This window comes from Aeromonas sp. R3-1 (assembly GCF_040908345.1).
GTDB lineage: Bacteria > Pseudomonadota > Gammaproteobacteria > Enterobacterales > Aeromonadaceae > Aeromonas > Aeromonas veronii.
In genome coordinates this window covers 1-43,310 of sequence record NZ_JBFODN010000007.1, presented here as the reverse complement: position 1 = coordinate 43,310, position 43,310 = coordinate 1, and the positions used below count along the sequence as shown (strand labels likewise).

Sequence of the window (43,310 nt, the reverse complement as noted above, 5' to 3'; positions counted from 1 at the left end):
TGGCCAATTCGATCCCGCGCTGGGGATCCAGTTCGATTTGGTGGCACAGTTGCAGGTCGGGGGCATCCCAAGCCAGCAGCTCGGCGTCCGCCAGACCAGCGCAATCATCCGCAGAAGTGTGGCGGGCAATCTCGATGGCCGCTTCAACGGCGGCACGAATGGCGGGTTTGCTCAGATCGGTGGTCGAGGAAGATCCCTTGCAACCATCGCGATAGACGGCGATGCCGAGGGCGCCATCTTTATTGAATTCAATGCTTTCCAGTTCACAACCCCGGGTGTTCACCGACAACCCGGTCTGCTTGCTGATGGAGACTTCGGCCAGCGAGGCGCCCAGTCCTTTGGCTATCTCCAGGGCTTCGGCAACCACGGCCTCGAGATGGGCTTGATCCTGGCGGATTTGGTCTTGCTGATCCATAACTCACATCTGTATGAAAGAAGGAAAGGGGGGTAAGCATATCAGACCCCTGCGTCCAGCGGGAGAAGCTGGTAACATATCCGCCAAACGTGAATGACAGGAATCAAGAGACCGATGAGTCAATATCAAGACGACAACGAGTTCGAAGACTGGGGCCCCAGCAAGAGCCAGCTCAAGCGCGATGCCGAAGCATTGCAGAAAATGGGGGAAGAGATCGTCTCCCTCAGCCACAGCGAGCTGGAAAAAATCCCGTTGGATGAAGAGCTTGCAGAAGCTGTCGAGCTGGGTCGCAAACTCAAGCCGAAGAAGGATGAGTCCTTCCGTCGCCATCTGCAGTTCATCGGCCGCCTGATGCGCAGCCGCGATATCGAGCCGATTGCCGAAGCACTCTCCATCATCAAGAACCGTCACTCCACCGTGAATGCACGCCTGCATCGCCTGGAGCAGTGGCGCGAGCGCCTGATCACCGAAGGTGACAGCGCCCTCAACGAGCTGATGTCCCAGTTCCACGAGCTGGATCGCCAGAAGCTGCGCCAGCTGATCCGCTCCGCCAACAAGGAGCGGGAGCTGAACAAGCCGCCGGTCGCCTACCGCGAGATGTACCAGTATCTGCGCGGCGAGATCGAAGACCTGCTGTGATCCCCGAAACACGCCTCCCCTCGCGGAGGCGTGTTTCTATTGATGCCTTTTCCTCTCCACATCCCCCGCCATCCCTGCACGTTTAATATATCCACCACTTCGCTACCCCAACCATAACGGCCCATCTCAACAGCCCCGTTAAATCGCAGCTTCAGAGCAGTTAAAGACAAATCCGTTAACAACTTGGCATCATTTTGTTTGACATATTGAACGGCCTTGGCAGACTGAAGAGAGGATCCATGCCGTCGCTGCCCAGGCTGACCAACGATTCTGTCACCCGGCCCGACGCGGGATCCCATGACCATGCCTTGAGGCATGCCCTTGCCCTGCCGGTTTGCAAGGGCCTGCCCAAGGCGCAGGATGAGACTTCAACGCCAAGGATAATTAAGGTGCCCTATGCCAAATCCCCAGCCTCCCGCCACCCGTAAACCTGTCGTGCTGATGACCATGGGCGCCCAGCCCCGCAACGGCCACGCCTATCAGGTGATGACCCACAAATACATCATGCCGCTGGTGGAGATAAGCGGCTGCGTCCCGCTGCTGGTACCCACCTGCTGCGGCACCGCCGATCTGGAGCAGTATCTGGATCTCGCCGATGGGGTCTATCTGAGCGGCGCCGGTTCCAACATCGATCCGGCCCTCTACGGTCAGGAGAACCTCACCCCGGAAAAACAGCAGGACAGGGATCGCGATCTGTTCGATCTGCCCCTCATCAAGGGGGCGCTCGCCCGTGGCTTGCCGATCCTCGGTATCTGCCGCGGAATGCAGGAGATCAACGTGGCGCTGGGGGGAGACATCCATCAGAAGGTCTATAACGAGCCGGGTTATGACGATCACCGGGAGGATGCCGACGATCCGGTCGACGAGCAGTATGGGCCGAGCCATCAGATCAAACTGCTGCCCGGCAGCTGGTTTGCCAAGCTGATGGGGGAAGAACAGATTCCGGTCAACTCCCTGCATGGGCAGGGCATCAACCGGTTGGGGAAGGGTCTGGAGCCGTTGGCCCACGCCGAAGATGGGCTGATAGAGGCACTTCATGCTCCCGCACTGTCACCCTTTTTGCTGGCGGTGCAGTGGCATCCGGAGTGGAAAGCCAATGAAAACCCCCACTCCATCAAGATCTTTCAAGCCTTTGGCGATGCCTGCCGCCAACGCAGTGCATTGATGGCAGCGAGTTAACCCCTCATCGATTCAGTCGCCAAACCCGCGCGCCTTGAGCTTGGGCAGTCCACCCCGCTCGGGGCGCAAGGTGCGGCAGATATCCATCCCCTTGAGCCCGCGCTGGATATGGTCAGGCGAATGACCAAACACCATGCCGTTGCTGCGGTAGAGGTTGTTGTCATCCAGCTCGAACTTCTCGCCGCCGATCAGCAACTGCTCGCGGCCATTGACCGTATCACCCCGCTTGATGGGAACCTTCATGTCGCTCAGCACCTCGCCGGTGGCACACCCCTCACGCCAGCGCGCCTCGCTGGAGAAGGGGGTAATGGCTATTTCACGCCAGGAGCCATCCCGGAATTCGACCCGATACTTCTCGGCCAGCAGGTCGCAGCCAACCAATGGCAACAGGGCCATCAAACAGATGATTTTCTTTGAAAATTTCACTCAATCGCACTCCTTTGCCCGGTTCTGCACAGGATAAATAAATTGCCGCCCCAACGCACCATTTCCCCGCGCCGCAGCAGCTATGCTGGAAATAAAACCACAATAAGGTGCTGCTATGGCTGGCGAAAACCTCACCGCGCTACCGACGCTGATCTGGATTGGCGAACACCCGTTCTGGACCCTGCTCACCCTCTCCCTGATGCTGATCCACTTCTGGCGCCGTCCGGGACAGCGACGGGAGCTGCTCTCCAAGCTCAGTTTCGTGATGATAAGCGCGGTGGTGATCCTGCTGATCCAGCTGGAAGGGGGCTGGTTCAAACTGCCGCTGCCCCATCAATTGCTGATCGAGATCTCCACCCTGCTGGCCGGCCTGATACTGGTCAAGATATGGGGGATCCTGCTGTTCGAGTTTCTGCTCCCCCTCTGCCATGTGCGGATCCCGCGGATCATCGCCGATATCGTCATCACCATCGGCTATATCGGCTGGGGTCTGTTTCGCCTCTACGCCTCCGGCATGGCGCTCGGGGAGATAGTCACCACCTCGGCGGTGATCACTGCGGTCATCGCCTTCGCCATGCAGGACACCCTGGGCAACCTGCTGGCCGGGGTCTCCATTCAGCTCGACAACTCCATCGCTATCGGTGACTGGCTGCAAGTCGACACCACCCAGGGCCGGGTGGTGGAGATCAACTGGCGTGCCACCACCATCGAGACCCGCAACTGGGAGACAGTCGTCATCCCCAACAGCCACCTGCTCAAACAGCGCTTCACCGTGCTCGGGCGCCGTCGTGGCGAACCCTTGCAGTGGCGGCGCTGGGTCTGGTTCGATCTGACCCTGGATACCTTGCCGACCCAGATCATCGCGCTGATCGAGAAATCCCTGCGGGAGACCAAGCTCCCCTGCGTCGCCAAGCACCCGCAACCGGACTGCCTGCTGATGAACGTCGAAGGAGGGATTGCCCGCTATGCGGTGCGCTACTGGCTCACTGACCTGGCTCGCGACGATCCGACCGACTCCATGGTACGCAGCCTGATCGATGCCGCCCTGCGCCGCAACGATCGCCGCCTCACCCCGCCGATCTTCAACGTTTTTATGGCCAAGGAGAAGCAGCATCTGGATGCCCGCCACAAGCGCCACACCGCCGAACGAACCGATACCCTGCGCAAGCTGCCGCTGTTTGCCATGTTGCAGGAGAACGAGCTGCTCCAGCTGGCCGATCAGGTGAAGTTCGCCCCCTTCGTCAGCGGCGACATCATGCTGGAGCAGGGGGATGTCTCCAGCTGGCTGTTCGTACTGGTCAAAGGGGAAGCCGAGATGGTGGTCAATGTCGAAGGGCGAGAACTGAAGCTTGGTACGCTCAACGCGGGAGACTTTTTTGGCGAACTGAGCCTGCTCACCGGGGAGCCCAGCTCCTTCACGGTGCGGGCGGTGGCCACCGTCGAAACCTATCGCATCAATCAGGCAATGTTTCAGGAGCTGGTGATGCAGCGCGAGACGCTGGTCGAGCCCCTCTACCGGGTGCTGAGCGACCGCCAGCAGGAACAGCGGGCGTTGCTGGAGCGGGAGGCGGAAGCCATGAAACAGCCACCACAACAGCTTGATCTGCTTGATAAACTGATGAAGCTGTTCGGTGGAAGATGACGTAGCATGGCATCGTATTGAGGACGTGAAGAGAGAACAGCAGCCATGTTACTGACAACCCTGGCCCTTGCCGCCAGCCTGCAATTTGATTGTCCCGCCACCATCGAGACTCACCAGCAGCTGCTGACCCCGCAGCAGGGCTGGCAGGCGTTCACCCGCAATGACGATGGCAAACCGGACGAAACCCTCAGCCACCGGCTCGATAATCTGGCCCTGTTCGACGGAGATCCTGCCGAACTGGCCCAACTCAAACCGGATAATGGCGACAGCGACGAGATCCACTACTGGAGCCAGCTCGATAGCAGCCTGCGCCCGCTCTATCTGGTCTGCCGCTATCAGAACAGCGCCATCACCCTGCAGCAGGCGCTGCCCGTCGGCATCAGTTACTGCCGCGTCAACCAGCGCGACCGCTACACCCTGCTCGGGCTGGTTTGTCGCAAATAGCGGGCGTAACCCCTTGCCATATATCGCTATTCGCTGACAGCCATTACCGCCTGAGCCGGGCCACCCGCCAGCGCCATCAGAGCAGCAGCTCGGCCAGATCCTCCAGAGCCGTCAGCTCCACGTCCGGCAACAATTGCAACTGTTGCCACGGTTGTTGCCGCTCGTTGAGCCAGGCGGCGCGAAAGCCGTGGAGGCGAGCCCCCAGTACATCCGTCTCGGGATGATCCCCCACATGGAGGATCCGCTCCGCAGGCAGCTTGAGGGCACTGCGGGTCTGCTCAAACATATCAGGGGCAGGCTTCATTCTGGCATTCATCCCTGCCTTGCAGACCAGAGTGAAATAGGGCTCAAGCCCTGCCTGCACCAAATCCAGATTGCCGTTGGTGATCACCACCAGCGGATAGCGTTCGGCCAGTCTGGCCAGCAGCTGATGAGTGGACTCTCTCACCTCGATCTTCGAGCGCTCTGCCAGAAACGCAGCAAACACCTGCTCCGCCTCGCGGCTGGCCTGCTGGTCGGCCATCCCCCCCTCGACCATGGCGGTACGGATGGTCTGCTGACGCGCCAGGCTGACATCGTGGCGCAACTCGGGGTTGGCCAGCAACACGGCGCGTTTTAACTCCAGCCAGCGCGGCTTGTCGAGCATGGCGGTGGCCAGATACTCGCTGCGCAGATGGCTCAGCATCCACTGCTCGGCGCGCACGATGGCGGGGCCGTTGTCATAGAGGGTGTCATCGAGGTCAAACGAGATGGCAGCAACCGGCTGCCAGCGGCGATAGAAGTGCATGGACTCTCCTCTGCAACGGGGCTCATGGCCCGTTATTCATCGTCCTGCGCATCCGGGTCACGCTTGGCCCTGGGGTGGGCGCTGTCGTAAACCTTGGCCAGATGCTGGAAGTCGAGGTGGGTATAGATCTGGGTGGTAGAGAGGTCGGCATGACCCAGCAGCTCCTGCACTGCCCGCAGATCGCCGGAGGACTCCAGCATATGGGTGGCGAAGCTGTGGCGCAGCTTGTGGGGATGGACGTGGGCGTTGAGCGCTTGCTTATTGCCCCAGCCATCGAGGCGGGCTTGCACCGAACGGGCCGACAGCCGCTGCTTGCGGCTGGAGACAAACAGCGCCTCGCTCTCGTCCCCGGCCAGCAGCGGGCGCACCTTGAGCCACTTCTGCAACCACTCGACCGCCATCCGGCCGATGGGCAGCACCCGCTCCCGCGAGCCCTTGCCAGTCACCTTGAGCTGACGGTCGTCGAGCTTCAGATCCACCAGATTGATCCCCACCAGCTCGGCCAGACGCAGCCCTGAAGAGTACATCAGCTCCATGATGGCGCGATCCCGCACCGCCAGCGGATCCTGCTCGTCGGTGATGTTGAGCAGTTGGTGCATCTCGTCCACATCGAGGTTTTTCGGCAGCGGCCGCCCCTGTTTGGGGGTGACGATGCCACGGGCCGGATTGGCGGTCAGCCGCCCCTGCCGCACCTGCCAGTCGCAAAAGCTGCGCAGGGCAGAAACCTTGGTGGAAAGGGAACGAGGAGCAAGGCCCCCCTTGTGCATCCGGGTCACCAGAGTGCGCACCTGACTCGCCTCGAGCCGACCCCAGTCAGTGAGCCCGAGGGCCACCAGCTCGGCGGTCATCGCCTCCAGATGGGCTTGATAGTTATTGCGGGTATGAGGGCTGAGCTGACGCTCGACCCTCAGGTATTCGATAAAGGCCGCCAGCTCGTCCGCCAGTGCCGCAGGCAGTGGCGGTGCGACGACGGGAGCTTTGGCGGGAACCCTGGCCGGTGTTCTAGCCATGAGTCAACTCGGGCAGACGCAGTTGCAGCAGGCGCCCCAGTTGGCCCAGCAGCAGGGTGTCGTTGTGGGGAGTAAAGTGGCCGGGATCCGAGCTGGCGAAGGCCAGCACGCCGAGATCGCCGAGCCGCATCAGGGCCACCGAGTTGACCAGCACATCGTGGCCAAACAGTGCCTGCTTCTCGCTCTGGCTCAGGCGGCCAAAGTAGTAATCCTGCCCCGGCAGACGCTGACCCAGCAGGGATTCAAGCTGCTTGCCCTGCGCCAGAAAACGCTGCTCTGGCCCGCTCAGGGCAAACTTCTTGGGATTGAGCCAGAGCCGCAGCCCGGTCAGGCGCAGCCGCTGGACAAAGGCCTTGCCCATCACGGCACTCACCTCGAACAGGGTCTGGCAACCGTACAGCTCGCCGTAGAGATCGGCATAGACCCGAAAGATCCGCTCGTTCTCGCTGGCGATCCCCATCAATTCGGTGATCTCCTGCTCCAGCTGTTCGATCCGCTCGCGCTGACGCTCCAGCTGGCGCTCGACCAGCGAGACCGACCCTTTGCGTTCATGGGGAATGCGGATCCGGTCCAGCACGGCGGCATGACGTTGGAAAAACTCGGGATAACGGGCCAGGTACTCCAGCACAGTGGCTTCATCCACCGATTGCTCCTGCCGTTTGAGTTCGCTCATAAATTGGTTGATCCATCAGAGAAATGGGGCTCGCTGCCCCGACATCATGGGCAAAGGGGGCCAACGCCCCCCGTACCTGAACCTTTATCGGCTAAACCTCTATCTGGCCGTCAAACACATGCTCGGCGGGACCTGTCATATAGACCGGCTGGCCCGGCCCCTTCCAGGCGATGGTCAGCTTGCCGCCCGGCAGGCTGACGGTGACCCGCTCCTTGAGCTTGCCCTGACTGATGCCAATCACCGCCGCCGCACAGGCACCGGTGCCGCAGGCCAGGGTCTCGCCACAGCCCCGCTCGAATACACGCAGTTTGATCTCGGTGGCATTGACCATCTCCATGAAGCCGACGTTGACCCGCTCGGGAAAACGCTCGTGGCGCTCCATGATGGCACCGAGCGTCTCGACCGGTGCATCGGCGACCGAAGGCACCTCGATGACGCAGTGGGGATTGCCCATGGAGACCACGCCACACATCACGGTATGCTCCTGCGCCCGCAGCAGATAGGTTTTCTCTGCCTTCTGGGCCCGGAACGGGATCTTGCCCGGCTCAAACTGGGGAACACCCATGTTGACCGTGACCTGATTCTCCCCCTCCAGCTGCAACACGATGCGACCCCGGGCGGTACTGACCGCGATGCGATCCCGGTTGATCAGCCCCTTGATACGCACGAAACGGGCAAAACAGCGGGCGCCGTTGCCGCACTGTTCCACCTCGCTGCCATCAGCATTGAAAATGCGATAGTGAAAGTCGAGTTCAGGGTCATAGGGCGGCTCCACCAGCAGCAGCTGGTCAAAGCCGATCCCGAAGTGGCGATCTGCCAGCTTCTTGATGACGTCATTGCTGAAAAATACCTTCTGGGTGACGCCATCCACCACCATGAAGTCGTTGCCCAAGCCATGCATCTTGGAAAAATCTATCAACATCGTGCATTCCTGTGCTGTTAGGGCTGTAAAAACTCACCGTCAACCGTTATGAAATCATTGTCCCAGACTGCGCCATCAGGGCAGCAGGTGCTCACCGCGCCAGAGATCGGCCAACTGCTCACGCTCGCGGATCAGGTGTGCTTCGGCACCATCCACCAGCACTTCGGCTGCGCGCGGACGGGTGTTGTAGTTGGATGACATGGTAAAGCCGTAGGCACCGGCCGAGCGCACTGCCAGCAGGGAACCCTCGGCAATGGCCAGAGTGCGCTCCTTGCCGAGGAAGTCGCCGGTCTCGCACACCGGGCCCACCACGTCATAGAGCGCGGGAGCATGACCGGCACGGCTATCCACCTCGATGATGTTCATCCAGGCGCCGTAGAGCGAGGGGCGCAACATGTCGTTCATACCGGCATCGATCAGCGCGAAGTTGCGGGTTTCGCCCGGTTTCAGGTACTCGACCCGGGTCAGCAGCACGCCGGCATTGGCGACGATGGCACGGCCCGGCTCGAACAGCAGGGTCAGATCCCGGCCCGCCAGCTTCTGCTTCAGCGCTTCGGCATACTCGGTCGGATGGGGTGGCTGCTCGGAACCATAGTTGACCCCAAGGCCGCCCCCCACGTCCAGATGATGGATATGAATGCCTTCCGCCGCCAGACCATCGATCAGCCGCAGCAACTTGTCAGCCGCTTCCATAAAGGGATTCAATTCAGTGAGTTGCGAGCCGATATGGCAATCCACCCCGACGATCTCGATGTTCGCCATCGCGGCCGCCTTGCGATAGATGGCGGGCGCCAGCTCGATGGGAATGCCGAACTTGTTCTGCTTGAGGCCAGTGGAGATATAGGGGTGAGTACCGGCATCGATATCCGGATTGACCCGAACCGAGACGCGAGCCTTCTTGCCCATGCTGCCCGCCACCCGATTGAGGCGCTCCAGCTCTGCTTCCGACTCCAGATTGAAACAGAGGATCTCTTTATCCAGCGCGAGGCGCATCTCGGCTTCACTCTTGGCGACCCCAGAGAAGACCACTTTGCCCGGATCACCGCCCGCCGCCAGTACCCGCGACAGCTCGCCACCGGAGACGATGTCAAACCCCGAGCCCAGACGGGCCAGCAGGTTGAGCAGCGCCAGGTTGGAGTTGGCCTTCACCGCGTAGCAGATCAGATGGGGAATATCGCCAGCGGCCTTGTCGAAGGCGTGCCAGTGGCGCTCGAGGGTCGCACGGGAGTAGACGTAAAGCGGGGTACCGTACTGCTCGGCAAGCTGTTGCAGCGAGGTTTGCTCGGCCTGAAGCTGGCCGTCGGCGTCGTAGTTAAAGTGATCCAAGGGGGCGGTTCCTTCCTAGAATGGGTGCGGCATTAGTGCGGCGCGGCCTCGGTGGCAGCCTCAGTGGTCGCAGGCGGTGCTGCTTGCTGTGTACTCTGGCTCTGTGGCTGCTCGGGGGGCGGCATATAGAGCGGCCCCTTCAGACCGCACGCGGCCAACCCGAGGGACAGAAGAGTGGCAAGCAGACACTTGGTGAACTGGGTGATCATAATGGTTCGCTGCGAAAAAATTTTTGGCCCTCTATAATCGCACTCACATTGTTAAAAGCAACAGGATAAACCGATGAAGGATCACGAGTATCACGCCCTGACCGACGCCTTTTTCCAATATGTGGAAGACACGCTCGACGAGGGGTATCCAGATATCGACTGCGAACGCAACGGCGGCGTATTGACCCTCTCTTTCGAGAACAAGACCAAGGTCATCATCAACAAGCAGGAGCCACTGCACCAGATTTGGGTCGCCACCCGCGAGAACGGCTTCCACTTCGAACTGCAGGGTGACACCTGGATCGACAACCGCTTCGGCCACGAGCTCAAGGCGCTGCTGAGCCAATCCTGCACCGCCCAGGCTGGCGAAGAGGTGGTGTTCCCATGATCGACCTGCACCCGCAGGGCGCCCGTCACGCGGTGATCTGGCTGCACGGGCTGGGTGATTCCGGCGCCGGTCTCGCCCCACTGGTGGACGCGCTGGATCTGCCCGCCGAGCTACCGGTGCGTCACCTGCTGCCGAATGCCCCCGAGCGCCCCATCACCATCAACATGGGCTACAAGATGCGCGGCTGGTACGACATCAAGAGCTTCGAGGATCCCGCCGAGCGGGCCGTGGAGTCCCATGTCCGTGACTCGGCCGACCAGATTGCCGCATTGCTCGATCAGCTGGTGGCCGACGGGTTTGCCCCCGAGCATATCGTGCTGGCAGGCTTCTCTCAGGGCGGAGTGATTGCCTCCTTCACCGCGCTGCGCTATCAGGCACAGCTGGCGGGCCTGCTCTGCATGTCCACCTATCTGGCAGCCCCAGACAAGCTGCTCGGCGAGATGAGCGAGGCTGCTCGCACCCTGCCCATCTGCTACATGCACGGCATCTACGACGATGTGGTGAGCCTGTCGCTCGGTTGGGATGCCAAGAACCGGCTGGAAAGCGCCGGACTCGCCCCCGAGTGGCACGAGTACCCGATGCGCCACGAGATCTGCCGTCCGCAGCTCGGCGACATTCGCAGCTGGCTGCTGGCCCGCCTCGGCGCGTGAGCCCTTCCGGCAAAGCAAACGGCCTGCATCTGCAGGCCGTTTTTTATGGCGATACCAACTGACGGGTCAGCCCACTTCTCGAGCGGGCGGCACCTGTTCGCGCAGAGTGCCCTGACTGCGATAGGGGATCACATCCAGTTCGCCATTCACTTGTACTATCTCGTAGTACTGGGGCAGGTTGAAGTTGATGAACTGCCCATCATCGCTGAACCGCTCGTGATTGGAGGTGTAGAAGCGGTTGACCCCCGCCACCAGCTCATCCTTGTTGCCGGCAAAGTGCTGGTAGATCTCCACCCGGTTCGCCTCATCGAGGATATAGATGTTGGTGCCCGCATCCCGGGTATCGAAGAAGAACTGCACCAACCCTTCGCTGGCGTAGGCATCGACGATGCTCGGCAGATGCTGGCTGTGGGTCTTGTCGAGCCGCAGCGGCAGGTGATCCAGCTTGTTGTGGGAGATGTGACGGTAAAAATCGATGGCGTTTTCCAGCTTCTTCACCGACACCCCGCGCCGCTCGAAGAAGATGCCGTACTTCTCGCGGCCAAGGGCCATGGTCTTGACCAACTGCTGCTTGTCGCGGGCAAGGCGCAGATCGATACACTCCGCCACCAGCGTCTGGAAACGGGAGCGCACCAGAGAACGGAAGTGCTGGCTGTAGCAGAACACCTCGATCATCTCGGGGGCGGCGGCATCCTGATGCATCTTGCCGAGGATGGTGGTGAGGGCATCGACCACAGCTTCATCCCCCTGGAAGTGCAGGGTACGGATCTCGCTCCAGGAGTTGCGATAGACCAGATCCACCGAGCCCACCAGACACTCCTGATTGCGACCAAACGAGAAGACATCCACGGTATTGGCGTCAAATTCGATCACCTGACCGACCCAGTGACTGGTCGGGTCCATCTCCAGATTGAGGAAGATGGAGAGCTGACGGATCTCGCACGGCCGGCTGAGGGCCAGGTTGGTGGCCAGTGGGTACTTCTCGGGGAAGCAGCCGGAGAGATCGCGGCAGAACTGGTGCAGATTGTCGATGTGCAGATCCGAACCCTGATTGAACAGGTGCACCCGCGACTGGGGCGTCAACAGATCGTTGAAGTAGGCCCAGGAGACCAGCTTGCTGATGTAGCCGTTGAACTCCAGCGGCGCACGGCCAATGATGTCCACCGGCTCCAGCGAGTGTTTGTAGAGATACCAGCCGGCGCGGTTGAGGCGACCGTGGGGCACCTGCACGAAGCTGAGGTCCGGCTCGCTGAGATCAGGCGCGATCTTGAGGTTGATACGCTGCACCTTGCCCGGCAGGCTCTCGAACGCGGCGTAGAGCTTGCGCGACAAAATGCCGATATCTTCCGGGTTGATCGACTCGCTGATGTTGTTGCGGCGGGCGAACTGGATCAGATTGCGGTAGCTCTGCATCAGGGCTTCCAGCAGCTCGGCGTGAGCGATCTTCACCTCTTCGATCTTCCATTCGTGGCGATGATCGAGTTGATAGAGTTTGTCCTGACTCCAGCCCCAGTAGGAGACCAGCTGGCTCATCTGCTCGCGGCGCCACTCGGGGGAGTGATCATCCTTGGGATGGCTGAGACCGTCGCACACCTTGAGGTAGAAACAGCGGCGCACCAGATCGAGCCGCGCCATGTCGCCGATGGACTTGAGGTAGTTGGTCACCTTGTCCAGCATCAGACAGTAGTTGTCGAGCCGGTAGTGCATCCCCTCGTTGTGCTGGAACCAATCGCGACCAATCATCGACAGCAGGCGGGTATTGGGATACTCGTGGGAGTAGGCTTCCATCAGCACCGACTTGAGCACCGCCTTGTAGGGAGAGTCGATCCCCTTGTAGAGCTGCCACAGGGCGGAGCCGAAATACTCTTCGGCCGGAATACGGTCAAAACTGCCGAGATCGAGCCAGTCGTCCTGCTTGAGCTTGCCGCTCCCGAACAGCTCGTTCACATACGCATCGTAGTGATCATCACATTCGGTGGGCACCAGATACCAGATCAAGCGTTTGCCCGCGATACGCATGGCACTGCGGTAGAACTCGTCGAGCAGCAGCAGGTGCTGGGCACTGCCGCAGCTCTCCCCCTGCATCTGGGCATCGTTGGTCTGGCGGAACTTGTCTTCCGGGATCAGGAAGAAGTTGAGATCGACCCCGCGCTGTTCGGCCCACTTGGAGAGTTGCTGGCACTTCAGCTCCAGCAGATCGAGCCGCTCCTGCGACAAACCGGCCACGTGGCAGACCCAGATATCGAGATCGGAGTGACAGCATTGACCGATGGAGGAGGTGCTGCCCATGGAGTAGAGCCCCTGAATAGCTCGATCATGGGTTGCCAGACCGCTCTGACAGTTGGCGTTGCGGCAGAGGTCATCGATAAAGGCTTGCTGCTCGTCGGTGGCGCTGAAGCTCCAGATGCCATGAGGGACATCACCGGAGACATAACCGGGCAGCAGGGGGTGATTGAAGTGCAGCATGACAGGCAGCAGTTGGAATACCTGCTGCCCATAGCGACTCATGAGGCCTAACGCCCGTTGCGTCTTGAGACGGGTAATGTCGTCATAACGCGCAACCAGCGTATCGATGTGTTCCTGCAATGCCCTGCCTATCACCTAAGTGAAAATGACGCACCAAAAGGGGGATACGTCAAAAAAGTGTGATCATGTTAACAATGCAAACAGCGGTGGTAAACAAGCCTTCAGCTAAACGCCAGATTATTTCTGGTATGACCACATCAAGTATCAGGGGAAATCATTAAATTCCAATACATTCAATGAATTAATCAACACCACTTGCTTAATGAAAATCATTTTCAGCATGCATTTTTGAGCTTGGCCCCGCTTTTGCCGGCTCCGCCATGAAAGCCCGGGCAAAGGGTGGTAATATCGATTTCCTTCTAAAAATGAAACAACTGATTGATATGGCAGCCCGAACCCTGAAAATTGCCACTCGCAAGAGCCCGCTGGCCCTGTGGCAGGCCAACTTTGTCAAAGACCGGCTCGAAGCCCTGCACCCGCAGTTGCAGGTCGAACTGGTGCCCATGAGCACTCAGGGTGACAAGATCCTCGATACCCCGCTGGCCAAAGTGGGCGGCAAGGGGTTGTTCGTCAAGGAGCTGGAGACCGCCATGCTGGAAGGACGGGCCGATATCGCCGTTCACTCCATGAAAGACGTTCCGGTGGAGTTCCCCGAGGGGCTCGGTCTGCACACCATCTGCGAGCGGGAAGATCCCCGCGACGCCTTCGTCTCCAATCGTTTCAAGGCCATTGCCGAACTGCCGCAAGGGGCCGTGGTCGGCACCTCCAGCCTGCGCCGCCAGTGCCAGCTGCGCGCGGCGCGCCCGGATCTGGTGATCCGCGACCTGCGTGGCAACGTCAACACTCGCCTCGCCAAGCTGGATGCCGGTGAGTACGACGCCATCATCCTCGCCGCCGCCGGTCTGAAACGACTGGAGATGGCGCACCGCATCACCGCCTTTATCGAGCCTGAGCAGAGCCTGCCCGCCAACGGTCAGGGGGCTGTCGGCATCGAATGCCGCCTCGACGATGTTGAGCTACACGCTCTGCTGGCACCGCTGGAACACGCCGAGACCCGCGCCCGGGTGCTGACCGAACGCGCCATGAATCGCGCCCTGCAAGGGGGATGTCAGGTGCCTATCGGTGCCTACGCACTGGTCGAAGGTGAGCAGATCTGGCTGCGCGGTCTGGTGGGTAGCCCGGATGGCAGCCAGGTGATCCGTGACGAGATCCGCGGTCCGCTGGCCGATGGTGAGGCCCTCGGCGAGCAACTGGCCCAGCGCCTGCTGGCCGCCGGTGCCGACGAGATCCTCGCCGAGGTCTACCGCGCATGACCCCGCTGGTGGTGCGTCCGGCCGCCCAGGCCGCCGAGCTGGTGCAGTTGCTGCGCCAGCACGGCCATGCACCGCTCTGCTGCCCGCTGCTGGAAACCGTGGCGGGCAGCGAACTCCCTCTCCTGCCCAACCTGTTGCGCAGTGCTGACGCGGTTATCGCCGTCAGCATCCATGCCGTTCATTTTGCACACGATTTTCTGTTGCAAACTGGTCAGACCTGGCCACATATTGAGTACTTTGCGGTGGGTCAGGCCAGCGCAGATGCGTTTGCCGCCATCGGCATCACGGCAAGTTGCCCGGATGACCCGCGTAGCGAAGGGCTACTGGCCCTGCCCGCCCTGCAGCAGGTAGCAGACAAACGGGTACTGATCCTGCGCGGTAATGGCGGGCGGGATCTCATCGCCAGCACGCTGGCCTCACGCGGTGCTCTGGTGCACTATTGTGCGGCCTATGAGCGCCACTACCCCGAGCTAGACGGGGACAGATTGACCCGCCACTGGCAGGCCGCGGGGCTGGACAGCCTGCTCATTACCAGTGGTGAACTGTTGCAACGCCTGCTGGAGCTGGTTCCCACCAGCCAGCAGCCCTGGCTTTTTGACCGCCTGCTGGTGGTCCCCAGCCCGCGCGTGGCCGAGATGGCCCACTCCGCGGGCTTTATCCATATCACGATTGCCCAAGGTGCATCCAACCAGGCCCTGACGGCCGCACTGGAACTGAGGAAGATGGAATGACAGAACAACAAGAATCCCAGGTCAAACCCCAGCCGACCGCTGCGGTCAATGGCAGCAAGAGCCGCTCCGGTGCCGTACTGGGAGGGGTTGCCATCCTGCTGGCCCTTGGCCTGACCGGCGGTCTCTATCTGCACGGTCACAAGAATGCCGTTGCCCAGCAGGCCGAACTGGCCCAGCTCAAGCAGCAGCTGGCGAGCGCCCTGAGCAAGATCGACAAGACCAGCAGCAAGGATGCCGAGCAGCTGGCCGCGCTGGATCAAACCCAGCAGCGGCTGCAGGGGGAGATGCAGGGTCTGCAGAACCGGGTACTGGATCTGAATGACAAGCGCCCCAACGACTGGATGCTGGCCGAATCCGAGTATCTGGTACGGATGGCGGGCCGCAAGCTGTGGCTGGAGCATGACCTCGTCTCCGCCATCACATTGCTCGGCAATGCCGACGAGCGGATCGCCGCCCTCAACGACCCCAGCCTGATGCCGATCCGCAAGGCGCTGGCCGAGGATATCGCCAAGCTCAAGGGGATGCCGCGCATCGACCGCGAGGGGCTGACCCTCAAGCTGGCGGCGCTGTCCGACCAGATCGAGCTGCTGCCCCTCTCCACCGTCAGCATGCCGGAAGCCAAGGCCGAGCCGGATCAGGCGGTCAGCACCAATCCCGACGAGTGGGAGAGCAACCTGAAGAAGAACTGGGTCAAGTTCACCGAGAACTTCGTCACCATCCGTCGCCGCGATGGCGCGGTCGAGGCGCTGCTCTCACCGCAGCAGGAGATCTTCCTGCGTGAAAACCTCAAAACCAAGCTGTTGCAGGCCCAGCTCTCCGTCTATCGCGAGCAGCAGGCGCTCTACGAAGACAGCCTGGACAAGGCCCAACGCTGGCTGACCCAGTATTTCGATACCGACAACAGCGCCACCCGCTACATGCAGGGCGAGATCGACAAGCTCAAAGGTGAGCAGATCCAGATCGACTATCCGGCCCAATTCAAGACCCAGGCCATGCTGGAGCAGGTGCTGACCGAACGCCTGCAACGCATTCTGGCCAGCAGCTGAGGAGGGCACCATGATCCGTATAATCATTCTGGTTGCCGTGATGGTCGCAGGGCTGATCTTTGGCCCGCAAGCCTCCGGTAACAAGGGCTATGTGCTGATTGCCCTTGGCAATTACACCATCGAATCTTCCGTCACCAGCGCGGTGATCCTGGCCGTGCTGTTCTACGGCGCCCTGCTGATCGTCGAGTGGCTGCTGGGTCGGGTATTCGGCCTGCGCCGCAAGACCCTAGGCTGGTACGGCTCACGCCGCCGCCGCAAGGCCAATCAACAGACCGTCGCCGCCACCCTGGCAATGGCCGAAGGGCACTACAGTCAGGCTGAAAAGCTGATGATCAAGGGGGCCAGCAACAGCGACACCCCGCTGCTCAACTACCTGAGCGCCGCCAAGGCGGCACAGGCCCGTGGTGACGACGCCCGCCGGGATCAATACCTGCAAAAAGCGCAGGAGGAGAACCCCAAGGCCGAGCTGGCGCTCACCCTGACCCAGACCCAGTTGCAGATTGAGCAGGGCCAGTACGATACCGCGCTGGCGATGCTGGAGTCGGTCTACGCCCTCAACCCGCGCCACCCCATGGTGCTGGATCAGCTGCGTCAGGTACATCTGGCCCGTCAGGACTGGAGCGCCCTGTGCGACCTGATCCCGGCAATGCACAAGGTAGGCAAGCTGACCCCGAAACAGGAAGAAGATCTGCTGCAACAGGCCTGGTCTGGTCGCCTGCGACAAGCTGCCGGCAGCCTCGAGACCCTCAAGGCGGTGTGGCAGGATCTGCCGCGCAAGCTGCGCCTCGAGCCAGAGCTGCTGGCCTGCTACGGCGATCTGCTGCGCCAGCTGGGCGCCGATGGCGAGGCCGCCACCCTGTGGCAGGAGGCGCTGCGCAAACAGCCGATGCCCCAGTTGCTGGCTCGCCTGCCCAAGCTGAAACTCGACAGCTACCAGCCGCTGCTGGCACTGCTGCAAAAACAGCAGGGGCAACCGGAGGTGGACACCGCACTGGCCCAGCTCTATCTGCTGGCAGGTCAACTGGACGATGCCCAGAAGCTGCTGGAACAGGAGGTGGAGCGGGCGCCGAGCGCCGCCGCCTATCACGCTCTCGGCCAGCTGATGGACAAACGCCGCCTCACCAACAAGGCCAACGAGTACTATCGTCAGGCACTGGAACTGGCGGGGATCTGATCCCCGGTAAACAGAAACGCGAGAGGCTGCATGATGCGGCCTCTTTTTTTATCTCTTCGCCCTGCCCTCGTCAGGTGGTGAGCCGCTCCAGCTCGCCGATCAGCCAGATGGCCTCGGCACGGTGGCTGCCGCACACATCCATCATGGGGCGAAAACCGCCGCACACCGCTGGCCGCTCCGGTTGACCGAAGATCTTGCAGCCAAGGGCGCTATCGAGCTGGATACAGGGGACGCCAGCCGGTTTGCCATCTGGCATACCGGGAATGGCACTGCTGATACTGGGGGCGATGCAACAGGCAGCGCAGCCACTACGACACTCCATAGACTCCACTCCTTTGGGACGGTCTGAGCTACCATAGCCGAAGCGGCGGCACAAACGTAGCTGGCGCACAACAAAAAGCCCGACCGCACGGGCGATCGGGCTTCAGACAACACAGCCGGTTCAGTGAGCCATCATCACAGGATGATATCGCGTACCACGCTGTCTTTGCGCTCAAGATAATGGATCGACTTGATACGACGAATGGTGCGCGACTTGCCACGGATCAACAGAGTCTCGGTGGTCGCCATCACGCCATCGCTGGTGATACCATCCAGCAGATCACCCTTGGTGATGCCAGTAGCGGAGAAGATGACGTTGTCATTCTTCGCCATGTCTTCCAGCTTGAGCACCTTGTTCACATCGATACCCAGCGCTTCGCAGCGGGCAATTTCCTGCTCGCCCAGCGCACGCACTTCCGGGCTGTCACCCTTGACGCGGTGACGCGGCACCAGACGGGCCTGCATGTCGCCATCCAGCGCGCGGATCACCGCAGCGGAGATCACCCCTTCCGGTGCGCCGCCGATGCCATACAGCATGTCGACTTCGCTGTCCGGCAGACAGGTGAGGATGGAGGCGGCAACGTCACCATCAGGAATGGCGAACACCCGCACGCCCAGACCCTGCATCTCCTTGATTGCCTTGTCATGACGCGGCTTGGCCAGAGTAATGACGGTCAGACGGGAGAGCGGCTTGCCCAGCGCCTTGGCCACGGACTTCAGGTTCAGCTCGAGAGCCTGATCCAGGTCGATGGCGCCTTTGGCCTTGGGGCCGACGATCAGCTTTTCCATGTACATATCAGGCGCTTTCAGGAAAGAACCCTTGTCGCCCACCGCCAGCACGGCCAGCGCGTTGGCCTGACCCATGGCAGTCATGCGGGTACCCTCGATGGGATCGACCGCGATATCCACCGCGTCGCCGTGTCCGGTACCGACCTTCTCGCCGATATAGAGCATCGGCGCTTCATCAATTTCACCTTCGCCGATCACAATCTCACCATCGATCTCGATCTGGTTGAGAATGTGGCGCATGGCCGCTACGGCCGCCCCATCAGCGATATTCTTGTCACCACGTCCGAGCCACTTGTAGCCAGCCAGTGCAGCCGCTTCCGTCACTCGGGAAAACTCGATTGCCAGTTCACGTCTCATCGCATATCCAACCTATGGAGCTCGAAAACGGGCGGCATTCTACCACAAGGGCAAACCTTTGCGCACAAAAGTAGCCGCTGCGAGCAAGAATGTAGCCAATTCATCCAATTGCAACCCAATTGCCATCGACTCTTCATCCAACTGTCACCCCGCTGTCATCCCTGCTGCCTAGCATGACCCCGTTTTCAAAACAAAAGCTTGCAACACCACAAGGGATTAAGATGAAAAAGCTGACTGTAGTGGCACTGGCTCTCACCGCAGCCTTCCAGGCTCAAGCCGTTGAAGTGTACAAAAATGACACCTCCATGCTGGATCTCTATGGCCGTATCTACGCTGGCCAATTCTTCGGCGACAAAAAAGAAAACGTCGATACTGCCAATCCGAATGGCACCAAGGATTACAGCGCCAAGCAAGGGGCAAACCAGTTTGTCCGTTTCGGTGCCAAGGCCGAGACCCAGATCCAGAGCGGCCTGAAGGCTCTGGCCCAGTACGAAGTGCAGATGTACATCAACGACAGCGAAAAGACCTTGGGTAAAGATGGAAGCACAGACAACCTGCGCACCCGTCTGGCCTTTGCCGGTGTCGGCGCTGACTGGGGTACCGTGACTTTCGGTCGCCAGAAAGGGGCCCCGGGCTTCCTGGCCGACTGGACTGATGTCTCCCTCTCCGACGGCTACGGCAACGAAGCGCTGGGCGCCAAGACTGACACCTTCGCCACCAACCGCGCTGGTTCCGTGTTGAAGTATTCCGGCCTGTTCAATGGCTTCCAGTTTGATGCCAGCTACAAATTTGATGGCGGCCAAGAAGAAGACAAGAGCAGCAACAAGACCTCCGCAGCTGACCCAGCCTATGGTGCAGCCGTGGCTTACACCTTCCCGTTCAATCTGTCTTTGGGTACCGCCTACAACGTTGGCCAACGTCAGGAAAAGAATACCGAAGACGCCAAACTGTGGCTGATCTCTGCCAAGTTCGACAACAAGGCGGCCTATGCGGCTCTGAGCTATGCCGATGGCTCTGACTTTGTCCAAAGTGGCACCGACCATACCGGCTGGGAAGCCGCGCTGGGCTACAACTTCGAGAACGGCTTCGGTCTGATGGCCCTGTGGAACAAACAGGAGCAGGAAGTCACTGGCGGCAAGAAAACCGATGCCATTGACTACTACACCCTGGGTGCCCAGTACAAATTCAACAAGAACCTGCGGGTGATTGGCGAGTACCGCATCAACAATCTGGACAGCGTTGCCGGCAAAGCGACTGCCAACAAGGATGACTTCCAGCTGGCTGCCCGCTACGACTTCTAATCGAGGTTTTGCGGATCCCCAAAGCGCGATGGCTTGCCATCGCGCTTTTTGCTGAGCGTCGCTCACGACCGGAGAAAGTGGCCTAGGCTCAACAGTAGATGTATCGCCGGAGAGATGATCATGGTCAGGCTGCCTTTCGTCCTGCTGTTGCTGCTGGCTCTTCCCGCTCACGCCCTCTCTATCGCCATGGTGCTGTGGCGCGGTGAAACCGCAGCCGAAGCGGGCTTTCGGGCAGAGCTGACCCGCCTTGGCTATCAGGCCACCATCACCACCTATAACGCCGATCAGGATCGTACGGCGCTGGCAACCATGCTGCGCCAGCAGATGCTGCCGAAACTGGCCGAATACGACTACATCTACACCTTTGGCACCACCGCCACCACCATGACCAAGAGTCTGGTGGCAAACCGCAAGCCACTGATCTTCAACGTGGTATCCGATCCTGTCGGGGCTGACATCCTCTCGGAAGACAAAGCCCAGAACAGCATGGTGGCCGGGGTAAGCAACATGGTGCCGATGGCACTGCAACTGGCCAACGCCAGCGAGCATCTGGCCACCGGAAAACGGCTGCTGCTACCCTTCAACCCCCGTGAGCAGAACACCCTGCTGGTGGCCGATATGCTGCTCAATGAAGCGAAACGCTATCAGTGGCAGATGGTCACCTGGCGAATGGCCCCTGACCCACGGCGGCTGGACAACGAACTGAAGCGGCTGCAACAGGATGCCAAAAACGACATCGTCTTTCTGGCCGCAGACAGCTATCTGCTCTCCATCGCCCCCCGCCTGCTGAATGCGCTCAACGCAGCTGCCATCCCTACCATCTGCAGTGCCGAGCTGTTCGTCGAACACGGCTGCAGCGTTGGCACCATCAGCAGCTACGAAGCGCTGGGCAAGATGGCCGCCGGGATCATCCACCGCCACCAGCAGGGAACAGCACTGCAGGATATACCGCTGCAGACCGATCCCCATCCCAAACTGGTGCTGGGGCAGCTGGGTAACGCCACCACGCAGGAGGCGAGCCCCGCAAAGCCGAAGCCTTGATAAAGATCTCGGCCAATCAGGCTCCGGGCGGGTATGCTGTTGACCCCCATCGCCCGAGAGCCCTTTCCCATGAGCACCACCGTCTTTTTTGCCGTTCTTCTGGCAGCCCTGCTTCACGCCAGCTGGAATGCGCTAGTCAAAATTGGCGAAGAGCGGCTGGTGGGCGTGTCACTGGTGGCGATCTTCTCAGGGCTTATCGCCGCCGTGGCGCTGCTGCCCATGGGGCTTCCCTCTGCTGCCGAGCTGCCCTGGCTCTGCCTCTCAGTCCTGCTCCATATCGGTTACTGCCTGTTTCTCAGTCATGCCTACAATCAGGGCGATTTTGGCCAGATCTATCCGCTGGCCCGTGGCAGTGCCCCGCTGCTCGCCATGGCGTTAAGTGCCATATTGCTGGGGGACTACCCCGGTTACGGCGGCCTCATCGGCGCCTGCGTGCTGATCATGGGGGTCTTGCTGATGGCCTGGCGAGGTGGGCAGCAGCGCCTTGCCAGCAAAGCGGTTCGGGCAGCACTGATCACGGCCATGTTCACGGCGACCTATACCCTCTCGGATGGAGCCGGCGCCCGCGCAGGGGGTGAACCGGTACGCTACACCCTCTGGCTCTTTGCCAGTACCGGGCTGGCGATGCTGCTGGTGCTGATCGTCCACCAGAAACGCAACGCATGGCGCCAGATCCGTCGCCATGCGATGGCGGGAATGGCAGGAGGTGCCATGTCACTGCTCGCCTATGGGATTGTTATCTGGGCCATGACCCAAGCCCCCATTGGCGTAGTCGCGGCTCTGCGCGAAAGCAGTGTGCTGTTTGCCATGCTGCTCTCAGTCTGGCTGCTGAAAGAGCCGCTCGGGCGCATGCGGCTGACGGCGGCGGCCATTATCACTGGCGGCGTGCTGCTGACCCGGCTGGGAGGATAAACGCTGTCGCCATTGGTGCGGATTTATCAGGCAGGATGGCGTAATTCATTCCGCCAAATATGCCGAATACCAATAATGGAAATAAGTGTCGGCCCGGGCGTAAATGTTTACATCCGCAACGTATCAATTAACTGGCAGGTCTGTTTATTTCAACCACAGCTTCATTCGGGAAACTTACCTGCCCAGCAGCATTAATGATAAAATCGTTCACAGTTAATTTTCGGCAACGCTGACCAATACCGCGCATGGCACAGACCATGCCGCTCCGCCCATACATTCATTGACCGCCTGACGGGTAAGCCAGCCCGGTCAGAGATGACCCGATCGCGCCCGCCACAGCAGGATGGCATGGCGCTACCGCGTTATTAATGGGTCCGGTTTCGTCTGTTTAATTTTTGATTATTTTAAATCCAGCACCATCAGGGAGTTTTTAATATGTCGGCAAAAAAGCTGAAGTTGGGCGCCTTTATATTGATGATATTAACATCTGTATTTGGCGTCACTAATATCGGGATCGGTTTTTACCGAATGGGATATGCCGCCATTCCGATGTTCGTGATCGGCGGACTGTTCTTCTTCATCCCGTTCATTTTGATGATGATCGAATTCGGCACCGGCTTTCGCAAAGAGGCGGGCGGCATCTTTACCTGGATGCGCCACTCGGTCTCGACTCGATTCGCCTTTATCGGTCTGACCATGTGGTTCGCCTCCTACGTCATCTGGATGTTTGGTAAGGCGCTCTCCATGTGGGTGCCCCTCTCCTTCATGCTGTTTGGCCGCGACATCACCGTCATCCCGGTCACCCTGAGCACCGGCATCGACTTTGGCCCCTTTATTCTGGGTGTGGTCGCCATCGCGCTGGTTGCCACCGTCACCAAGCTCATCACTCTGGGCAGCGCCCGCTTCGCCAAAGTGGCGGCCATCGGCGGCCTCTCCGTGGTGGCACTCAACGTGTTGCTGCTGGTCGGTGGCGTCTTCACCTTCGCGGTGAGCGGCATGACTCTGCAGGAGCCCTTCACCCAGGCATCGCTGACGGCCTCTCCAAATGCCGCTTTCAACGACATCATCCCCTTCCTCGGCTTTATGGTGTTCGCCATCTTCGCCTACGGCGGGGTCGAGGCGATGGCCGGGGTGGCTGACGAGCTGGAAGATCCCGAGCGCGACCTCAAGCGCGGCATCTTCCTCTCCGGCGCCTTCATCGTGCTCTGCTACATCATCGGCTTTCTGGCGGTCGGATCCATCATGCGCTGGAACGACTTCCCGGCCGAGGGGATCACCTCTCTCTCCGCCCTCTTCATCATCATGCTGGAGCTGGGGCGCCATCTCGGGGGCGAGTGGCTGGGGCAGGTGTTCATGCGCTTTGCCGGATTGGGCATGTTCCTGAGCTATCTGGGTGCCTTTATCGCCCTCTCCTACGCGCCGCTACGCCAGTTCATCACCGGCACCCCGAGTTACTTCTGGCCGGAGCGTTTCCAGCGCGAGAACGAGAATGGCGTGCGCATTGAAGCCCTCAAGGTGCAAGCCTGGGTGGTCTGTCTGTTCATTGCCGCCAAGTCCATCTTTACCCTGATCAACCCGGAAGGGGCCGCCGCCCTCTACGAGCTGATCATCACCATGACCAACGTCGGCATGACCCTGCCCTACATGTTCCTCATCTACGCCTGGTATCGCTATCGCAACAACCCAGCGCTGGGCAAGGACCTGATCTTCTTCAAGAGCGCGGGTTCCGTGCTGCTGGCTACCATCATCAGCCTGATCCTGGTCGCCTTCGGCAACGTCTTTACCGTGGTCGCCCCCTTTATCTCCGGCGATATCTCCACCGGCGTCTGGACCATCATTGGCCCGCTGCTGTTCGTGGTGATCGCCATGCGATTCAAGATCAAGCAGGAAGATGCCCACTAACCGGCAGGCAATGCTCCATGCCAATCGGGACCGTTCTGGTCCCGATTTTTTTAGCGCTGGCTTCCGCTCATCATCACGGCCAGCCCATAGTTTCAATGCAAAAAAAAGACTCCATTAAGACCTCTTTTACGCTCTCCTCGCCGTCAAAGCACGCTCAACGCCGTAAATTATCAATATCAAGGTGAGAATCATTGTGAAGCGCCAATTCACGACATATAACTTAGCGAGATATCCCTGTATTTCGTCCGGTAGAGCTGATCATGATGATGCGTTCCCTCCTTCCCCTGTTGCTTGGCGCAGTAATGTTGCCGGCCACTATGGACAGTGCCCATGCCAACCCCTTTTCCGCCAGCAGCAAGAGCAGCAGCGGCTTTCTCGAGCGACGGGATGTGCCCAACCTCAGCTCGGCCGCTTTCGTGGTGGCCAACCACAGAACCGGCGAGGTGATCTCCGAGCGCAACGGCAACCGGGTCATGCCCATCGCCTCACTCACCAAGCTGATGACGGCGCTGGTGGTGCTGGATGCCAACCTGCGCCTCAACGAAATGCTCACCGTGACCAATGCCGACATCGACCGCATCAAGGGAACCGGCTCGCGCCTGGCCATCGGTTCCAGGCTCAGCCGCGCCGAAATGCTCCATATCGCCCTGATGTCCTCTGAAAACCGCGCCGCCTCGGCGCTGGCCCGCCACTATCCCGGCGGCCAGCGTGCCTTCGTCGAGGCGATGAACGCCAAAGCCCGCATGCTGGGGATGTGGAATACCCGCTACGCCGACAGCACAGGGCTCAACCCGCGCAATGTCTCCACCGCGCAGGATCTCGCCAAACTCGCCGCCGCAGCGGCCTCCTATCCGCTGATCCGCCAGTACTCCACCGACGAGCAGAGTTATGTGCGCACCAACAAGCGTCAGCTGCACTACCTCAACTCCAACCGGCTAATCCGCGAAGGGCAATGGGAGTTCACTCTCTCCAAGACCGGCTATATCCGCGAAGCGGGCCGCTGTCTGGTGCTGGGCACCAAGGTCAATCGTGAGCCGGTGATCATGGTGTTGCTCAATGCCGAGACCACCAACGATCGGGTCGCCGACGCCAAGCGGATCAAAACCTGGCTGGAGAGCTCGGGCAGAACCACCCTGGCCGCCAACCAGAGCAGCATGCTAACTCACCAGTAAGCTCGAGATCCCCAACCAAGCGAGGCGCCCGCCTCGCTTTTTTATCTGCATGAGCGCGCCCAAAAAACGGGAGCCCGCTCCCGTTACAGGTAACACCTTCCACCATCCCGTTACAAAATGTAACTACTCAACAGCGTGATTCACACTAATAGAATCAATTGGTTGTAACCTGGCAGCGAGAATTTTAGCGTGCCATCACAACCCCTGTAACGACGAGCCACCATGCGTATTTCCAGTATCGAGTGCGGGCGGGTGCTGGCCATTCTGGCCGTGATGACCATTCACGTCTCCCCCTTCGCCAATCCGTTCAATCCCGCCCTGTGGGAAAGCGGATCCTGGCTCTGGCTGAGCGGCACCATCAACCAGCTATGCCGCTTTGCCGTGCCGCTGTTTTTCCTCTGTGCCGGTTACTTTCTGCAACCGAGACTGAGTCGCGAGGCGCCGCTGACCGTGGCCTGGCGCTACTGCCACCCCTTGCTGATACTCTGGCTGGTGTGGAGTCTGGTCTACCTGCTGGTGCCGTTCAATCCGCTTGATGCCGTGCAGCAAGGCTATCTGGCCTCCCTGCGCGGGCAGTGGCAATTCCAGCTCGGCGACCCCCTCAATGGCTGGCTGGTGGGCGGCATGATCCACCTCTGGTTCCTGCCAGCCCTGATCATGGCGGTGACCCTGCTGGCACTCTGCTACCGGCTTGGCAGACCAGAGCTCGCCCTCTGGCTGGGGCTTGGCCTTTACCTGCTGGCGCTGCTGGGGGGCTCTTATGCCAAGCCGCTGCTGGGCGCAGAGTGGCCACTGCTCACCCGCAACGGCCCCTTCTTCTCCCTGCTGTTTGTGGCGCTCGGGGCCCTGCTGCGCCAGCGTCAGTGGCAGCCCGATGCCCGCACCGGCTGGCAACTGCTGCTGGCGGGCTTGGCGCTCTATGGCTGTGAAGCCTGGGCGCTGCAGCACTTTGCCGCAGTGCCGCTCACCCGCCACGACTTCCTGCTCGGCTCCCTTCCCTGGGCTATCGGCCTGTTTGGCCTGCTGCTGGCCAACCCCGAGTGGGGCAAGGGCAGCTGGCTTGAGCGCCAGGCCCCCAAAGTGCTCGGGATCTACTGCCTGCACATGATGCTGGTGGTCTGGCTCTTCGTGTTCGGCCCGCAGGGCGCATCCATCCTGTGGGAGATTGCCAAGGTGCCGCTGCTGCTGGGAGCATCTCTGCTGGTCTATCGCCTGATGGCGGCCCTGCCCCTCGCCCGCCGACTGCTGCGTACTCGCTGAGTCCGGTATCCGGCCCGTCCTATCGGGCCGGATACCTCTTCACGTTTCGTCTCTTTCTCTTCCGCTACGCCCTTTTTCCCTCGCTTCGTTCTCGCGGTTTGCTGCAATGGCTCTGCTTTTCAGCCGAGCTCCCCCGACCGCACAACCCTCCTCCAATGCCCCTATCCATTTTCACCTTGCCAGGCAAATGAAAATCAATATCATTGGCATCCCGCTTTGGTGGGTCAGGTTAATTATAATTAAATCAATATGTTCGAGCCGTCAGGTCGACATCCAAAGAGTCAATATTGAATATGCAGCACCCTCACTTTCGCAGAACGCTGGTCTCGCTGGCACTGCTGGGCACCGGCTTCACTGCCCAGGCCACCGATGAAACCATGACTGTGGTTGGCAAACGCTCCCAGCATCAGGAAGTTGCCACCGCTACCCGGACCAATACGCCAGCCAAGCTGGTTCCCCAGACCATCGACAGCGTCAAGGTCAGCGATCTGACCGCCTTCGGCCAACCCACATTGAGCGAAGCTCTGGTCGGCATTCCAGGTGTTGATGCAAGCGGTGATACCCGTTTCGACGGCGTCACAATCCGCGGCTTTAGCGCAGGCACGGATTTCTATCTCGACGGATTCCGCGACGACATGCAGTACATCCGGGATCTAGGCAACATCGAGCGGGTGGAAGTGCTCAAGGGCCCGGCTGCAGTACTCTACGGGCGTGGTAGCGGCGGCGGCATCATCAACCGCATCAGCAAAAAACCGCAGAAAGGGCAGGAGTCCAGCGTCACAGTACGCGTGGGAAGTTACGATTACCAACGCATGGCCGCAGACCTGAGCGCCGAGCCGAGCGAGGCGGTGCAACTACGACTCAACGTCGCTCAGGAAGACAACGACAGCTTCCGTAATGGCGTGCACGGCAGACGTACTATGGTGGCACCAGCCATGAACTGGGATATCACTGATCGATTGAGCTGGCTGCTGCAATACGAACGCAATGAATCGCACCGCACGCCGGACCGCGGTATCCCCGGCCTTAACGGTCGTCCAGCAGATGTGCCACGTGACGCCGTCTATAGCGATTTACGGCGCGACTACATCAACGATCTGGCACAGTCGGCACGTTCTCGCTTCACTTGGGATGTAAACGACGACTGGCAGGTGCGCCAGCAACTGAGCCTGATCGATCTCTCGAGCCAGTTCGATAACACATACGTCACTGAAGTAACCAGCAAAGCGACGGTGAAACGTTCCCGTTGGCAACAAGACTTGCAGACCCGCAACCTCGCCTCCAACCTAGAGGCGGAAGGTCAACTGCAAAGCGATCAAATAGCCCACACTCTATTGATAGGCATTGACCAGGGATGGCAAGAGCGCAGCCCGAAACTGTGGAACAGCCCCAAGTCAGCCATGCTTGAGGGTGATATCTACACCCCAGACAGCCTTCCTACCTATGACGGCAAGATGCCTCTCTTCTCTGACAAGCAACATAAAATCCGCAGTATCGGAACTTATGTACAAGATCAGCTCTCAATGGGCGACTGGACACTGCTGCTAGGCCTGCGTTATGACCAATTCGAGGTCAACAGTCGTGACAATAAAAACCCGGCTGAGGAGACAATCTCCAACCACAGCCTGAGCCCGCGCGCAGGATTGGTATGGAATCCGATAGAAGAACACGCTTTCTATCTCTCTTACAGCAAAAGCTTTATGCCCAATGGTGGTGGCGTGACAGGCCTTAACCAGATCGGTGATAAAAACAACACGCTAGACCCAGAACTGACCCGTCAATATGAAACCGGCGTCAAGAGCGACTGGTTAGATGGCAAACTGGCAACCACCCTCTCCATCTACCGGCTGGAGATGTATAACAAACGAACCAAAGATCCACTCGACCCCAGCAAAATACTCCTCACTGGCCTGCAACGTACCGACGGTATCGAACTCAGTACACGAGCTCAGCTGAACGACGAGGTGTATCTCCGTGGCGGCATAGCCCTGCAAGATGCAGAAATGGTGGAAGACTCCATCAATAAGGGCAATCGCCCAAGCAGCGTATCACGCCTAAATGGCGAACTGTTTGCCGGTTATCAGCAAGGAAAGCTCGGCTGGTTCGGCGAGAGCGGTGTTACCGCTGTGGGTGATCGCTTTGCTGACAATGCCAATACCACGGTGCTCCCCGGCTATGCTCGCGTTGATGCCAGAGCAGGTTATCGCTGGCAACATTGGGAAGCGCAGTTCGGTATGGAGAACCTGTTTGACACTCACTATTACGTAAGTGCTACCGGCGCCTCTCAGATCATGCCCGGCTCCCCACGACAGGTTAATTTGACTACGTCCTACCGTTTTTGATCCAGTGACAACCACCCCGACTGGCCAGCCCTTGCTGGCCAGTTTTTTTATGAAGCAACCACGATGAAACGCAGAAGAGTTCCCCTTCACAACAACAAATGGGTACGCCGCCTCCATGCCTGGGCCGGTTTTTTTACCCTCGCCCTGATGCTGATGTACGGCATCACCGGTCTCTGGCTGCAACACCGTGCCGTGTTGCCCATTCCCGGCCCCCACACTGACAAATCGAGTGAAGAGATAGTGCTGGAGGCGCCACTCGCCAGCCCGGAGCAGCTGAAAAACCTGCTGCAACAGCGCTATCCCGATACCTTTGCCGACGGGCGAACCATGATCACCCCGGCCCAGACCCTGCCCACCCCGAACGGCCAGCTCACCCTGCCCGCCAAGTGGGAGATGCGCGGCGTCACCCTCAGCCAGAGCGTGGCCGCCAGCTATGTCGAGGGTACCTTGCTGGTACATACCGACCTGCAGCAAGCCAACGCTGCCGCCAGCCTCAACCGGCTGCACCGCGGCATGGGCACCGGCCTCGGCTGGCAGCTGTTTGGCGATATCGCCGCCCTGGCCCTGCTGCTGCTGGCCCTTACCAGCCTGTTTATGTGGACCAAGCTGCACGGCACACCCAGAGCCATCATCGCGCTGACACTCGCTGGCAGCCTCGGCACCCTGCTGTTTGCCCTGCTGGGGTAACGCAGCAATCATGATCTGATGCAGTAAGGTTTGGAAAGAAAACCGCAATAGAAACAGGCCGCTGGCGGTGATGTCGTCAGCGGCCACATCAAGAAAAGGAAATAACGGAGAGCGGAAAAAGAGAATGGATACCAAGAGGTAACGGGAAGTACTGCCAGCTCAACAGTAACGCTCCAATGTGCAGGAACGCCAAAAAACAAAAGGCCATCATTGCTGATGGCCTTTTGTCATGAATTTGATGGTGCCCGGGGTCGGACTCGAACCGACACGGTTATTCACCGGCGGATTTTGAATCCGCTGCGTCTACCGATTTCGCCACCCGGGCAACTGCGAGGGATTATACGAATGGCGCGATGCCATGCAAGGTGTTTTTCGATTGAACACTCCCGTTTGTTCATTTATTCAACGCCTTGCCGATGCGGGGCCAGTTACATAGAATGCCGCCATCATCTTAATGGAATAAAAACGATGGCCAAGCCTAAAAAAGTCCAACAAAAATCCCCCTCTCCCGCCACTCAGCCATACCCGTCAGCGGGTCTGATGCGTCGCCTCGGCGCCCTGATCTATGATGCGCTGGTGGTGACTTCGCTGCTGATCATCGCCGGCTTTATCGGCATGGGTGTCGCCAAGCTGTTGCTGGTCACCGGCATGGCCAGCGTACCGGCGGGTGAAGATACCGTCTGGTTGCTGACCCGCCACCACCTGAGTCTGATCTACACCCTGTGGCTCGCCTTCGTCATCTGCGGTTTCTACACCTGGTTCTGGACCCGCGCTGGCCAGACCGTCGGCATGCGCGCCTGGCGGCTGCGCATTCAGAACGAGGATGGCAGCCACATCCGCGTTACCCAGGCGTTGATCCGTCTCGCTACCGCCGCCTTTGGCCTGGGCAACCTGATGTGCCTGTTCAACCGCCAACGTCCGCGAGCGTTTCAGGATATCTGGGCCGAGTGCGAAGTGATCGTGCTGAGCAAAGAGGCAAATCTGGAATTGTTGAACAAGTAATACCGGAGCAATGCAGCAACGAAAGAGGGCACCAACAGGCGCCCTCTTTGCATTTCCTCATAACCTCGTGCGGATTACTGCTTGCGGCTGAGGATGTAGAAGGAGATGCCGCCAAACAGCAGGCTGGGCGCGATAGCCGCCAGAATCGGCGGTACCGCATAGACCAGACTGATGGGGCCAAACACCCGATCGCTCACATAGACGGCGAAGCCGGTCATGATCCCCATCAGCATCCGAGCCCCCATGCTCACCGAGCGTAGCGGGCCGAAGATGAAGGAGGAGGCCAGCAGGATCATCGCCACCACCGAGAGCGGTGACAGCAGTTTGCGCCACATCTCCAGCTTGTAGCGACCGGCATCCTGCTTGTTGGCATCGAGATAGCCGATGTAGTCGAGCAGACCGGAGACCGAGAGGTTCTCGGGGTCGATACTCACCACCCCCAGCTGCTTGGGCGTCAACTCTGAGCTCCACTCCATCTTGTCATGCTGCTCGCTGCGGATCTGCGCGGGATCGTCGAAGCGGGTAACCTGGGTCTGCTTGAGCAGCCAGTGGTGGCGCTCGAACACCCCCTCCTGCGCCTGCACCACGTCGATCAGCTTGCGCTCGGGGGTGAAGCGATAGAGGGTGATACCGGTGAGGGCGCCATCATTACGCACCCCGTTGATATTGACGAAGTTGTTGCCATCGCGAGCCCACACCCCGTAGGCGGAAACCGTCAGACGACCTTCGGACAGCGCGCCCGCCTTGATGTCATCGGCCATCCGCTTGGCGATGGGGGCCACATACTCCCCCATCAACCCCACCATGATCATCAGCGGGATCGCCGTCTTGAGCGCCGCCATTACAATACTGATCTTGGAGCGACCCGCCGCCTGCATCACCACCAGCTCGGAGCTGGTCGCCAGCTGACCCAGACCAATCAGGCCACCCAGCAGCGCGGCCAGCGGGAAGAAGAGCACCGCCTCCTTGGGCATGGAGAGCAGCACATAGTAGAGGGCGTTGATCATGTCGTAGTTGCCGTCACCGACCGACTTGAGCTGCTCCACATACTTGATGAGCGCAGCAAGGCCAACGAGCGTGATTTCACACAGCAGGATCGACATGAAAATGACCCTACCGATATATCTATCGAGAATGCCAAACATCAGCAGAAGTTCCTATGTTGCAGCATCATGCTGATTTTCTGTTGAAATAGCGCCCTTTCACTCCGTTCCACCAGCTGGTGCCCTGCAGATTGAGGGGCAGGCCGATAAACAGCAGGTAACCGAGCGGCACCAGGAACATCCCCGGCCAGTAGGGCAGCCGACCGCTGTCGATGGCCGAACGGGCGGCGCTAAGCAGCAGGAAGTAGGAGAGATAGAGCATGATGGCCGGCAACAGCTTGGCGTAGCGCCCCTGACGGGGGTTGACCCGCGCCAGCGGTACCACCAGCAGGGTGAGCACCGGAATGGAGAGGGGCAGCGAGATACGCCACTGCAATTCCGCCATCATGGCGTTGTCCTGAGTACCGAACAGTTCCATGGTCGGCTTGGCCGCCGCCTTGCGGTTGGAACGCTCCATCTCCTGCTGGCGGATCACCAGACCATATTCGCGAAAATCGGAGATCTGGAACTGCTTGCCGGAGAAGTTCCCCTCGTAGCGGGAGCCATCCATCAGGGTCAGCCACTGCAGGCCGTTCTCATCGACCGTCACCACCCCTTCGGTCGCCACCACCACCGAGGGAGGATTGTTCCCCTCCGCCCGCTGCAACACGAAGATCTTTTGCAGTTTTGAGCCGTTGTCGTTCAAATCCTGGATATAGGCAACCAGACGCCCCTTGTCGAGCTCCATAAAGCGGCCCGCCTGCAGGAAGGAGATACCCGGGTCCGCCTTGAACTCGTCGATCACCTGATACTCGCGCTCCTTGGCCTGCGGGGCGATCCAGCCGGTGTTGAACGCCGCGACCACCGCCGTCAGCAAGGCCAGCAACATGGCGCTGCGCATCACGAAACGGTGGCTGAAGCCGACCGCATGCATCACCGTCATCTCGCTTTCGGCGTAGAGGCGACCATGGGCAAACAAAATGGCTAAAAAGAGACTGATAGGCAGCATCAACAACGCCATATTGGGCAAGTTGAGCAGCAGCAGGGTGGAGACCAGACGTGTCGGCACCTCGCCATCGGCGGCGTCACCGATGATCTTGATAAATTGTTGGCTGACAAAGATAAGCAGCAATACGAATAACACTGCCAGCTGGGTTTTCAGGGTTTCCCTGAACAAATATCGGAAAACGATCACAGTCATTCCCAAGTAAACTTGTGTTTTTAGTCGAATGCCTGAAAAATAGGGCCGTATATTGGATTTTTACCAGTTTGAACTGCGGAGCCTGTGGCTGTTCGCTCCGCCTCTGATACCCCAACAAGCACCGCATTATTCAATAAAAGGTGCCTTTTGTCTTTAGGATGTAGGAGATTCCATGGAGTTCAGTGTAAAGAGTGGCAGTCCAGAGAAGCAACGTAGCGCCTGCGTCGTAGTCGGCGTATTTGAGCCTCGTCGCCTCTCTCCGGTTGCCGAACAACTGGACAAGATCAGCGATGGCTATATCAGTTCGCTGCTGCGCCGTGGCGACCTGGAAGGGAAACCAGGCCAGATGCTGCTGCTGCATCAAGTACCGGGCGTGCTCAGCGAGCGCGTACTGCTGGTCGGATGCGGCAAGGAGCGGGAACTCGACGAACGCCAGTACAAGCAGATCATCAACAAGACCATCACCACCCTGAACGAAACCGGCTCCATGGAAGCGGTCTGCTTCCTCACCGAGCTGCACGTCAAGGGTCGGGATACCTATTGGAAGGTGCGCCAGGCGGTAGAAACCACCAAGGCGGGCCTCTACAGCTTTGATCAGTTCAAGACCAACAAGGCCGAGCCACGTCGCCCGCTGCGCAAGCTGGTATTCAACGTGCCGACGCGTCGGGAACTGACCATTGGTGAAAAAGCCATCGCTCACGGTCTGGCCGTGGCCAAGGGTGTGCGGGTCTGCCGCGACGTGGCGAACATGCCGCCCAACGTCTGCAACCCGGCCTATCTGGCCTCCCAGGCCCGTCGTCTGGCCGATGCCTACGACAACATCACCACCAAGGTGGTGGGCGAGCAGGAGATGGCCGAGCTCGGCATGAACTCCTATCTGGCTGTGGCCCGCGGCTCCGACAACGAAGCCATGATGGCCATCATCGAATACAAGGGTCATCCGGATGCCAAGCCCATCGTGCTGGTCGGCAAGGGTCTGACATTTGACTCCGGCGGCATCTCCATCAAACCGGCCGATGGCATGGACGAGATGAAGTACGACATGGGTGGCGCCGCCTCCGTGCTCGGTACCATGCATGCGCTGGCCCAGCTGCAACTGCCGATCAACGTCATCGGCGTGCTGGCAGGCTGCGAGAACATGCCGGGTGGCAACGCCTATCGTCCGGGTGACATTCTCACCTCCATGTCCGGCCAGACCATCGAAGTGCTCAACACCGATGCGGAAGGTCGTCTGGTGCTGTGTGATGCGCTGACCTATGTGGACCGCTTCGATCCGGAAACCGTGATCGACGTGGCGACCCTGACCGGCGCCTGCGTCATCGCGCTGGGTCACCACACCTCGGGTCTGCTGGCCAACCACAACCCGCTGGCCCACGAGCTGCTCAACGCCTCCGAGCAGGCGGGTGATCGCGCCTGGCGTCTGCCGCTGTTTGACGAGTATCAGGAGCAGATCGACAGCCCGTTTGCCGACATGGCCAACATCGGTGGTCGTCCGGCCGGCACCATCACCGCGGCCGCCTTCCTGTCACGCTTCACCAAGAAGTACAACTGGGCCCACCTGGATATCGCCGGGACTGCCTGGAAGAGTGGCAAGGATAAAGGCTCCACCGGTCGTCCGGTGCCCCTGCTGACCCAGTTCCTGCTGAACCGGGCTGGCGTGGATATCGAAGAAAAAGAGTAACTCTCCGGCCCCCGCCGATGGCTGCATCGGAAGGGTTGGCGTTACCCTGAACCACAAGGAAGAGGCCCGCCTCTTCCTTGTTTCATTCTTGAATCAGTGAGCTGCGGACGGGAAACGCCCCGTCAGCCTCATGAGGCGGTCAACAGTCCGTCACCGCAAAACGGGATCAACCTGATGAGCCAAGTGACCTTTTACCTGATGAGCGAACAGGATGACGCGCAGGCCTCTGCGGTCGAGCGACTGGCCTGCACTCTTGCTGCCGAGTCGTGGGGCGCGGGCCATATCTACCTGTTCTGCAACGATGAGGCCCAGGCCCTGCGTCTGGACGAGCTGTTGTGGCAACTGCCGCCGGAGCGCTTCGTGCCGCACCAACTGCAAGGCGAAAGCGGCATGGCCCCGGTGGAGATCGGCTATCAGCCACCGAAACGGCGCTACGCCCGCCTCATCAATCTGGCCACTGCGACACCTTTGTTTGCAGGACACTTCGCTCAAGTGGTAGATTTTGTCCCCACTGACGAAACACAAAAGCAGCAAGCCCGCGAGCGCTACAAGCACTATCGCCAGGCAGGCCATACCCTCGAAATGAGGGATCAGCCCGTCCTTGCCGCACCGGATCCGGCGCAGCCCTGACTGCAACCAATTGATCCATAAAGAATCAACACCAGACTCCATCCATCCAGATTACGGCGAGACCATGGAAAAGACTTTTAATCACAACGCCATCGAACAGGCGCTCTATCAGCACTGGGAAGCCCAGGGTTACTTCAAGCCCCACGGCGACACCAGCAAAGACTCCTTCTGCATCATGATCCCGCCGCCGAACGTCACCGGCAGCCTGCACATGGGTCACGCCTTCCAGCAAACCCTGATGGATACCCTGATCCGCTACAACCGCATGCAGGGCAAGAACACCCTGTGGCAGGCTGGTACCGACCACGCCGGTATCGCCACCCAGATGGTGGTTGAACGCAAGATCGCTGCAGAAGAGGGCAAAACTCGCCACGATTACGGCCGTGATGCCTTCATCGACAAGATTTGGCAGTGGAAGGAAGAGTCCGGTGGCACCATCACCCGCCAGATGCGCCGTCTGGGCGACTCCGTGGATTGGGAGCGCGAGCGCTTTACCATGGATGAGGGTCTCTCCGCCGCCGTGCAGGAAGTATTTGTTCGTCTTTACGAAGATGGCCTGATGTACCGCGGCAAGCGTCTGGTGAACTGGGATCCGAAACTCAACACCGCCATCTCCGATCTGGAAGTGGAGAACCGCGAGATCAAGGGCCACATGTGGCACCTGCGCTACCCGCTGGCCAACGGCGCCAAGACCGCCGAAGGCAAGGATTACCTGATCGTCGCCACCACCCGTCCGGAGACCATGCTGGGCGATACCGCCGTGGCAGTGAACCCGGAAGATCCTCGCTACAAGGCACTGATCGGCCAGCACATTCTGCTGCCGCTGGTGAACCGTCTGATCCCCATCGTTGCCGACGAACACGCCGACATGGAGAAGGGCACCGGTTGCGTGAAGATCACCCCTGCCCACGACTTCAACGATAACGAAGTGGGCAAGCGCCACAGCCTGCCGATGATCAACATCTTCACTCTGGACGCCCACGTGCGTGCCGAGGCCGAAGTGGTCGATACCAACGGCAACCCGAGCACCGCCTATGACGCAACCCTGCCGGCAGAGTTCGCCGGTCTGGAGCGCTTCGCCGCCCGCAAGGCGATTCTGGCCAAGCTCGAAGAGCTGGGTCTGCTGGACGAGATCAAGGATCACATACTGCAACAGCCGTACGGCGATCGCGGTGGCGTGCCCATCGAGCCGATGCTGACCGACCAGTGGTACGTTCGCGTGGCTCCGATGGCCAAGACCGCCATCGAGGCGGTGGAAGATGGCCGTATCCAGTTCGTGCCGAAACAGTACGAAAACATGTACTTCTCCTGGATGCGCGACATTCAGGACTGGTGCGTCTCCCGTCAGCTGTGGTGGGGTCACCGCATCCCGGCATGGTATGACGACGCCGGCAATGTCTACGTGGGCCGTGACGAGGCGGAAGTGCGTGCCAAGCACAGCATCCCGTCCGTGACCACCCTGCGTCAGGACGAAGACGTGCTCGACACCTGGTTCAGCTCCGCCCTGTGGACCTTCTCCACCCTGGGCTGGCCGAACAACACCGAAGCACTCAAGACCTTCCACCCGACCGACGTGCTGATGAGCGGCTTCGACATCATCTTCTTCTGGATTGCCCGGATGATCATGATGACCATGCACTTCATCAAGGACGAAAACGGCCAGCCGCAAGTCCCGTTCAAGACCGTCTACATCACCGGTCTGATCCGTGACGAAGAGGGCCAGAAGATGTCCAAGTCCAAGGGCAACGTGCTGGATCCGCTCGATATGATCGACGGCATCTCGCTGGAAGATCTGCTGGAGAAGCGCACCGGCAACATGATGCAGCCGCAGATGGCCGAGAAGATCGGCAAGCGTACCGCCAAGCAGTTCCCGGAAGGGATCGAGGCCCACGGTACCGACGCCCTGCGCTTCACGCTGGCGGCGCTGGCCTCTACCGGTCGTGACATCAACTGGGACATGAAGCGCCTGGACGGCTACAACAACTTCTGCAACAAGCTGTGGAACGCTTCCCGCTATGTGCTGATGAACACCGAAGATCAGGATTGTGGCTTTAATGGCGGCGAGATGCAGTTCAGTCTGGCGGATCGCTGGATCCAGTCCCAGCTGCAAGTGGCTATCCGTGACTTCCGCACCGCCCTCGATACCTATCGCTTCGATATCGCGGCTGGCGTGCTGTACGAGTTTATCTGGAACCAGTTCTGTGACTGGTATCTGGAGCTGACCAAGCCGGTACTGGGCAAGGGTTCCGAGGCCGAGCAGCGCGCTGCCCGCCACACGCTCGTCAGCGTGCTGGAAACCCTGCTGCGTCTGGCGCACCCGATCATCCCGTTCATCACCGAGACCATCTGGAAATCGGTCGCTCCGCTGGCTGGCGTACACGCCGACACCATCATGATTCAGGCCTTCCCGGAGTTCGACGCCGCCAAGGTGGACGAAGCCGCGATGGCGGATCAGGAGTGGGTGAAGGAGTTTATCGTCGGCATCCGCAACATCCGCGCCGAGATGAACGTGGCCCCTAGCGTGGCCCTGAACGTGCTGCTCAAGTGCGACGCCAAGGATAGCCAGCGCGCCGGTGACAACGAGGCCTTCCTCAAGTCCCTGGCCCGTCTGGAATCTATCCGCGTACTTAGCGAAGGTGAAGTGGCCCCGCTGTCAGTGAAGAAGCTGATCGGTGCCACCGAGCTGATGATCCCGATGGCCGGTCTCATCGACAAGGATGCCGAACTGGCCCGTCTGGCCAAAGAGGTTGCCCGTCTGGTGGGTGAGTGCGGTCGTATCGAAGGCAAACTCGGCAACGAAGCCTTCGTTGCCAAGGCGCCGGAAGCGGTCATCGCCAAAGAGCGCGAGAAGCTGGAAGATTACCGTCTCCAGCTGACCAAGCTGGAAGCCCAGCAGGCCGAGATCGCCGCGCTGTAAGCGCCGCGACCAACCGCGACAGCAAAGCCCCCTGACCCAAGGGGGCTTTTTCATATCCGCGATTCCCATTTCAGCTCACCAACAGCCAACCGCAGAAACCGAGATAGAGCAGGCCGACCAGCGCCAACCACCCGGCGGTCATCACTCCCTTTCGGAACCCCCACCAGAGCAAGCCCACTGCCAGCAGTGTCACCAGCGAGGAGGCCATCATGGCGCCATCCAGCAGCCATGGGGTAAACAGCAGACAGAACGCCTTGGGGATAGTGCCCTGGATCATCATGGCCCCGGATATATTGGCCAGCGCCAGCCGGTTCTTACCCTGTCGCACCCAGATCAGCACGTTCATCAGCTCCGGCATCTCGGTCGCGACCGGGCTCAGCAGCAGGGCTGCCAGCACCGGCGAGAGGCCGAACAGCTCGCCCATGCTCTCCAGCTGATGGACGAACAGCTGAGCCGCCAGTGCGACTATCACCAGCGCAGCCAACGTCTGCAGCAGCACCTTGCCAAGGGGCGGGATCCCCGCGTCGGGAGCCAGTTTGAGGGGCTCCGGCAGCTCGACCTCGTGGCAGTCAGTCTGTTTCAGCTCGCGCCTTACATAGACGAGGTAGACCAGCACAAACAGCGGGGCCAGCCAGCTCTTGCCGGTAAAGGCCACCAGCCCCAGCGCGGTCGCCATCAGAAAGATGCCGATAAACCAGCACTGATCCCGGCTGATTTCCCGCTGTACCTCGCCATCGATGGCCCGTTCGGTACGCCCCATGCAAAGCAGCAGGGTGAGGCCGACCGCCGCATAGCCGATGGTCGCCAGCACCAGCGGCCCGCCAAGGGCGGCGCCGATGCCGATCTCCTGCTGGGCGGTTGTGTTGCCCATCAGCAGGGCGGTCAGGGTCACAATGCACTCGGGCAGCGCCGTACCCAGTGCCGCCAGCAGCGAACCGGTGGCGCTTTGGGAGAGTTTGAAGTGATGGCCGGTCCACTCGATGCCGTTGACGAAGTATTCGCAGGCAAGGTAGATGGTGACCGCAGAGACGAGAAATAACAGCAGGGTAATCAACATAATAGATACCGCCAGGCGAGCAGAATAACCGATGGACCCGACATGGCTCGCCCGGCTGGCGTGCATATCGAGGCCAAAGGTCTTGCAGAGCGATAGTGCCTATCGCCGCCCATGCCATGGATGCGAGGATCCAAGAGTGTTGACATGGGCCCGGCCCGGAATGCGGGCGGGTTGCTACTCCCCAATGACTGAGGGGACGTTTTACCAACTCGACCGCCGCCTCACAAGGCAAATTAATGACAACTCATTCAATAAGTTGTAAGGGAATGTAACCTCACCAGCGCCCCTCCCCGCCGCAATTGCGCTGTTGGCACACCGATTGCTGTAGGTAGTTCACTATCCACAACAGTTTGGGAAGGATGAACAATGAAACGGTGGATCCAACATTTCTATCAACTGAACCGCCTCAATTGGCTGATGGTCTGGTTGTTACTCTGCTGCAGCATCATTCTGCTGTTTCCGGCCGGGCTGATGAAAGGGGCCGTCAGCCAGTGGGCTGCGGATCATGCGGCCTGGCTGGGGGTCGGCATGCTGATCGCCATCTCCTACTTCTGCAGTCAGGGCTTCCTGATCGCTTGGGAGTGGGCGTGCGAAGAGTGGCAGGCGCGCCGTCAGCAGGACCAGCTGGCCCAGATGATCGGCTTCCTCGACTTCAACGAGAAAGCGGTGCTGCGCGAGTTCGTGCTGCAGCGTAAAAGCGTCATAAACTTGCCGATCACCGAACCCGCCGTCAAAAACCTGATGGATGCCGGCGTCCTCACCTATGCCTACGGCAAGCCGACCCGGGAGAAGGATGACGAGAACCAGATCCGCGCCCTGATGATCGCCCTGCCCGCCCGACCGCTGCTCACCTACAAGGTGCTGGGACTGTCGCGTGGCAAGATGAGCGACGAGCAGGTGGAGCAGATCATGAATGCCCGTCCCAAGTTCGCCCAGAAGGGGTTCCAGCGCTAAACGCCCCCAACCGCCAGATGCAAAAGAGCCGGACACTGTCCGGCTCTCTAATTTCTGCGCGACATGATGTATCGCTCAGCTTTCCCTTATGCACCCTACCCCTTGAGGCTGGAGCAAAAGCTCACATCCGCAACCTTGGTCACCGGATCGAAGCTGTGATACAGCTCGAAGCAGGGTCGATCATCAAATTCGAAACCGGCCGCCACTACCTCACCGATATGCTGTTGCCAGAGCGCGGGATATTGGGCCGGGTCGGTCACGGTGAAACGTGACTGGCCATAACGGCCGCCCGCCAATGGCTGGATCTCCACATTTCCGCTGCCCTTGGTGCCAGCCGGAACGGTGACGCAGATGTCGGTGCGGCACTGCTGGGGGGCGGTGATTTCGGGGTTGTCGTGGTAGATAAAGATCCACTCCCCTTCAGCCAGCCCCTGAGCGGCCGACCACTGGTAGAGCTGGTCACACACCGGCTCGTAGCCAGTGCCGTAAGGGCCGGTTACCCGGATATAGGCCAGGGTACGCGGCGCCATCTGTTCGGTTTTCATCGGTTGCCTCCTGTCATGGGAACGGCTTTCAGCATAACCAGCCTCACGGGCAACGGCGTGTCCATTCTTGCTCAATTGCAGCAGTGAGGGTTGCTGGCGCAGCGTCCCCGGCGTCATGGCAAACTGCTTGCGAAACGCCTTGGCAAAGGCTTGCGAGCTGGCAAAACCGGCCGAAAAAGCGATCTCGGTGACCGGGTCGCGACTGTAGCAGAGGGAGCGGGCCGCCCGTTCCAGCCGCAGGCGACGCTGCATCTCGGCCGGGGTTTCGCCAGTGACGGCGGTAAAGACCCGATGAAAGTGATAACTGGAGAGCGCGGCGAGACTGGCCGCCTCACTGAGGCAGAGCTCGGGATTCTGCTCCAGCGCCCGGATCACCGGGCGCAATCTGGCCTGATAATCGACCATGCCGTTAGCGACTGGCGCCCCCCGCAACTCTGGCCATATGGAACACATCCACATAGCGTCCCTGGCGGAAGGCATAGTCGCGGGCCAGCCCCTCCTGAGTGAAACCGAACTTGCGATAGAGCGCCTGTGCGGCTTCATTGTCGGTATAGACGGTCAGTTCAATCCGGTGCAGGTTGAGCCAGTTATCGGCCAGATCCAGCGCCGCTGCCATCAGGGCAGAGCCCACCCCCTTGCCAGCCCAGTCATCCCGTACCCCCATGCCGATACCGGCCACATGCTTGCGTCTCGGATTGGGCTCAACCAGCAGCGAGAGCTGGCCTACCAGCAGCCCCTCTACCTCGGCGACCAGTGCCACCACACCGCTCTGTTCCAGCCGCTGTTGCCACAGCCCCAAGGTCGGAAAAGGCAGTTGCAAGGTGCCCGCCTGGGCATTGGGCATGGCGTAGAGATCCTGCAAGGCGGCGGCATCGGCGGGTTCGGCATGACGGATAGTAATCTGCATATGAGGCTCCTTCTCGAAGCCTCCATCATGCAATATCCGGCGCAGTGAAACATCCCCTATCCGCACCCATTTGTCTTGCCTATCAAAGGGCGAGGAAAGGCCCATTGGCCGAGCACGGCGCAGATCCGTAGGCTGGCCCCATATCAACAAGGAGAGAAGCCATGACTGACAAGACCCTGCACAGCGCCAACGGTGCCCCCGTCGTCGACAACAACAACAGCCTCACCGCTGGCCCGCGCGGCCCCATCCTGATGCAAGATATCTGGTTGATGGAGAAACTCGCCCACTTCGACCGTGAGCGCATTCCCGAGCGGGTGGTTCACGCTAAGGGCTCGGGCGCCTACGGCACCTTTACCGTGACCCACGACATCAGCCAGTTCAGCAAAGCCGATCTGTTCAACGCCATCGGCAAGCAGACCCCGGTGTTCCTGCGTTTCTCCACCGTGGCAGGCGAGAAGGGCGCCGCCGATGCCGAGCGCGACGTGCGCGGCTTCGCCCTCAAGTTCTATACCGAACAGGGCAACTGGGATCTGGTGGGCAACAACACCCCGGTCTTTTTCATCCGCGATCCGCTGAAATTCCCCGACTTCATCCACACCCAGAAGCGGGATCCGCGTACCAACCTGCGCAGCGCCACCGCCGCCTGGGACTTCTGGTCACGCCATCCGGAATCCCTGCATCAGGTCACCATACTGTTCAGCGATCGTGGCATTCCCAAGAGCCTGAGGGAGATGAACGGCTACGGCAGCCACACCTTCAGCTTTATCAACGACGCGAACGAGCGCTTCTGGGTCAAGTTCCACTTCAAGACCGAGCAGGGCCACAGCTTCTACACCGATGAAGAGGCCGCCACCGCCGTCGGGCAGGATCGGGAGACCAGTCAGGCGGATCTCTACAACGCCATCGAACGAGGCGACTTCCCGCGCTGGAAGGTCTATGTGCAGGTGATGCCGGAGGCCAACGCCCAAACTTACAACATCCACCCGTTCGACCTCACCAAGGTGTGGCCGCACAGCGACTACCCGCTGATCCCGGTGGGTGTGCTTGAGCTTAACCAGAACCCGGACAACTACTTCGCCCATGTGGAACAGGCCGCGTTTACCCCGGCCAACGTGGTGCCCGGTATCGGCTTCTCGCCGGATCGCATGTTGCAAGGGCGGCTCTTCTCCTACGGAGACACCCAGCGCTATCGCCTCGGCGTCAACCACGGTCTGCTGCCGGTCAACGCCCCGCGCTGCCCGTTCCATCACGGCGCCCATCGTGACGGTGCCATGCGAGCGGACAGCAATGGCGGCGCCAGCCCCAACTATCAGCCGAACCGTTTCGGTACCCAACAGCCGAGCGAGCAGCACGAACCGGCGCTGAGCCTGGAGGGGGCCGCCCTGCACTACGACTTCCGTGACTACGACAGCGACTACTACAGCCAGCCGGGCAACCTGTTCCGCATCATGGACGAGGGGCAGCGTTCACGGCTCGCCGCCAACCTGGCCCGCTCCCTCATCAATGTGGAAGATGACGCCATCGTCGCGGCCCAGCTCAAACACTTCGAGCAGGCCGACCCCGAGTACGCCAAACGAGTCGAACTGGCACTGGCCGCCTTGCAGCGCTAAGCCGCAAGCAGGAAAACTCTACAAAAACAAAACAGGGGGTCATATAACGGTGCCCGCGCCGAAGCGATGGCCGAACTCGGTCTGCTAATCCACCAGAAGCGCACCGCTCCCGAGCTGGGCGACTGGATTGCCAAGGCCGA

The 43,310-nt window shown here is 60.1% G+C and carries 40 protein-coding genes, 1 tRNA gene and 1 riboswitch; of the genes, 24 read left to right on the top strand and 17 right to left on the bottom strand.

Annotated elements, in window-relative coordinates; genetic code table 11:
• A partial coding sequence (locus AB5Y85_RS00495; RefSeq protein WP_368221047.1) for a PmbA/TldA family metallopeptidase occupies positions 1-415 on the bottom strand: 415 nt, incomplete at its 3' end.
• A 114-nt stretch (positions 416-529) separates the two neighbouring features.
• Between AB5Y85_RS00495 and yjgA the strand changes: the two genes are divergently transcribed.
• Both yjgA and AB5Y85_RS00485 read left to right on the top strand, forming a co-directional pair.
• Positions 530-1,054, top strand: a complete 525-nt coding sequence (gene yjgA, locus AB5Y85_RS00490) for a ribosome biogenesis factor YjgA (RefSeq protein ID WP_005336359.1) — start codon at positions 530-532, stop codon at positions 1,052-1,054.
• A gap of 396 nt (positions 1,055-1,450) precedes the next feature.
• Positions 1,451-2,233, top strand: coding sequence for a gamma-glutamyl-gamma-aminobutyrate hydrolase family protein (locus AB5Y85_RS00485; protein WP_257686522.1), 783 nt, complete (start codon positions 1,451-1,453; stop codon positions 2,231-2,233).
• Positions 2,234-2,245: 12 nt separating this feature from the next.
• Here the strand turns inward: AB5Y85_RS00485 and AB5Y85_RS00480 are convergent, their stop codons facing one another.
• Positions 2,246-2,629, bottom strand: coding sequence for a hypothetical protein (locus AB5Y85_RS00480; protein WP_041236100.1), 384 nt, complete (start codon positions 2,627-2,629; stop codon positions 2,246-2,248).
• Positions 2,630-2,774: 145 nt separating this feature from the next.
• On the opposite strand from AB5Y85_RS00480, the gene AB5Y85_RS00475 reads away from it, so the two are divergent.
• Both AB5Y85_RS00475 and AB5Y85_RS00470 read left to right on the top strand, forming a co-directional pair.
• The gene (locus AB5Y85_RS00475; RefSeq protein WP_257686521.1) at positions 2,775-4,301 is read left to right on the top strand and encodes a cyclic nucleotide-binding domain-containing protein; all 1,527 of its coding nucleotides are present in this window, start codon (positions 2,775-2,777) and stop codon (positions 4,299-4,301) included.
• A 45-nt stretch (positions 4,302-4,346) separates the two neighbouring features.
• On the top strand, positions 4,347-4,745 hold the full coding sequence (locus AB5Y85_RS00470; protein WP_227272890.1) for an STY0301 family protein: 399 nt from the start codon (positions 4,347-4,349) through the stop codon (positions 4,743-4,745).
• A gap of 76 nt (positions 4,746-4,821) precedes the next feature.
• Here AB5Y85_RS00470 and AB5Y85_RS00465 read toward each other — a convergent pair whose 3' ends face one another.
• The 6 genes from AB5Y85_RS00465 to AB5Y85_RS00440 all read right to left on the bottom strand — a co-directional run bounded on the left by AB5Y85_RS00465 (position 4,822) and on the right by AB5Y85_RS00440 (position 9,672).
• The gene (locus AB5Y85_RS00465) at positions 4,822-5,532 is read right to left on the bottom strand and encodes an HAD-IA family hydrolase (RefSeq protein ID WP_257686520.1); all 711 of its coding nucleotides are present in this window, start codon (positions 5,530-5,532) and stop codon (positions 4,822-4,824) included.
• 32 nt (positions 5,533-5,564) lie between these two features.
• A complete protein-coding gene (xerC, locus tag AB5Y85_RS00460) occupies positions 5,565-6,542 on the bottom strand; it encodes a tyrosine recombinase XerC (RefSeq protein WP_234922494.1) in 978 nt (325 codons plus the stop codon).
• Positions 6,535-7,215 (bottom strand): DUF484 family protein, encoded by a 681-nt coding sequence (locus AB5Y85_RS00455; RefSeq protein WP_005336370.1) that lies wholly within the window; start codon positions 7,213-7,215, stop codon positions 6,535-6,537. Before AB5Y85_RS00455 ends, xerC begins: the two co-directional genes overlap by 8 nt.
• A gap of 91 nt (positions 7,216-7,306) precedes the next feature.
• Positions 7,307-8,137, bottom strand: a complete 831-nt coding sequence (gene dapF / locus AB5Y85_RS00450; RefSeq protein WP_307772240.1) for a diaminopimelate epimerase — start codon at positions 8,135-8,137, stop codon at positions 7,307-7,309.
• Positions 8,138-8,212: 75 nt separating this feature from the next.
• Complete coding sequence (gene lysA / locus AB5Y85_RS00445) at positions 8,213-9,463, bottom strand: diaminopimelate decarboxylase (protein ID WP_075112955.1); 1,251 nt, start codon at positions 9,461-9,463, stop codon at positions 8,213-8,215.
• Positions 9,464-9,495: 32 nt separating this feature from the next.
• The gene (locus AB5Y85_RS00440; protein ID WP_257686519.1) at positions 9,496-9,672 is read right to left on the bottom strand and encodes a lipoprotein; all 177 of its coding nucleotides are present in this window, start codon (positions 9,670-9,672) and stop codon (positions 9,496-9,498) included.
• A 73-nt stretch (positions 9,673-9,745) separates the two neighbouring features.
• Between AB5Y85_RS00440 and cyaY the strand changes: the two genes are divergently transcribed.
• Both cyaY and AB5Y85_RS00430 read left to right on the top strand, forming a co-directional pair.
• Complete coding sequence (cyaY, locus tag AB5Y85_RS00435; RefSeq protein ID WP_069554181.1) at positions 9,746-10,060, top strand: iron donor protein CyaY; 315 nt, start codon at positions 9,746-9,748, stop codon at positions 10,058-10,060.
• Positions 10,057-10,710, top strand: coding sequence for an alpha/beta hydrolase (locus AB5Y85_RS00430; RefSeq protein ID WP_257686518.1), 654 nt, complete (start codon positions 10,057-10,059; stop codon positions 10,708-10,710). Before cyaY ends, AB5Y85_RS00430 begins: the two co-directional genes overlap by 4 nt.
• Before the next feature lie 66 nt (positions 10,711-10,776).
• Here the strand turns inward: AB5Y85_RS00430 and AB5Y85_RS00425 are convergent, their stop codons facing one another.
• Positions 10,777-13,296: a class I adenylate cyclase gene (locus tag AB5Y85_RS00425; protein WP_257686517.1), complete on the bottom strand. Its 2,520-nt coding sequence runs from the start codon at positions 13,294-13,296 to the stop codon at positions 10,777-10,779.
• A gap of 323 nt (positions 13,297-13,619) precedes the next feature.
• Between AB5Y85_RS00425 and hemC the strand changes: the two genes are divergently transcribed.
• Genes hemC through AB5Y85_RS00405 form a run of 4 tightly spaced genes read left to right on the top strand, consistent with a single transcriptional unit; the run spans position 13,620 to position 17,500 of the window.
• The gene (gene hemC, locus AB5Y85_RS00420) at positions 13,620-14,549 is read left to right on the top strand and encodes a hydroxymethylbilane synthase (protein WP_139740585.1); all 930 of its coding nucleotides are present in this window, start codon (positions 13,620-13,622) and stop codon (positions 14,547-14,549) included.
• Positions 14,546-15,280 (top strand): uroporphyrinogen-III synthase, encoded by a 735-nt coding sequence (locus tag AB5Y85_RS00415; RefSeq protein ID WP_257686516.1) that lies wholly within the window; start codon positions 14,546-14,548, stop codon positions 15,278-15,280. The genes hemC and AB5Y85_RS00415 overlap by 4 nt, the downstream gene beginning before the upstream one ends.
• Positions 15,277-16,326: a uroporphyrinogen-III C-methyltransferase gene (locus AB5Y85_RS00410; protein ID WP_257686515.1), complete on the top strand. Its 1,050-nt coding sequence runs from the start codon at positions 15,277-15,279 to the stop codon at positions 16,324-16,326. Before AB5Y85_RS00415 ends, AB5Y85_RS00410 begins: the two co-directional genes overlap by 4 nt.
• A gap of 10 nt (positions 16,327-16,336) precedes the next feature.
• A complete protein-coding gene (locus tag AB5Y85_RS00405; protein ID WP_257686514.1) occupies positions 16,337-17,500 on the top strand; it encodes a heme biosynthesis HemY N-terminal domain-containing protein in 1,164 nt (387 codons plus the stop codon).
• 70 nt (positions 17,501-17,570) lie between these two features.
• Here the strand turns inward: AB5Y85_RS00405 and AB5Y85_RS00400 are convergent, their stop codons facing one another.
• A complete protein-coding gene (locus tag AB5Y85_RS00400; protein WP_005336384.1) occupies positions 17,571-17,822 on the bottom strand; it encodes a YkgJ family cysteine cluster protein in 252 nt (83 codons plus the stop codon).
• Positions 17,823-17,956: 134 nt separating this feature from the next.
• A complete protein-coding gene (glpX, locus tag AB5Y85_RS00395; RefSeq protein WP_005336386.1) occupies positions 17,957-18,967 on the bottom strand; it encodes a class II fructose-bisphosphatase in 1,011 nt (336 codons plus the stop codon).
• A 221-nt stretch (positions 18,968-19,188) separates the two neighbouring features.
• On the opposite strand from glpX, the gene AB5Y85_RS00390 reads away from it, so the two are divergent.
• The 8 genes from AB5Y85_RS00390 (at position 19,189) to AB5Y85_RS00355 (ending at position 29,584) form a co-directional block, all read left to right on the top strand.
• The gene (locus AB5Y85_RS00390; RefSeq protein WP_005355196.1) at positions 19,189-20,268 is read left to right on the top strand and encodes a porin; all 1,080 of its coding nucleotides are present in this window, start codon (positions 19,189-19,191) and stop codon (positions 20,266-20,268) included.
• Between the two features lie 120 nt (positions 20,269-20,388).
• Positions 20,389-21,309, top strand: a complete 921-nt coding sequence (locus AB5Y85_RS00385; RefSeq protein ID WP_257686513.1) for an ABC transporter substrate-binding protein — start codon at positions 20,389-20,391, stop codon at positions 21,307-21,309.
• A 33-nt stretch (positions 21,310-21,342) separates the two neighbouring features.
• Positions 21,343-22,221 (top strand): DMT family transporter, encoded by an 879-nt coding sequence (locus AB5Y85_RS00380; RefSeq protein WP_307772239.1) that lies wholly within the window; start codon positions 21,343-21,345, stop codon positions 22,219-22,221.
• Between the two features lie 435 nt (positions 22,222-22,656).
• A complete protein-coding gene (gene yjeM / locus AB5Y85_RS00375) occupies positions 22,657-24,123 on the top strand; it encodes a glutamate/gamma-aminobutyrate family transporter YjeM (protein WP_257686511.1) in 1,467 nt (488 codons plus the stop codon).
• 260 nt (positions 24,124-24,383) lie between these two features.
• The gene (pbpG, locus tag AB5Y85_RS00370) at positions 24,384-25,295 is read left to right on the top strand and encodes a D-alanyl-D-alanine endopeptidase (protein WP_005336410.1); all 912 of its coding nucleotides are present in this window, start codon (positions 24,384-24,386) and stop codon (positions 25,293-25,295) included.
• Positions 25,296-25,517: 222 nt separating this feature from the next.
• A complete protein-coding gene (locus AB5Y85_RS00365) occupies positions 25,518-26,555 on the top strand; it encodes an acyltransferase (RefSeq protein ID WP_257686510.1) in 1,038 nt (345 codons plus the stop codon).
• 293 nt (positions 26,556-26,848) lie between these two features.
• Entirely contained in the window at positions 26,849-28,897 is a 2,049-nt protein-coding gene (locus AB5Y85_RS00360; protein ID WP_257686575.1) for a TonB-dependent siderophore receptor, read from the top strand.
• A gap of 63 nt (positions 28,898-28,960) precedes the next feature.
• Entirely contained in the window at positions 28,961-29,584 is a 624-nt protein-coding gene (locus AB5Y85_RS00355) for a PepSY-associated TM helix domain-containing protein (protein ID WP_257686509.1), read from the top strand.
• A 239-nt stretch (positions 29,585-29,823) separates the two neighbouring features.
• On the opposite strand, the gene AB5Y85_RS00350 is transcribed toward AB5Y85_RS00355, so the two are convergent.
• Positions 29,824-29,909: transfer RNA gene (locus AB5Y85_RS00350), tRNA-Leu, on the bottom strand.
• Positions 29,910-30,052: 143 nt separating this feature from the next.
• On the opposite strand from AB5Y85_RS00350, the gene AB5Y85_RS00345 reads away from it, so the two are divergent.
• On the top strand, positions 30,053-30,586 hold the full coding sequence (locus AB5Y85_RS00345) for an RDD family protein (protein ID WP_005356740.1): 534 nt from the start codon (positions 30,053-30,055) through the stop codon (positions 30,584-30,586).
• 74 nt (positions 30,587-30,660) lie between these two features.
• On the opposite strand, the gene lptG is transcribed toward AB5Y85_RS00345, so the two are convergent.
• Positions 30,661-31,731: an LPS export ABC transporter permease LptG gene (gene lptG, locus AB5Y85_RS00340; protein ID WP_021231808.1), complete on the bottom strand. Its 1,071-nt coding sequence runs from the start codon at positions 31,729-31,731 to the stop codon at positions 30,661-30,663.
• A 25-nt stretch (positions 31,732-31,756) separates the two neighbouring features.
• Entirely contained in the window at positions 31,757-32,869 is a 1,113-nt protein-coding gene (lptF, locus tag AB5Y85_RS00335) for an LPS export ABC transporter permease LptF (protein WP_043821844.1), read from the bottom strand.
• Between the two features lie 172 nt (positions 32,870-33,041).
• On the opposite strand from lptF, the gene pepA reads away from it, so the two are divergent.
• The 3 genes from pepA (at position 33,042) to AB5Y85_RS00320 (ending at position 38,097) form a co-directional block, all read left to right on the top strand.
• Positions 33,042-34,550 carry a leucyl aminopeptidase gene (pepA, locus tag AB5Y85_RS00330; RefSeq protein WP_005336423.1) on the top strand — a complete coding sequence of 503 codons (1,509 nt, stop codon included), beginning with the start codon at positions 33,042-33,044 and terminating at the stop codon, positions 34,548-34,550.
• Positions 34,551-34,724: 174 nt separating this feature from the next.
• Entirely contained in the window at positions 34,725-35,180 is a 456-nt protein-coding gene (locus tag AB5Y85_RS00325; RefSeq protein ID WP_040068777.1) for a DNA polymerase III subunit chi, read from the top strand.
• A gap of 64 nt (positions 35,181-35,244) precedes the next feature.
• Positions 35,245-38,097: a valine--tRNA ligase gene (locus AB5Y85_RS00320; RefSeq protein WP_368221043.1), complete on the top strand. Its 2,853-nt coding sequence runs from the start codon at positions 35,245-35,247 to the stop codon at positions 38,095-38,097.
• Between the two features lie 70 nt (positions 38,098-38,167).
• On the opposite strand, the gene AB5Y85_RS00315 is transcribed toward AB5Y85_RS00320, so the two are convergent.
• On the bottom strand, positions 38,168-39,154 hold the full coding sequence (locus AB5Y85_RS00315) for a sodium:calcium antiporter (RefSeq protein ID WP_368221042.1): 987 nt from the start codon (positions 39,152-39,154) through the stop codon (positions 38,168-38,170).
• 88 nt (positions 39,155-39,242) lie between these two features.
• A riboswitch (yybP-ykoY riboswitch) is annotated at positions 39,243-39,349 on the bottom strand.
• Positions 39,350-39,520: 171 nt separating this feature from the next.
• Between AB5Y85_RS00315 and AB5Y85_RS00310 the strand changes: the two genes are divergently transcribed.
• Positions 39,521-40,108 (top strand): superinfection exclusion B family protein, encoded by a 588-nt coding sequence (locus AB5Y85_RS00310; protein WP_005336432.1) that lies wholly within the window; start codon positions 39,521-39,523, stop codon positions 40,106-40,108.
• 95 nt (positions 40,109-40,203) lie between these two features.
• Here the strand turns inward: AB5Y85_RS00310 and AB5Y85_RS00305 are convergent, their stop codons facing one another.
• The gene (locus tag AB5Y85_RS00305) at positions 40,204-41,058 is read right to left on the bottom strand and encodes a GyrI-like domain-containing protein (protein ID WP_368221049.1); all 855 of its coding nucleotides are present in this window, start codon (positions 41,056-41,058) and stop codon (positions 40,204-40,206) included.
• 4 nt (positions 41,059-41,062) lie between these two features.
• Entirely contained in the window at positions 41,063-41,560 is a 498-nt protein-coding gene (locus AB5Y85_RS00300) for a GNAT family N-acetyltransferase (protein ID WP_139709545.1), read from the bottom strand.
• Between the two features lie 161 nt (positions 41,561-41,721).
• On the opposite strand from AB5Y85_RS00300, the gene AB5Y85_RS00295 reads away from it, so the two are divergent.
• Positions 41,722-43,170 (top strand): catalase, encoded by a 1,449-nt coding sequence (locus AB5Y85_RS00295; protein ID WP_368221040.1) that lies wholly within the window; start codon positions 41,722-41,724, stop codon positions 43,168-43,170.
• The last annotated feature ends 140 nt before the right edge of the window (positions 43,171-43,310 follow it).

Bases quoted from the DNA above. Each gene is read 5' to 3' on its own strand.
- dapF (WP_307772240.1), bottom strand. From the start codon at position 8,137: ATGTTGATAGATTTTTCCAAGATGCATGGCTTGGGCAACGACTTCATG.
- AB5Y85_RS00360 (WP_257686575.1), top strand. From the start codon at position 26,849: ATGCAGCACCCTCACTTTCGCAGAACGCTGGTCTCGCTGGCACTGCTG.
- AB5Y85_RS00300 (WP_139709545.1), bottom strand. From the start codon at position 41,560: ATGCAGATTACTATCCGTCATGCCGAACCCGCCGATGCCGCCGCCTTG.
- AB5Y85_RS00380 (WP_307772239.1), top strand. From the start codon at position 21,343: ATGCTGTTGACCCCCATCGCCCGAGAGCCCTTTCCCATGAGCACCACC.
- AB5Y85_RS00305 (WP_368221049.1), bottom strand. From the start codon at position 41,058: ATGGTCGATTATCAGGCCAGATTGCGCCCGGTGATCCGGGCGCTGGAG.
- pepA (WP_005336423.1), top strand. From the start codon at position 33,042: ATGGAGTTCAGTGTAAAGAGTGGCAGTCCAGAGAAGCAACGTAGCGCC.
- lptF (WP_043821844.1), bottom strand. From the start codon at position 32,869: ATGACTGTGATCGTTTTCCGATATTTGTTCAGGGAAACCCTGAAAACC.
- yjeM (WP_257686511.1), top strand. From the start codon at position 22,657: ATGTCGGCAAAAAAGCTGAAGTTGGGCGCCTTTATATTGATGATATTA.
- AB5Y85_RS00455 (WP_005336370.1), bottom strand. From the start codon at position 7,215: ATGAGCGAACTCAAACGGCAGGAGCAATCGGTGGATGAAGCCACTGTG.
- AB5Y85_RS00480 (WP_041236100.1), bottom strand. From the start codon at position 2,629: ATGGCCCTGTTGCCATTGGTTGGCTGCGACCTGCTGGCCGAGAAGTAT.
- AB5Y85_RS00295 (WP_368221040.1), top strand. From the start codon at position 41,722: ATGACTGACAAGACCCTGCACAGCGCCAACGGTGCCCCCGTCGTCGAC.
- AB5Y85_RS00345 (WP_005356740.1), top strand. From the start codon at position 30,053: ATGGCCAAGCCTAAAAAAGTCCAACAAAAATCCCCCTCTCCCGCCACT.
- AB5Y85_RS00470 (WP_227272890.1), top strand. From the start codon at position 4,347: ATGTTACTGACAACCCTGGCCCTTGCCGCCAGCCTGCAATTTGATTGT.
- AB5Y85_RS00325 (WP_040068777.1), top strand. From the start codon at position 34,725: ATGAGCCAAGTGACCTTTTACCTGATGAGCGAACAGGATGACGCGCAG.
- AB5Y85_RS00430 (WP_257686518.1), top strand. From the start codon at position 10,057: ATGATCGACCTGCACCCGCAGGGCGCCCGTCACGCGGTGATCTGGCTG.
- yjgA (WP_005336359.1), top strand. From the start codon at position 530: ATGAGTCAATATCAAGACGACAACGAGTTCGAAGACTGGGGCCCCAGC.
- AB5Y85_RS00440 (WP_257686519.1), bottom strand. From the start codon at position 9,672: ATGATCACCCAGTTCACCAAGTGTCTGCTTGCCACTCTTCTGTCCCTC.
- xerC (WP_234922494.1), bottom strand. From the start codon at position 6,542: ATGGCTAGAACACCGGCCAGGGTTCCCGCCAAAGCTCCCGTCGTCGCA.
- AB5Y85_RS00415 (WP_257686516.1), top strand. From the start codon at position 14,546: ATGACCCCGCTGGTGGTGCGTCCGGCCGCCCAGGCCGCCGAGCTGGTG.
- pbpG (WP_005336410.1), top strand. From the start codon at position 24,384: ATGATGATGCGTTCCCTCCTTCCCCTGTTGCTTGGCGCAGTAATGTTG.
- hemC (WP_139740585.1), top strand. From the start codon at position 13,620: ATGGCAGCCCGAACCCTGAAAATTGCCACTCGCAAGAGCCCGCTGGCC.
- AB5Y85_RS00390 (WP_005355196.1), top strand. From the start codon at position 19,189: ATGAAAAAGCTGACTGTAGTGGCACTGGCTCTCACCGCAGCCTTCCAG.
- AB5Y85_RS00465 (WP_257686520.1), bottom strand. From the start codon at position 5,532: ATGCACTTCTATCGCCGCTGGCAGCCGGTTGCTGCCATCTCGTTTGAC.
- AB5Y85_RS00475 (WP_257686521.1), top strand. From the start codon at position 2,775: ATGGCTGGCGAAAACCTCACCGCGCTACCGACGCTGATCTGGATTGGC.
- AB5Y85_RS00320 (WP_368221043.1), top strand. From the start codon at position 35,245: ATGGAAAAGACTTTTAATCACAACGCCATCGAACAGGCGCTCTATCAG.
- glpX (WP_005336386.1), bottom strand. From the start codon at position 18,967: ATGAGACGTGAACTGGCAATCGAGTTTTCCCGAGTGACGGAAGCGGCT.
- AB5Y85_RS00315 (WP_368221042.1), bottom strand. From the start codon at position 39,154: ATGTTGATTACCCTGCTGTTATTTCTCGTCTCTGCGGTCACCATCTAC.
- AB5Y85_RS00485 (WP_257686522.1), top strand. From the start codon at position 1,451: ATGCCAAATCCCCAGCCTCCCGCCACCCGTAAACCTGTCGTGCTGATG.
- AB5Y85_RS00355 (WP_257686509.1), top strand. From the start codon at position 28,961: ATGAAACGCAGAAGAGTTCCCCTTCACAACAACAAATGGGTACGCCGC.
- AB5Y85_RS00310 (WP_005336432.1), top strand. From the start codon at position 39,521: ATGAAACGGTGGATCCAACATTTCTATCAACTGAACCGCCTCAATTGG.
- lptG (WP_021231808.1), bottom strand. From the start codon at position 31,731: ATGTTTGGCATTCTCGATAGATATATCGGTAGGGTCATTTTCATGTCG.
- AB5Y85_RS00365 (WP_257686510.1), top strand. From the start codon at position 25,518: ATGCGTATTTCCAGTATCGAGTGCGGGCGGGTGCTGGCCATTCTGGCC.
- AB5Y85_RS00385 (WP_257686513.1), top strand. From the start codon at position 20,389: ATGGTCAGGCTGCCTTTCGTCCTGCTGTTGCTGCTGGCTCTTCCCGCT.
- cyaY (WP_069554181.1), top strand. From the start codon at position 9,746: ATGAAGGATCACGAGTATCACGCCCTGACCGACGCCTTTTTCCAATAT.
- AB5Y85_RS00410 (WP_257686515.1), top strand. From the start codon at position 15,277: ATGACAGAACAACAAGAATCCCAGGTCAAACCCCAGCCGACCGCTGCG.
- AB5Y85_RS00400 (WP_005336384.1), bottom strand. From the start codon at position 17,822: ATGGAGTGTCGTAGTGGCTGCGCTGCCTGTTGCATCGCCCCCAGTATC.
- AB5Y85_RS00405 (WP_257686514.1), top strand. From the start codon at position 16,337: ATGATCCGTATAATCATTCTGGTTGCCGTGATGGTCGCAGGGCTGATC.